Annotated in this window: 50 protein-coding genes and 2 pseudogenes (1 of these 52 running past the window's edge); 31 read left to right on the top strand and 21 right to left on the bottom strand. The window is 60.7% G+C overall.

Annotation, left to right across the window (positions count from 1 at the left end; genetic code table 11):
* The 4 genes from repA to DL899_RS08940 all read left to right on the top strand — a co-directional run.
* Nucleotides 1–700 carry the 3' portion of a plasmid partitioning protein RepA gene (repA, locus tag DL899_RS08955; RefSeq protein ID WP_111733985.1) on the top strand. It extends 485 nt beyond the left edge of the window, so 700 of the gene's 1,185 nt are visible here — the last part of the coding sequence; the start codon falls outside the window, past its left edge; its stop codon occupies nucleotides 698–700.
* Nucleotides 700–1,671: a plasmid partitioning protein RepB gene (gene repB, locus DL899_RS08950; RefSeq protein ID WP_111733983.1), complete on the top strand. Its 972-nt coding sequence runs from the start codon at nucleotides 700–702 to the stop codon at nucleotides 1,669–1,671. Before repA ends, repB begins: the two co-directional genes overlap by 1 nt.
* A 239-nt stretch (nucleotides 1,672–1,910) precedes the next feature.
* Entirely contained in the window at nucleotides 1,911–3,206 is a 1,296-nt protein-coding gene (gene repC, locus DL899_RS08945) for a plasmid replication protein RepC (RefSeq protein WP_111733981.1), read from the top strand.
* A gap of 145 nt (nucleotides 3,207–3,351) precedes the next feature.
* A complete protein-coding gene (locus tag DL899_RS08940; protein WP_111733979.1) occupies nucleotides 3,352–4,446 on the top strand; it encodes a Fic family protein in 1,095 nt (364 codons plus the stop codon).
* Between the two features lie 62 nt (nucleotides 4,447–4,508).
* On the opposite strand, the gene DL899_RS08935 is transcribed toward DL899_RS08940, so the two are convergent.
* Entirely contained in the window at nucleotides 4,509–5,021 is a 513-nt protein-coding gene (locus DL899_RS08935) for an RES family NAD+ phosphorylase (RefSeq protein WP_111733977.1), read from the bottom strand.
* On the bottom strand, nucleotides 5,021–5,371 hold the full coding sequence (locus DL899_RS08930) for an MbcA/ParS/Xre antitoxin family protein (protein ID WP_111733975.1): 351 nt from the start codon (nucleotides 5,369–5,371) through the stop codon (nucleotides 5,021–5,023). Before DL899_RS08930 ends, DL899_RS08935 begins: the two co-directional genes overlap by 1 nt.
* Nucleotides 5,372–5,881: 510 nt before the next feature.
* Between DL899_RS08930 and DL899_RS08925 the strand changes: the two are divergent.
* Nucleotides 5,882–6,202, top strand: a pseudogene (locus tag DL899_RS08925) (IS110 family transposase); the annotation flags it as partial.
* 69 nt (nucleotides 6,203–6,271) lie between these two features.
* Here DL899_RS08925 and DL899_RS08920 read toward each other — a convergent pair.
* A pseudogene (locus tag DL899_RS08920) lies at nucleotides 6,272–7,622 on the bottom strand (IS3 family transposase).
* Between the two features lie 244 nt (nucleotides 7,623–7,866).
* On the opposite strand from DL899_RS08920, the gene DL899_RS08915 reads away from it, so the two are divergent.
* The 13 genes from DL899_RS08915 (at nucleotide 7,867) to DL899_RS08860 (ending at nucleotide 20,499) form a co-directional block, all read left to right on the top strand.
* A complete protein-coding gene (locus DL899_RS08915; protein WP_111733971.1) occupies nucleotides 7,867–8,256 on the top strand; it encodes a DUF3768 domain-containing protein in 390 nt (129 codons plus the stop codon).
* 226 nt (nucleotides 8,257–8,482) lie between these two features.
* Nucleotides 8,483–9,514 carry an IS110 family RNA-guided transposase gene (locus DL899_RS08910; protein WP_111733970.1) on the top strand — a complete coding sequence of 344 codons (1,032 nt, stop codon included), beginning with the start codon at nucleotides 8,483–8,485 and terminating at the stop codon, nucleotides 9,512–9,514.
* A gap of 466 nt (nucleotides 9,515–9,980) precedes the next feature.
* Nucleotides 9,981–11,963, top strand: coding sequence for a ParB/RepB/Spo0J family partition protein (locus tag DL899_RS08905; protein ID WP_111733967.1), 1,983 nt, complete (start codon nucleotides 9,981–9,983; stop codon nucleotides 11,961–11,963).
* A 76-nt stretch (nucleotides 11,964–12,039) separates the two neighbouring features.
* The gene (locus tag DL899_RS08900; RefSeq protein WP_111734106.1) at nucleotides 12,040–12,633 is read left to right on the top strand and encodes a regulator; all 594 of its coding nucleotides are present in this window, start codon (nucleotides 12,040–12,042) and stop codon (nucleotides 12,631–12,633) included.
* 102 nt (nucleotides 12,634–12,735) lie between these two features.
* Entirely contained in the window at nucleotides 12,736–13,389 is a 654-nt protein-coding gene (locus DL899_RS08895; RefSeq protein WP_111733965.1) for a DUF6927 domain-containing protein, read from the top strand.
* Nucleotides 13,390–13,515: 126 nt separating this feature from the next.
* Complete coding sequence (locus DL899_RS08890; RefSeq protein ID WP_111733963.1) at nucleotides 13,516–13,842, top strand: type II toxin-antitoxin system PrlF family antitoxin; 327 nt, start codon at nucleotides 13,516–13,518, stop codon at nucleotides 13,840–13,842.
* Entirely contained in the window at nucleotides 13,839–14,357 is a 519-nt protein-coding gene (locus DL899_RS08885) for a type II toxin-antitoxin system YhaV family toxin (RefSeq protein WP_111733961.1), read from the top strand. The genes DL899_RS08890 and DL899_RS08885 overlap by 4 nt, the downstream gene beginning before the upstream one ends.
* A 94-nt stretch (nucleotides 14,358–14,451) precedes the next feature.
* Complete coding sequence (locus DL899_RS19615; protein ID WP_198362936.1) at nucleotides 14,452–14,616, top strand: hypothetical protein; 165 nt, start codon at nucleotides 14,452–14,454, stop codon at nucleotides 14,614–14,616.
* Nucleotides 14,606–14,758 carry a StaA gene (locus DL899_RS08880; RefSeq protein ID WP_111733959.1) on the top strand — a complete coding sequence of 51 codons (153 nt, stop codon included), beginning with the start codon at nucleotides 14,606–14,608 and terminating at the stop codon, nucleotides 14,756–14,758. Before DL899_RS19615 ends, DL899_RS08880 begins: the two co-directional genes overlap by 11 nt.
* 103 nt (nucleotides 14,759–14,861) lie before the next feature.
* Complete coding sequence (locus DL899_RS08875) at nucleotides 14,862–19,124, top strand: strawberry notch family protein (protein ID WP_111733957.1); 4,263 nt, start codon at nucleotides 14,862–14,864, stop codon at nucleotides 19,122–19,124.
* A gap of 122 nt (nucleotides 19,125–19,246) precedes the next feature.
* Nucleotides 19,247–19,633 carry a DUF6878 family protein gene (locus tag DL899_RS08870; RefSeq protein WP_111733955.1) on the top strand — a complete coding sequence of 129 codons (387 nt, stop codon included), beginning with the start codon at nucleotides 19,247–19,249 and terminating at the stop codon, nucleotides 19,631–19,633.
* 1 nt (nucleotide 19,634) lies between these two features.
* Complete coding sequence (locus tag DL899_RS08865) at nucleotides 19,635–20,096, top strand: DUF6915 family protein (protein WP_111733953.1); 462 nt, start codon at nucleotides 19,635–19,637, stop codon at nucleotides 20,094–20,096.
* Nucleotides 20,097–20,196: 100 nt separating this feature from the next.
* A complete protein-coding gene (locus DL899_RS08860; protein WP_111733951.1) occupies nucleotides 20,197–20,499 on the top strand; it encodes a hypothetical protein in 303 nt (100 codons plus the stop codon).
* Between the two features lie 40 nt (nucleotides 20,500–20,539).
* On the opposite strand, the gene DL899_RS08855 is transcribed toward DL899_RS08860, so the two are convergent.
* Nucleotides 20,540–21,520 (bottom strand): IS110 family RNA-guided transposase, encoded by a 981-nt coding sequence (locus DL899_RS08855; RefSeq protein ID WP_111733949.1) that lies wholly within the window; start codon nucleotides 21,518–21,520, stop codon nucleotides 20,540–20,542.
* A gap of 275 nt (nucleotides 21,521–21,795) precedes the next feature.
* On the opposite strand from DL899_RS08855, the gene DL899_RS08850 reads away from it, so the two are divergent.
* On the top strand, nucleotides 21,796–22,524 hold the full coding sequence (locus tag DL899_RS08850; protein ID WP_111733947.1) for a DUF736 family protein: 729 nt from the start codon (nucleotides 21,796–21,798) through the stop codon (nucleotides 22,522–22,524).
* 355 nt (nucleotides 22,525–22,879) lie between these two features.
* Here the strand turns inward: DL899_RS08850 and DL899_RS08845 are convergent, their stop codons facing one another.
* Genes DL899_RS08845 through DL899_RS08835 form a run of 3 tightly spaced genes read right to left on the bottom strand, consistent with a single transcriptional unit; the run spans nucleotide 22,880 to nucleotide 25,417 of the window.
* The gene (locus DL899_RS08845; RefSeq protein ID WP_111733945.1) at nucleotides 22,880–23,371 is read right to left on the bottom strand and encodes an asparaginase domain-containing protein; all 492 of its coding nucleotides are present in this window, start codon (nucleotides 23,369–23,371) and stop codon (nucleotides 22,880–22,882) included.
* 60 nt (nucleotides 23,372–23,431) lie between these two features.
* Nucleotides 23,432–24,529 (bottom strand): o-succinylbenzoate synthase, encoded by a 1,098-nt coding sequence (menC, locus tag DL899_RS08840; RefSeq protein ID WP_111733943.1) that lies wholly within the window; start codon nucleotides 24,527–24,529, stop codon nucleotides 23,432–23,434.
* A 15-nt stretch (nucleotides 24,530–24,544) separates the two neighbouring features.
* Nucleotides 24,545–25,417 carry a MurR/RpiR family transcriptional regulator gene (locus DL899_RS08835; RefSeq protein ID WP_162685539.1) on the bottom strand — a complete coding sequence of 291 codons (873 nt, stop codon included), beginning with the start codon at nucleotides 25,415–25,417 and terminating at the stop codon, nucleotides 24,545–24,547.
* Nucleotides 25,418–25,562: 145 nt separating this feature from the next.
* Here DL899_RS08835 and DL899_RS08830 point away from each other — a divergent pair, with 145 nt between their 5' ends.
* From DL899_RS08830 to argE, 7 genes are all read left to right on the top strand, one after another.
* Nucleotides 25,563–27,104: an ABC transporter substrate-binding protein gene (locus DL899_RS08830; RefSeq protein WP_111733940.1), complete on the top strand. Its 1,542-nt coding sequence runs from the start codon at nucleotides 25,563–25,565 to the stop codon at nucleotides 27,102–27,104.
* 108 nt (nucleotides 27,105–27,212) lie between these two features.
* Complete coding sequence (locus DL899_RS08825; RefSeq protein WP_111733937.1) at nucleotides 27,213–28,133, top strand: ABC transporter permease; 921 nt, start codon at nucleotides 27,213–27,215, stop codon at nucleotides 28,131–28,133.
* An 8-nt stretch (nucleotides 28,134–28,141) separates the two neighbouring features.
* Nucleotides 28,142–29,059: a nickel transporter permease gene (gene nikC / locus DL899_RS08820; RefSeq protein ID WP_239494653.1), complete on the top strand. Its 918-nt coding sequence runs from the start codon at nucleotides 28,142–28,144 to the stop codon at nucleotides 29,057–29,059.
* Nucleotides 29,059–30,102 (top strand): ABC transporter ATP-binding protein, encoded by a 1,044-nt coding sequence (locus DL899_RS08815; protein ID WP_111733935.1) that lies wholly within the window; start codon nucleotides 29,059–29,061, stop codon nucleotides 30,100–30,102. Before nikC ends, DL899_RS08815 begins: the two co-directional genes overlap by 1 nt.
* Nucleotides 30,099–31,085, top strand: coding sequence for an ABC transporter ATP-binding protein (locus DL899_RS08810; RefSeq protein ID WP_111733933.1), 987 nt, complete (start codon nucleotides 30,099–30,101; stop codon nucleotides 31,083–31,085). The genes DL899_RS08815 and DL899_RS08810 overlap by 4 nt, the downstream gene beginning before the upstream one ends.
* Nucleotides 31,082–32,023 carry a DUF6963 family protein gene (locus tag DL899_RS08805; RefSeq protein WP_111733931.1) on the top strand — a complete coding sequence of 314 codons (942 nt, stop codon included), beginning with the start codon at nucleotides 31,082–31,084 and terminating at the stop codon, nucleotides 32,021–32,023. The genes DL899_RS08810 and DL899_RS08805 overlap by 4 nt, the downstream gene beginning before the upstream one ends.
* A 3-nt stretch (nucleotides 32,024–32,026) precedes the next feature.
* On the top strand, nucleotides 32,027–33,187 hold the full coding sequence (argE, locus tag DL899_RS08800; protein WP_111733929.1) for an acetylornithine deacetylase: 1,161 nt from the start codon (nucleotides 32,027–32,029) through the stop codon (nucleotides 33,185–33,187).
* A 19-nt stretch (nucleotides 33,188–33,206) separates the two neighbouring features.
* Here the strand turns inward: argE and DL899_RS08795 are convergent, their stop codons facing one another.
* On the bottom strand, nucleotides 33,207–34,658 hold the full coding sequence (locus DL899_RS08795; protein WP_111733927.1) for an N-acyl-D-amino-acid deacylase family protein: 1,452 nt from the start codon (nucleotides 34,656–34,658) through the stop codon (nucleotides 33,207–33,209).
* 966 nt (nucleotides 34,659–35,624) lie between these two features.
* Between DL899_RS08795 and DL899_RS08790 the strand changes: the two genes are divergently transcribed.
* From DL899_RS08790 to DL899_RS08765, 5 genes are all read left to right on the top strand, one after another.
* A complete protein-coding gene (locus DL899_RS08790) occupies nucleotides 35,625–36,554 on the top strand; it encodes a DUF2493 domain-containing protein (RefSeq protein WP_111733925.1) in 930 nt (309 codons plus the stop codon).
* A gap of 538 nt (nucleotides 36,555–37,092) precedes the next feature.
* Complete coding sequence (locus DL899_RS08780) at nucleotides 37,093–37,299, top strand: hypothetical protein (RefSeq protein ID WP_007120662.1); 207 nt, start codon at nucleotides 37,093–37,095, stop codon at nucleotides 37,297–37,299.
* 554 nt (nucleotides 37,300–37,853) lie between these two features.
* The gene (locus tag DL899_RS08775) at nucleotides 37,854–38,447 is read left to right on the top strand and encodes a transposase (RefSeq protein ID WP_111733923.1); all 594 of its coding nucleotides are present in this window, start codon (nucleotides 37,854–37,856) and stop codon (nucleotides 38,445–38,447) included.
* Nucleotides 38,434–40,767, top strand: a complete 2,334-nt coding sequence (locus DL899_RS08770) for a relaxase/mobilization nuclease domain-containing protein (protein WP_111733921.1) — start codon at nucleotides 38,434–38,436, stop codon at nucleotides 40,765–40,767. The genes DL899_RS08775 and DL899_RS08770 overlap by 14 nt, the downstream gene beginning before the upstream one ends.
* 8 nt (nucleotides 40,768–40,775) lie before the next feature.
* Nucleotides 40,776–42,674: a type IV secretory system conjugative DNA transfer family protein gene (locus tag DL899_RS08765; protein ID WP_239494664.1), complete on the top strand. Its 1,899-nt coding sequence runs from the start codon at nucleotides 40,776–40,778 to the stop codon at nucleotides 42,672–42,674.
* A gap of 42 nt (nucleotides 42,675–42,716) precedes the next feature.
* Here the strand turns inward: DL899_RS08765 and tnpC are convergent, their stop codons facing one another.
* The 13 genes from tnpC to DL899_RS08690 form a co-directional block, all read right to left on the bottom strand.
* Nucleotides 42,717–44,219, bottom strand: a complete 1,503-nt coding sequence (tnpC, locus tag DL899_RS08760) for an IS66 family transposase (RefSeq protein ID WP_111733919.1) — start codon at nucleotides 44,217–44,219, stop codon at nucleotides 42,717–42,719.
* Between the two features lie 38 nt (nucleotides 44,220–44,257).
* On the bottom strand, nucleotides 44,258–44,629 hold the full coding sequence (gene tnpB / locus DL899_RS08755; protein WP_111733917.1) for an IS66 family insertion sequence element accessory protein TnpB: 372 nt from the start codon (nucleotides 44,627–44,629) through the stop codon (nucleotides 44,258–44,260).
* Nucleotides 44,626–44,979 (bottom strand): IS66-like element accessory protein TnpA, encoded by a 354-nt coding sequence (gene tnpA, locus DL899_RS08750; protein WP_111733915.1) that lies wholly within the window; start codon nucleotides 44,977–44,979, stop codon nucleotides 44,626–44,628. Before tnpA ends, tnpB begins: the two co-directional genes overlap by 4 nt.
* A 560-nt stretch (nucleotides 44,980–45,539) precedes the next feature.
* The gene (locus DL899_RS08745; protein ID WP_111733913.1) at nucleotides 45,540–46,394 is read right to left on the bottom strand and encodes a DUF3037 domain-containing protein; all 855 of its coding nucleotides are present in this window, start codon (nucleotides 46,392–46,394) and stop codon (nucleotides 45,540–45,542) included.
* Nucleotides 46,391–47,188, bottom strand: a complete 798-nt coding sequence (locus DL899_RS08740; protein ID WP_111733911.1) for a HipA family kinase — start codon at nucleotides 47,186–47,188, stop codon at nucleotides 46,391–46,393. The genes DL899_RS08745 and DL899_RS08740 overlap by 4 nt, the downstream gene beginning before the upstream one ends.
* The gene (locus DL899_RS08735; RefSeq protein WP_111733909.1) at nucleotides 47,185–48,336 is read right to left on the bottom strand and encodes a restriction endonuclease subunit S domain-containing protein; all 1,152 of its coding nucleotides are present in this window, start codon (nucleotides 48,334–48,336) and stop codon (nucleotides 47,185–47,187) included. The genes DL899_RS08740 and DL899_RS08735 overlap by 4 nt, the downstream gene beginning before the upstream one ends.
* Nucleotides 48,336–49,901 (bottom strand): class I SAM-dependent DNA methyltransferase, encoded by a 1,566-nt coding sequence (locus tag DL899_RS08730; protein ID WP_204355284.1) that lies wholly within the window; start codon nucleotides 49,899–49,901, stop codon nucleotides 48,336–48,338. Before DL899_RS08730 ends, DL899_RS08735 begins: the two co-directional genes overlap by 1 nt.
* Nucleotides 49,902–49,918: 17 nt before the next feature.
* A complete protein-coding gene (gene hsdR / locus DL899_RS08725; RefSeq protein ID WP_111733908.1) occupies nucleotides 49,919–52,288 on the bottom strand; it encodes an EcoAI/FtnUII family type I restriction enzme subunit R in 2,370 nt (789 codons plus the stop codon).
* Nucleotides 52,289–52,825: 537 nt separating this feature from the next.
* On the bottom strand, nucleotides 52,826–53,905 hold the full coding sequence (locus tag DL899_RS08715) for a TrbL/VirB6 family protein (RefSeq protein ID WP_111733906.1): 1,080 nt from the start codon (nucleotides 53,903–53,905) through the stop codon (nucleotides 52,826–52,828).
* A 407-nt stretch (nucleotides 53,906–54,312) separates the two neighbouring features.
* Nucleotides 54,313–54,501: a hypothetical protein gene (locus DL899_RS08705; protein ID WP_055296390.1), complete on the bottom strand. Its 189-nt coding sequence runs from the start codon at nucleotides 54,499–54,501 to the stop codon at nucleotides 54,313–54,315.
* Entirely contained in the window at nucleotides 54,498–55,484 is a 987-nt protein-coding gene (locus DL899_RS08700) for an ATPase, T2SS/T4P/T4SS family (protein WP_055296391.1), read from the bottom strand. The genes DL899_RS08705 and DL899_RS08700 overlap by 4 nt, the downstream gene beginning before the upstream one ends.
* A 4-nt stretch (nucleotides 55,485–55,488) precedes the next feature.
* Nucleotides 55,489–56,868, bottom strand: a complete 1,380-nt coding sequence (locus tag DL899_RS08695; protein WP_111733902.1) for a TraB/TrbI/VirB10 family type IV secretion system protein — start codon at nucleotides 56,866–56,868, stop codon at nucleotides 55,489–55,491.
* A complete protein-coding gene (locus tag DL899_RS08690) occupies nucleotides 56,865–57,608 on the bottom strand; it encodes a TrbG/VirB9 family P-type conjugative transfer protein (protein ID WP_420820965.1) in 744 nt (247 codons plus the stop codon). The genes DL899_RS08695 and DL899_RS08690 overlap by 4 nt, the downstream gene beginning before the upstream one ends.
* Between the last annotated feature and the right edge of the window lie 63 nt (nucleotides 57,609–57,671).

Genomic DNA, 57,671 nt, shown 5'->3' with positions numbered 1-57,671 from the left:
GTGTGGTATTAGCCCCGAAATCGAGTTTGATGGATTGACTGTCTATGATGCGATCCGCTACGACGATCCGGTCAGCATGGCGGACGTCGTAGTCCCGACATACTTTCCGGGGCTCTCGATTGCGCCGTCTCGCTTGATATTGTCGGAATTTGAGACGGAATCAGCAGTTCACTCGAACCCGGACCAACCATTCTTTACGCGCATCCGGAATGCCTTGGCGCAGGTCGAGGATGATTTTGATATCGTTCTCATGGATAGTCCACCACAACTCGGATTCTTGACCATTGCGGGGATGGCTGCCGGCAGCTCCCTGATCGTTCCTCTAACTCCATCGATGTTGGACGTTTCTTCAACAGCTCAGTTTCTCGAACTTGCTGGGGCGTATATGGGCGTGATCGAAGATGCTGGTGCAACTCTGCAGTATGATTTCTTCAAATTTCTCATCACCCGAGACGAACCAACGGACGTACCTTCTCAGCAGCTGACCTCTTTCATGCGGGCTCTGTTTCAAGACCGGGTGATGTCGGCGACTGCCTTGAAGAGCACAGCAATCAGTGACGCCACCATGCTCAAGCAGTCGATTTATGAAGTGGTGCGTTCAGAGATGACACGCGCCACGTATGATCGGGCCAAGGGCTCGATGGATGCGGTAGGGCATGAAGTGGAAGCGATGATCCATCAATCGTGGGGGCGCAAGTAATGGCAAGGAAATCTCTTCGCGATATGTCTGGAATTGCCAACACGATCGCGCGTTCCGGTGGGTCACAGTCAGAGAGACCGGCGAAGACCAGTGCACCTGCTTTGGGCGCCCTTCAAGGTTCTCTGGCATCTATCCGAGAGATTGATCCAAATCTAATCGACGATTGGGGGCCCTCAGACCGGCTTGAAGAGTTTACAGCTGTAAACGTCGAAGACGACGACGAGAGCTTCGAACGACTAAAAAGCAGCGTCCGCGATGGCGGTCAGCAAGTGCCTATTCTTGTCCGACGGTCAAAAGTTGCTGAAGGGCGCTTTGAAGCAATTTACGGGCGTCGCCGCTTAAAGGCCTGCCGTGAACTCGGCATAAAGGTTCGTGCAAACGTCCAAGACATTGATGATGCTACGGCTTTGCTGGCGAAAGGATTGGAAAACGCAGCGCGCCGCAACCTGTCTTTTTACGAGAAAGCCCGGTTCGCCGAGGCTATCCAAGCCGCTGGCCACGATGGAGCAACTGTTAGGCAGGTCCTCAACCTCTCTGCGTCCGGTCAGTCGCACCTAACGAAGGTGACGCAAAATGTCCCGGTCAAGATAGGTGACCTGATTGGCGCGGCACCGAAGTCCGGGCGACCGAGGTGGACGGAGTTAGCAGATCTCTTTCTCTCCAGAAAGCTCACTGAACGTGCGGCTCTCGATATCTTGGCTAAGATCAGTACAACAGCGAATTCAGACGAGCGCCTTGAATTGCTCATTAAGGAAGCGACAAAGCGCGGCGCGAAGACGTCGAGCGGAACTCGGGAGATCACGCCTTTAGAGGGAGTGACCATCAAAGCTGGTCGCGCAACACTGTCACTTTCAGTGAAGAAGTCTGGCACAAGCGCTGAGTTTGCAACCTGGCTTGAGAGCAATCTCGCAGAGATTATCAAGAAATCCTATGCCGAATTTGCAGATGTAAATTCGGTGGATGACAACTGAGGACGAGCAGAAAGGAGGAACGGCAAACAAAGAAAACCCCCGAAACCGGAGTTTCGAGGGCTGCTGCGCAAGCGCAATTCTTAGATTAGACACCTAGAATCTAGCAGCCAACGAATCACCACACAAGAGAAAACGCTTCTGAGCGAACGGGATTTCTTTGTCGCTGAAACAAAATGACTAAATTCAATGATGCTCCGCATGGAGCGACTGAGACAGGCATGCCTCAGAACAGTGGAGGTATGTCCAATATCAACCAATCCTCGGGGTGGCGGAAGGCGACAGCCGGACTCGCCGTTGCTGAACAGCACGCACATGATGGTGAAAGATCAGCCGTGCCCAAAACACAGGCCTTTGTCGCCGTGAAACGCGTAGGTGCGCATATCGGCCTCAAGGCAGGGGATATGATGCTCCTCGATACGCTTGGGGCCTTCACGCAGACGCAAGATTGGGAAGAGGGTCAGCGCCCGATCGTCTGGGCCTCCAATGCCTATCTGATGGAGCAGACGGGCTTTTCACTCTCTGCGCTCAAGCGCCACGCGCGTCGCCTGGCTGAGATAGGTGTAATCGCCTTCAAAGACAGCCCCAATGGCAAGCGTTGGGGCCACAGGGACGCAGAGGGCCGTATCATTGAGGCCTACGGCTTTGATTTGTCGCCGCTGTCCGCTCGCGTAGAAGAGTTTCAGCAGCTACACGCAGAGCTGCAGGCCGAGCGCGCGCACTGTCAGCGCCTGAAGCGGCAGATCACTGTGTCCCGCCGGATGATCCGCGCGCGGATCGAGGCTGCGCTCAGCGGCGCGCTGAGAGGCCCGTGGACGCAGCTCACAGGCATTTTTGAGGATCTTTTGGACCGCCTTCCGCGCAGGAACACGGCCTCTGAGGCACTGGAACGACTCTTGGCGTGGTTCAAAGAGCTCCAGGAACGTGTAGAGGCCACGTACCTCAAGGCAGTTCGAGCGGATGAGCGTGTGGAAAACACAGCCGAAACCACCAAGCAAGTGCTTCAGAAGACTCAAGAAATGGACCCCAGGGAGGTCATTTCCGAACCTCATATACTAATTACAAATCAACTTAATCCTGTAACCTGTAATTCCTCAGAAAAAGAGGAAGCGGCGAGCGTGGTGCCAAATGCGCCACCGGAAGAGCGAGTTGATAGGGAGTTGGAAGATTGGGTGGCTGAAACGCGCAAGAAGCGCGGGGCAGCTCTTGATCTGCCGACAGTCATGCAAGCCTGTCCTGAATTTGCGTCGTGGGCGCGCAATATGGGCGGATATCTGAAGGATTGGGGCGATCTGCACCGTGTTGTGGGGCAGTTGAGGCCGATGATCGGCGTTTCTGAACACGCCTGGAACCTCGCGCAGGACCGACTTGGGCCGCAAATCGCGACTGCGGCGCTGGTTCTCACGTTCGAAAAGCATTGTGCAGGCGAAGTCGCATCTCCTGGTGGATATCTGCGTGGAATTGTCCAGAAAGCTGGGGCAGGGGAGCTGCATCTCGAGCGCAGTTTCTATGGCCGGTTGAGCGGGCAGGTGGCATGATGGGATGGGGCAGCAGTTTCTCCTACATTCAGAGGTCCAGAGGGGTCCGCGGAAATTGGCGCCAGTATTCTCCGCATATTGCGCGGCGAATACTGTTGTCTTGCGGAGATTGCCCGGTATAATCTCCGCAAGGAGTGCGTAAAATATGACCTACATTCACGAACTAACTGATTGGCCGCAATTTTTTTGGGACAAGGCCAAGCTGTTATCACAACTTGCCGCTGTCCGCCACCGGCAAGGCAAGCTCTTGGGACGCATGGAGGGCCTTGGCTTTGATCTTCGCAATGAGGCGATGTTGCGAACTCTCACTAGCGATGTCGTCAAGAGCAGCGAGATCGAAGGCGAGACGCTCGACAGGGATCAGGTTCGGTCGTCTATCGCAAAACGGCTGGGGCTCGAAATCGGCGGGCTGATCCCGTCTGATCGCCATGTCGATGGGGTCGTCGAGATGATGCTGGACGCGACGCAAGCGTATGACCAACCACTGGGCGCAGAGCGATTGTTCGGCTGGCATGCCGCCCTTTTCCCAACTGGGCGAAGCGGAATGACCCGGATTACCGTGGGGCAGTGGCGGATCGGCCCTATGGAGGTTGTTTCAGGACCTATGGGTCGTGAACGCGTGCATTTTGAGGCGCCGGGAGCAGCACGGCTTGATACAGAGATGGGGCGGTTTCTGACCTGGTTCAATCAGGTCCCTGACACGGATCCCGTTGTTCATGCCGCAATTGCACATCTGTGGTTCGTCACGATCCACCCCTTCGACGATGGCAACGGGCGCATTGCGCGTGCGATCGCGGATATGGCGTTGGCGCGATCCGAACGCAGTTCACAGCGGTTTTACAGCATGTCGACCCAAATCCGGCAGGAGCGGAGCGCCTATTATGATATGCTCGAGACGACGCAGAAGGGCGGGCTTGATGTGACCGCCTGGCTCAATTGGTTCCTCAATTGCCTCGACCGTGCTTTTGATGGCGCAGAGATCATTCTGGAGGCCGTGTTTCAAAAGGCGCGGTTCTGGGAGAAATACGGAACGGCCAACATAAACGACCGCCAACGGGACATACTTAACCGCCTCCTCGATGGGTTCGAAGGAAAGCTCACGACGTCGAAATATGCGAAGATCGAAAAGTGCTCACAAGACACAGCCTATCGCGACATCGTCGATCTAATCGACTTGGGAGCTCTTGAGAAAGACGACGCTGGTGGACGTAGCACCAGCTATTCCCTGGCAGCGGCGTAAAGAGGCTTGTCACAGGCGCGGTATGCGAAAAGTGCACCCCGTGAAAATGTCAGCCGATCACCTCACATTCGCGACAGCCGCTCTTCGTCATCCACGACGTCCAAAGAACCCTTATTGCCAGTCCAAGCCCACAACACGATGTTGAAGTCCGATGACAAAGCGCCCTTCGCAAAACTTTGGATCAGAATCCCCGCAAACCGATCCGCCATGAGGGCGCGTGCAAAATCCTGTGTCGGAACCGATTCACCATCGAGCATCTTCATGCGCCATGCAGGATCGGCAAGCATCGCCTCGGTCGCGCCATACCGGTCAAGTCCGTCCTGATAGCGGGTATCGAAAATAGGCCCAAGGTCGGCCTTGTAGGACACCAGGATCGTGGGTTGCAGGCTGCCGACCTGGTTGGCTTCTCTAAGAGCGGTCGCGGGATCCAGCGAGGTGTAGAGGGCAGGGGTGCCCTTGGCGTTAAAGCGCCCTCCATAGAGTTCAGCGCCTCGTCCGGACAGAGGTTCACGCGCATAGACCGGGTTCAGGGCGCGATAGAGTGGCCCTGTGTAGCGCCCATCTTTCAGCGGCATCAGGCAAAGATGCCCGCATCGACCGCATCGATGTAATCCAGAACTTGCTGAGCTTTGCCTTCCTGCACCAGCTGCATGGCTGTCCGGCCATCAAAACCGGGCAGGGGCTCTGACCGGTACCATGCATAGGCCATCAGTTCCGAGCCGAAGCGGGGCTCGACTTTGTTCAGCACCTCTACCAATTCGCGCAGGCGGCGCTGCGTCTTGTCCGAACCGATGCGGGTTCGCCTCTGCAACGCGTCTTTGCCCAAGCCGACGGTCAATGCGATCTCTTCTGCTGACGTGCGTAGCACCGCGGCAATCTTGCGCGGTTCGAATTGCCCAGCTTCAGCAAAGTTCGTGATGTGCATGATCTATGCTCCTACAGTGATACTGACGGTATATAGCGACAATATTGCTGAATTTCAAGCTGTCAGGAGGCGCTGTGCCTTCGTTTCCAATGCTAATCCGTAACGCTGCATTGCGCTGAACGCCGGAAATCCTGATTTTTGGGCCTGAAAAGTCGCAGTAGGTGCGTTTTTCGCCGATCGAGAACATCAGATAAGTTATTGATAATATGCCAAAGACTGCTGCGGTCGGGCTGGGGTTGCCGATATACCTTGCCGATCTTGGACCCCAACCGGCACTGACTGCATGAAGTCCTTGGGAACCGCGGTGGTGTCGGACCCTTGTCAGTTTCCGCGGTCCGGTTGGCGGTTGGAAAGTTAAAGATGCCGTAATGGGGCTTTCGGCGAATCGAGCACGTTTCACTTGTTTGTCAGCATGATCTGAAGTGCCGTTGCCCTTGATGCGCCTGCAGCGCGTCTACGAGGTCGTATGTTTCCATGCGCCTCAATTCCTAAGAATAGAAGGGCAACGACATGAATGTATTTATCGGATTGGATGTATCTCTGGCAAGCACGGCGATTTGTGTGCTGGGGCCGCAAGGGAAGGTTGTTGAGGAGTTGGAGGCAGCCAGCGAGCCTGAAGCGCTGGTGCGTGCGATGGCGTCATTGCCGTACGCGGTCGACGCGATCGGGCTCGAAGCCGGACCACTGTCCCAATGGCTGAGCAAGGGCATCGAAGAGGCCGGATTTGACGTGGTCTTGATGGAAACGCGATTGGTGAAGGCCGCCTTGAAAGCCATGCCTATCAAGACCGATAGGCGCGATGCCCAGGGAATTGCTCGATTGTTGCATGTCCGTCGTCATATAAAATGGGACATCAGAGCGGCTTGAGCATTGGAGGCTCTGGCTCGTTTGCGTGGTTGATTATGCCGCCTGTTTTTGATGTTGCAAGCGTCGCTGTCGGATTGTCAGTTTCTTGATGTTCGCCCTTTCCCTCAGAATGGCTTTGTGGCGCCCGAAGTAGACGTCGGCGGGCGTGACGTTGCTCAGGCTCTCGTGGTAACGCTCGTTGTTGTAATACTCGACGAAGGCACCAATCTGCCGTTCGAGTTCGCCGGGCAGGTAGTAGTTTTCCAGCAGAACTCGGTTCTTCATGGTTTGATGCCAGCGTTCAATTTTGCCCTGGGTTTGCGGGTGGAACGGTGCGCCGCGAACGTGATCCATTTTATGATCCTCCAGCCAATCGGCCAAATCACCGGAGATGTAACAGGACCCATTGTCGCTCAGCAGGCGTGGCATGTGCCGAACGACGGCTTGGTCGCACCCTGACGCTGTCAGAGCCAGCTCGATCGTCGCCGTCACATCCTCGGCCCGCATGTTTGTGCAGAGTTTCCAGCCAATGATGTAGCGGCTGTAATCATCCAGGATCGTGCTGAGATAGAACCAGCCCCAACCGATGATCTTGAAGTAGGTGAAGTCCGTCTGCCACATCTCGTTGATGGCGGTGGTTTTGTCGGTGAACTCATCGGCCGCCTTGATCACCACATAATCCGGCGCAGTGATCAGATCAGCTTCCTTCAGAATCCGGTAAGCTGATGATTCAGAGATAAAATACCGCTTCTCATCGGTATACTTGACTGCCAGTTCCCGCGTTGTCAGCGCCTCATGTTCCAGCGCAAATTCAATCAGGTCATCACGCCGATCTTGCGGAATACGGTTCCAGACCGACCTTGGCCGGGGCGAGCGATCCGCCAGGGCATCAAGCCCACCTTCAACGTAGCGGTCATACCAGCGGTAAAACGTGGTGCGGGGGATGCCCAGCATGTCGAGGGTCCGTTTGGCGGGCAGATGTGACCCCTCAACGGTGCGGATGATCTCCAGCTTCTCAGATGCTGGATACCTCATTCCTCGAACTCCCCAGCCCCTGTCATGCTTTTTTTGAGCAGACGGTTTTCCAGGGTGAGGTCGGCCACGCATTCTTTCAAAGCCATGGCCTCCGAGCGCAACTCTTTCACCTCTGGTGAGGTCGCCTGACGCGCCGTGTCGCCTGAAAGGCGCCGTTTCCCAGCTTCCAGGAATTCCTTCGACCAGCTGTAATACAGGCCTCCGAAATACCCTCGCGCCGACACAGCGCTGAGATGCTCTCCTCGCCGCGTAGACCGGCTAAAACGATGCGGATCTTTTCCTCAGACGAGTAGGTCTGGCGGGTCTTGCGACGGATGTTTTTGACCAGCTTGTCGGCTGCGTCCTTCGATGTTCCGGATTTCTTATTCATCTTCACTCCTTGACGGTTACGATGAACCAGAAATCCTCCGTTGTTCAAATCCTCAAATCTGTCCCACAGGTGCTGACGTCAGACAAGCGGACCCTTATGAAGGCAAATCAAACGGCAGCTCCGTCCCGCAGAGCGGACTATTGAAACTGTTTGGTTCGGGCAGGTTTGGACTAGGTTTTCCGCCAAGCGGAAAAGAAAAAGCAGGCTTTGGGAAGGGTGTTTCAACTTCTCAAAGGAGATCCCCATGTCCATGACCGTTCAACCCCTGCCAGACCGTCCGGATCCGAGTGTGATCGCGGCGCAGAACGACGCGTTTCGCAAGCTCGCATGCCTCGGAGTGCCGCCCGCGCAGCCCATCCAAGGCCGCATGCATGTGACCCGTTCGCTCATGGAGACCGATGACGGCTTCATGGCCGAGGCGGTGAAGGCCACCGGTGAGTTTGCCACGTTCGAGCCTGAGAATGATCCCGAGGGATGGCACGATTTCGGGGCGGTCGAGATCCGGGGAGAGACCGTGTTCTGGAAAATTGATCTCTATGAGGCAGATTCGGATTTCCGCTACGGGGCTGAGACCCCGGACAATCCTGCCACCACCGTCCGCGTGCTGACCATCATGCTGGCGCGCGACTGGTAGAAGGGCAAGGGGCTCCTCCCCCTCCCCCTCCTGATACCCCAGGCGATGAAGGCCCACTGACCCCTCAAAGGGAAAGATGCCGTAATGGGGCTTGCGGCGAATCAAACACGTTTCGCTTGTTTGCTAGCTTGATTTGGAGTGCCGTTGCCCTTGATGCGCCTGCAGCGCGTCTACGAGGTCGTATGTTTCCATGCGCCTCAATTCCTAAGAATAGAAGGGCAACGACATGAATGTATTTATCGGATTGGATGTATCTCTGGCAAGCACGGCGATTTGTGTGCTGGGGCCACAGGGGAGGATCGTTGAAGAATTACAGGCGGCGAGCGAGCCTGAGGCATTGGTACGTGCAATAGCGTCATTGTCATATTCGATCGATGCGATCGGGCTCGAAGCCGGACCTTTGTCCCAATGGCTGAGCAAGGGAATGGAAGAAGCTGGCTTTGACGTGGTCATGATGGAAACACGATTAGTGAAGGCAGCCTTGAAAGCCATGCCGATCAAGACCGACAGGCGCGATGCCCAGGGCATTGCGCGCCTGCTTCAAATGGGCTGGTACAGGCCCGTGCACCGCAAATCTGTGTCCTCCCAGGAAATCCGCGCGTTGCTGTCGGCGCGCAAGTCTATTCAGCAGGCCATCATCAACCTTGAGCTTTCGATGCGGGGTGTTCTGCGAAACTTTGGCATGAAGCTAGGGCATGTCACCCGGATTAGGTACGAGACCCGGGTGAGGGAACTGGTTGAGCAGAATGAGATCCTGTCCGCGTCGACTGAGGCTCTTCTGCGCGCGCGTTCCCAGTTGCGCGCCGAGTTGGCTGACTTGGATGCCAAAATCGCGGGTCTGGCAAAACACGACGATGTTTGCCGTTTGATGATGACGATGCCGGGTGTCGGTCCGATCGTCGCCCTGACAGTCAAATCCGCGATTGATGATCCGACTCGCTTTGCGCGGTCGAAGGATGTCGGACCGTGGGCGGGGCTTACGCCGAGGCGCACGCAATCCGGAGAGATGGACATCGTTGGACAAATCACGCGAGCCGGTGATCGCGGGCTTCGAACCGCGTTGTATCAGGCAGCGATGATCCTGATGCACCGTGGTGCCCCGAACTGGCTGCAATCTTGGGCACTTAAAGTAGCGCACAGGCGTGGAGCGAAGAGGGCCATGATTGCACTTGCTCGACGCATTGGCGTCGTCTTGCACCGCATGTGGATAGACGGCACGCCGTTCCGCTACACGCAGAACTCCGGCGCGACTGCATGAGCGGGAAGCTTCAAGGACAATTCAGAGCGGAGGGTTGAGCTGCGCCTCATGACAGGTACGTCGAGGTCCCTTGCCGGGACGAGGTTCCTGGAGATGCCGAAGGCCCGCAAGTTATCAGCAAATGCTGAATACGCGGGAAAGATGGGCACCCAGGACCAGATTTGGACCAGGCATAGAGTGGCAGCTATGAGGCTGACTACGGACGGAAGAACGAAGCCCGGGTAGGGGGTGTCCCTCAGTCCTGATGTGCGGTTGCAGTGAAAAAGGAAAAGTAAGCTTCTAAATTTGTGTCTTAAACTTGGTGAGGAATGAGATCTTCGCCGGGATTTTGGACTTGCCCGAAACCCTTGACAGAGGCCCGCCCCATTACGGAAGTGGGCCTTTTGTCGTGGTGATCCCTGAAGCCGGGGATTGGACACGCGCGTGAAGGCGCGGGCCCCACCTCACCCACCTGGAAGGATACCCCATGACCACGAACTTTGCCCCTCTCACCGTCGCCATCGGCGATCTGGTCCCGCATCCTGCCAATGTGCGCAGCAACGCGCCGGAAACCTATGACCCCGAGAACATCGCGCATCTGAAGGCCAGTATCGCTGTGCTGGGCCTGCTCCAGCCACTCCTCGTCCAGAAGATCGACGGCAAATACGCCGTGCTGGCCGGTGGCCGGCGGCATGCCGCGCTAAAGGAGCTGGTCGCTGACAAGGCCATCAAGGGCTTCACGGCGAAGACCAAGGTGGACTGCCGCCTCGTGCCGGAAGACTGCGACGTCACCACGGCGCTGTCGCTCGCCGAGAACGTCACCCAGGCGCCGATGAACGCCATTGACGAGTTCGAGGCTTTCGCTCGGATGATGGAGGTCGATGGCCAAACGCCCGAGACGATCGCAAAGACCTTCGGCACCACGGTGGCGGCCGTGAAAGGCCGGTTGCGTTATGGCCTGATCCACCCCGACATCCGCGCCGCGGCTCGGGGCAAGGTGATCACGCTCGACACGATGAAGGCCTTTGCTGAGCATCCAAGCCAGGAGGCGCAGCGCGAGGTCTTCGAGGCGCTCACGAAGGACGGCGGCTATCTGCAGGCCTATACGGTCCGCCAGGCCCTCAAATCCCGCGGCGTGCAGGTCAGCGACGATATCGGGGCTTTCGTGCGCGCGGACTACGAGGCGCGTGGCGGTGCCGTCGCAGCCGATCTGCTGGATGAGCATTCCGTGCTTGAGGATGCGGCTCTGGTCGAGACCATCCTGCTCGAGAAGCTCGGTGCCGCTGCCGAAGAGGCCCGTATGAGGCTGGGCTTTGCCTGGGCCGATGCGATGGTGCGCTATGATTACGCGACCATGGCCGACTACGGCCGCGTTTATCCCGGCCCGATCGAGCCTGATGAGGCTGCGCAAAAGCGCATCGATGAGATCACCGCCGAGCTTGAGAAACTGCAGCTCGAGATGGAGGATGAGGGGCTCGAGGACGGTGCCTACAACGCGCTTTACGAGCGCGTGGACGCCTTGGAAGAGGAAGCCCGCGACCTGCAGGAGGCCTACAGCGCCGAGGACCTCGCGCGGTCTGGGGTAATCGCGTCCTGGTCGGGCGGGCAGGTGACCCTCCATGTTGGCCTCGTCCGCCCGGAAGACACCGTCAAAAAGGAGGGCGCGCGCGGCTCCTCGGCTAGCCCGACCGGGGAGGAGGCCCCAGACGCCGGCGAAATCACCTATCCGGCCTCACTGGCTGAGGACCTCAAGACCGAGCGAGCCATGGCGCTTGGGGCCGCGATGGCGCTGCATCCGGAAGCTACGCTCGATCTGACGCTCTTCAAGCTGGTGAGCGACGTTCTGGCCAGCGGCATGAGTGTCACGCAGGCGATCAAGATCGATGCCCGCAAGGAATACCGCAGCCATGCCAAGATGGACGAGATCGACGCAACCTCGCTCGAGCAGGTGGCGGCGGCGCATGAGGCGCTGGACCTCTCCTGGCTCGATGACACCCGCGCGCCCGCCGATCAGTTCGCGGCGTTTCGCGCGCTGGAGGCAGGCGAAAAGGCCAAGCTCGTGGCCTATGCCACGGCCAGCACCACGCAGTCCTGCTTCGCGCGGGACCGCCAGCGCGACAGCCTGATGCATGCGTTCGAGATCGAGATCATGCCCGACATCCGCTCCCACTGGACGCCGAATGCGGCGCTCTTCAACCGCTTCAAGAAGGCTTGGCTCCTGAAGATCCTCGGCGAGGATCTGGGTCTCGCCCAGGAGGCGGTGACGCTGGCCTCGTCGAGCAAGAAGGAGATCGTCGCCTTTTGTGACAAGCTCTTCGCCGAGCCCTTCGCCACGCTCACGGACGCGCAGCGCGCTGCCGTGGCCGCCTGGTGCCCGCCCATGATGCAGACAGCCGGTGTCGCCTGTGATGAGGCGGAGCCCGCGGCGGAAACCCCGGAGCCTGACGGCGACATCGCGCAAGCGGCCTGAGTCCTCACGCGACCCGCGCGTGGACCATGCCGCCCGCGCGGGTCGACCCTTCCAAACCGAACAGAAAGACATCCCCATGGCTATTCTCAAGTTCTCTGCGTCCGCTGTTGCGGCGCAGATCGCCCATGCACGCGCCTGCAAAACCTTCCTGCCCAACTGGAACGGGCCCGTGGACAGGCCCGCCCTGATCCTCATCGTCGGCAATGGCGTGCATCTGCGCTCAAACGGCATCGATGGCACGACCACCCGTATCGTCACCACCGAGCAGGCCGATCCGTCCTTTGCTTTCGCCGATGGCATGAACCCGTTTCGGGACACCGACTGGATGGCGCAGCGCCGCATGGCGTTTCGCGATCTGACCGGCCAGTTCTACACCGACATCCTGGATGACGTGCAGGTGCTCATCGACCGGGGGCGGGGTGCGATCCGGCTCGCCACCGATGGCCACAGCATCCGCGTCCTCAAACGCCGGGCCTCGGACTATCTCATCGGCGGGACCTACGAGGTGCCCTCGGGCCTCGGCGGCACCTTCCGGGTCATCCTCAAGGATGCCTGCGACACCTTCGCGATCGTGCAGAACTGCGGCAATTGCGAGGATTTCGACGCCATGCAGCCCTATCGCGTGCCGCTCGATGCGCTGATGGAACTCGATGATCGGAGGGCTGCGTAACGCGCCCTTTCTCAAACAAGCATCGCCAATACCCTGCCAGGCCTGCGGCCCTCTCGGGACATTGGCGACAACAATTTTCCCAATGAGAGAAAGGACTCTGAGATGGGATGGCTCTTCTACACCGACCGCCGTGTCAATACCTACGCGGATGAGAAAGCGGAAATCACCCGGCTTTGCAGCTTCGAGAGCGACACGCGCAAAACCGAACTGGTCAAGGCCTGCAAGGTCGGCTCCACCTGGTATGCGGCGGCAAGGGTCACCAATCTCGACGGCACCCACGTCGAGGACACGACCTATGTGACCGATGCGGATGGGTCGATCACTTTTGGGGCTGTCTTCCTCACCCGATACGATGACGGCTGCTGGGGCTACAAGGACATGGAGGAAAGCGCTGGCCCGAATGAATCTCGTGCTCCCCTTGGGCTGATCGAGCTCCTCTCCGACCTGAAAGACCCGGACAGCTATGCCCATGCCTGGCGCCAGCGCTGCCGGGACTGGGCTGCAATCCCGGACTACGAGGAAGGCGACAAGATCAAGCTCGCAGCCTCTGTGACGCTCACCGATGGCAGCACCTGCCAGATCGTCACCGCGACGCACTACAGGCGGGGGCGGCAAAAACGCCGCTGCTACCGCATCGAGGAAACCGGTGGGCTCGTACGCCTGTCGAAGGCCTCGCTTGCGGGCTCGGAGCTGCTCAGTTCCGCGAAGGGTGCGGCCAGTCCTGTGCTGGCGGAGTTCCTGGCGAGGCGAAATTAGGTGCTGCGCCGGACGGTTCATCGACCTGCCCGGCGACAGCAGATCCTGCGGCTTATCTTGACACGGCAATGCAAATGCATTACCTATCGCAGGCAGCTAAGACCCCCATTCTTTCAGGAGACTGCCATGACAGCGCTCGCACAAGATGTTTCGAAACTCACGGATCGGTATCAGACGACCGTGCCGGCGGGTGTGCGCAAGCAGCTCAAGCTGGGCAAGGGCGACCAGATTCGCTACTGCACCGAGCCGAGTGGCAGGGTCTATATCGAGCCCGTGCGCAGCGAAGAGGAAGATCCCGCGCTCGGCGCCTTTCTCGATTTTGTCGAAGCCAATATCAAGGCGCATCCGGACCGCATTCGGGCCTTCGATGGGGCTTTGCATGACCGTCTTGCAGCACTGGTCGGAGACGTTGACGTCGATCTCGATGCGCCGCTATCGCTCGAGGATGAATGAGCGGCGATAGCGTGCCCGCCCAAGCGCCCCTTGTCGTAAACGGATGGTCGATTTATGCGCATCCGCTCTTTCTGGATCAGCTCGAAGGGCTGATTGAAGAGGTCGAGGCGCGTAAGGCACGCGATCCTAAGACCTGGCGCAAGAAAAACCCGACGAAACGGCTGGCCGCCATCTTCAAGCTGGTCACCGAGGCCATACCGGCAGATCCGGGTGCCGCCGCCTTCCGGCAAGGCGGCACACTCGGCGATCACCGCAAGCACTGGTTCCGGGCGAAATTCTTCCAGCAGTATCGGCTGTTCTACCGGTTCAACAGCGATGCGAAGGTCATCGTGGTGGCCTGGGTGAACGACGACAAGACCCTGCGCGCCTTTGGCAGCAAGACGGATGCCTATGCGACGTTCAAAGGGATGTTGAAAAATGGCAACCCACCTGACAATTTCGACGCGCTCTTGAAAGAAGCAGCGGCGGCGGACAAGCGGTTCGAGAAATCCCTTGAAGCGGTGCCCGATCGGTAGGTGGGCCAGCTTGCTATGACCCTTTGGCATTATCGTTTACGACGCCACGCTGGAAGATGTAGCATCGGCTAATGATACGGTCGGAGAAAGCACAATGATTGAAGCGGAAAAGGATGGGCAGCACCCCGGACAAGAGGAGCAATTCGCGCCTGACCTGGCGCGGCACCGTTTCCCAATTCCGGTGCGCGTTGCAGACATGCCCGATGACCTCGGCAAGCTGCTGGATATCGGGCTCGAGGAGCATTTCCGTGGCCGCTGAAGCGAATTCGTATGACACGTGGTTTCGCATGAAGGTAAAGGCCGCGCTTGAGGAAGCACGCGCCGAAACTTCACAGGTTCAGGTAATGCAGGCCGCACAGGCCCTGATTGATGCGAAGCGCCAGGGCCAATCCAAGCCCTGAGCACGCTTTGGAAGGTCAGTGTGGTCTGACCACGCCACGCTGAAAAGCAAAAGCGGGCTTTTTGTCCTTTGGAACTCAGACCCTGATCCAAAGGAAAATCCCCATGACCAAGCCTAATCCGGCAAACCCGGCATTCCCAATCTCCGACACTGATCTCGCACATGCCCTCGCGCAGATCGGCGCGGAGGTCGACCTCCAACCCCTGCGCAGTTCAGCGCTCGCGCGTATCATGCGCGAGACGTTTCATGGCAGCGATGCCGGTGGCGCCTGGGACTGGCGCATGGCCTATGACATGATGCAGGCAGCGGCTGTCCAGGTGCTGCTGCGTGGGAACGGCGCGGCAGGTGACACCGCCGCTGCAAGGCTACTTGCCTCACGGCTCCTGACGGAAACCCGCCGGTCAGAGCAGCAGATCCGGCTACAGCAGTTTTCCACGCCGCTGCCATTCGCGGCGCTGGTTTTGCGGGCCGCGGCGATCCGCAAGGGCGAGACCGTTCTGGAGCCCTCGGCTGGCACCGGTGCCCTGGCTGCTTTCGCCGCCCGGGCCGGTGCCACGCTTCTGCTCAACGAGATCGACCCCTTTCGCCAGCGCCTCCTGCGCGCGGTTTTCGGCGGCGAGGTCACAGGCCATGACGGCGAGCATATCGATGATCTGCTGCAGACGCCGGTTCTACCCGAGGTCGTGGTGATGAACCCGCCCTTCGCCTCCTCGGTCGATCGCTCCCGAGACAAGCACATCGCCGCCAAGCATCTCATCGCGGCTGCAAAGCGCCTGGCACCCGGCGGGCGGCTGGTGGCGATCATGCCGCCGGGATTCACGCCCGAACGCGATGCCGCGCATTGGTCCCGCGCCTGCGGTCTCCTGACGCCGCGATTGGCGCTGACGATGCCGGGACAGGTCTATCGCAAGCTCGGCACCTCTGTCGAAACCCAGCTCATGATCTTCGACAAGGTGCAGGAGGATTGCGAGATGATCCGCGCCGTTGTGTGCGATCTGGATGAAGCCCTTCCTTTTGTCGACGCCGTGGCCGCAACCCGGCCTGAGATGCACCCCGCCCAACGGGCAGCAGCGATCCCGCACATTCGGCCGACCGTTCCATCCTCTGCTCCGCGCAAGACCGCCGCTGCGCCTGTCGCCGCCTCCAAGCCTCGGGCCAATGCCGTTGTCCCGCTAACTTTCACGAGCTTTGATATCCCGCGCGACAACACGCCCATCTCGGACATCTATGCGCGCTACCGTCCGCAACGGATCGAGATCGCGGGTGCGCAGGAACATCCCACCCCGCTCGTCGAGAGCATCGCCATGGCCTCGGTTGCCCCGCCCATGCCCTCAAATACGGGTCGTGATGACTTGCGCCTGCCCGCACGGTTGGTCGAGGAGGGTCACCTCTCCGAGGCGCAGCTGGAAACCATCATCATGGCGCATGACGCCCATGGGCGCGACCTGCCCGGTCGGTTTACCATCGATGACGACCAGACCAAGCTGACGCGCGCCGATGATGACCCGGATGCACGTGCCTATCGCCTTGGCTATTTCCTCGGCGACGGCACCGGTTGCGGCAAGGGCCGCGAATGCGCAGGCCTCATTCTCGTGAACTGGCTTTCCGGGCGCAGGAAGGCGATCTGGGTCTCCAAATCCGCCACGCTCATCGAGGACGCCATCCGCGACTGGACCGATCTCGGCGGCTCGCCCGCCGACATCCAGCCGCTCTCCAAATGGAAACCGGACCAGCCCATCCCGATGGGCGACGGCATCCTCTTTGTGACCTACGCCACGCTGCGGTCCGCGGGCAAATGCGGCACCACGCGGCTCAGCCAGATCCTCGCCTGGATGGGTGAAGACTTTGACGGCGTTCTTGCCTTTGATGAGGCCCATGCCATGCAGAACGCGGCAGGGTCCGAGCAGGGCAGGGGGGCCAAACCCTCCCAACAGGGCCTCGCTGGCCTGCGGCTGCAACTGGCAGCACCCCGCGCGCGCGTCTTCTACATCTCGGCCACGGGCGCCACCAGCGTGCACAACCTGGCCTATGCCCCGCGGCTGGGGCTCTGGGGGCAGGGGCCGGAATACCCCTTCCCGACCCGCGAGAGCTTCGTGTCGGCGATGGAGGCAGGCGGTGTCGCCGCCATGGAGGTGGTCGCGCGTGATCTCAAGACGCTCGGGCTCTACACGGCGCGCGCCCTCAGCTTCGATGGGGTGGAGTATGACGTGCTGGAACATGCGCTCACCCCGGCCCAGATCGAGATCTACGATGCTTATGCGGGCGCGTTTCGGACGATCCATCACAATCTCGAAGCGGCACTGACCGCGACTGGCGTCAACGACGCCTCGGGAGAGACCAATGCCTCGGCCGCACGCGCCTCGGCCAAGTCCCGGTTTGAAAGCACCAAGCAGCGCTTCTTCAACCATCTCCTGATGGGCATGAAAGCCCCGACCATCATCCGCGCCATCGCGGACGATCTGGCGGCAGGCAAGGCTTGCGTCATCCAAGTTGTCTCGACAGGCGAGAGCCTGCTGAAGCGTCGGCTTGAGACGATGGACCCGGAGGACGAGCTGGTCGAGGGGGCCTTGACGCCGCGCGATTACGTGCTGGGCTACCTCGAACAGGCCTTCCCGATTCATGCGCAAAAGCTGGTCGAGATCGACGGCACTATGGTGGCGGAACCTTTGCGCGATGAGACCGGGGCGCTCGTCGTCTCGCGCGAGGCGCTCGACCTGCGCGATGCGGCCATGATGGAGTTGATGACGCTCGCCCCGATCCCCTCGGCGCTGGATCAGATCCTCTGGGCTTTTGGCGACGAGGCCGTCGCAGAGGTCACTGGCCGGTCCATCCGCCCTTTGAAGGCCGAGGGTGGTCATCTCTTCATCGAAAAGCGTAGCACCAGCAGCAATTCGTCGGAGACCCAAGCCTTCATGGACGGCGAAAAGGATATCCTGATCTTCTCCGATGCGGGCGGGACGGGCCGCTCCTACCATGCGGCGCAAACGGCGAAGAACCAGAAACGGCGGCGGCACTATCTTCTGGAGCCCGGCTGGCGCGCGGATGCGGCCATCCAGGGGCTGGGCCGCACGCATCGCTCGGCCCAGGTCAGCGCGCCCTTCTTTCGGGTCTGCACCTCGGATGTGCATGGCGAAAAGCGTTTCACCTCGACGATAGCCAAACGCCTCGACCAGCTGGGGGCCTTGACCAAGGGCCAGCGCGAGACCGGCTCGCAGGGCATGTTCCGGGAGGAGGACAATCTCGAAAGCCCGATCGCGCGGGCGGCGCTGCGCGGGTATTTCGCCGATCTTGCCGCCGGGCGCGCTGAGGCGATGAGCTACGAGAGCTTCACCGACTGGACGGCCCTGCGGCTGATCGACAAGGACGGGGTGCTGCTCGAAGAGCTTCCCCCGATCCAGCGGTTTCTCAACCGGGTTCTTGCCCTTCCCATCCACATGCAGAACGCGCTCTTTGCCGAGTTCATGCGCCGGATTGCCGATCAGACTGAACGGGCGCGCGCGGCGGGCACGCTCGATCTCGGCGTCGAAACCCTGCGTGGCGAAAGGATCGAGCAGGTTTCCACAGAGGATCTCTGGACCTGCCCGAAATCCGGCGCCGTGACGCGGATCATCGGGCTCGAGGTCACCGACCCGGTGCATGTCCTGGGCGCCGAAGAGGCCATGTCGCGCAATCCCGACAAGCTGCCGATGGTCAACCGAGCGTCTGGACGCGCGGCGCTCATCTCGGCGCGCCCGATGCAGATGTATGACGAGGACATCGTCACGCTGATGCGCAAGGCGGTGCGGCCCAATGGCTCCAGCTACCTCGAAGAGACGCGGTTCGAGTCCTCGGCCTGGGAAGACATCGGAAGGCCCGAGTTTGCAGGACTTTGGGATGCCGAGGCCGCATCCCTGCCCAAGACCACCACGACCAAGCTCTACCTGTTGACAGGACTGCTGTTGCCGATCTGGAAGGACATCCCGACCACCAATGAGCGCATCTACCGGGTCACGCCCGATGGGGCGACGGCGATGATCGGGCGCACGCTGAGCGAGGAAGGGGCGGCAGCGCTGCGCGCCCGCTTCCTCGTGTCCAACCCGCAAACAGCGCAGGAGATGCTGACCGCCGCCCTCGGCACCACCGCGCCTGTCGATCTGGGCCGGGGTCTGACCCTGACCCGTCGCCGGGTCGCAGGTGAGATGCGTCTCGAGCTGGGCGGTGCGGATCGGGGCATGATTGAAGGTCTCAAGGCCATGGGCTGTTTCACTGAGATTATCGCCTTCCAGCTGCGGGTGTTCCTGCCGCATGGGGACGGGATCGACACGGGAAGCATTCTGGCCCGGATCGTTGGGCAGGGAGCCGCTAGAGCTGCTGAACAAGCCGCCTGAAAAGTCAAAGCGGGCTGTGGGCCGGGCGTCGCGGATCTGGATTTCACCGGTCTGCGCTTTCCGGGCGCGCGCAGACCAATGCCACGCCCGGTCCCCCCAAATTCAGACAAGAGGACTGACCCATGACCAATCCCCAGATCGATTATGCCGCAATGGCGGCTCAGTGGCGTGCAGAGCGCGAAACCACCTTGAAGGCATCCCGAACGGAGCTGCTCGCGCAACTGCGTTCGCTTGGCATCAGCGAGATCGCTGTCGAATACGAAGGCTATGGCGACTCCGGCAATGTCGAGGATGTGACGGTGCAGCCTGCGGACGTCAAACTGCCAGAACCGCTTACCACAGAGGTTGGCGACTTCGCCTGGTCGCTTGCCTATCACCATCACCCGGGGTTCGAAAACAACGAAGGCGGATATGGCACGCTGACCTGGGACTTGCGCAACGACAGCATCACCCTCGATCACGCGGACCGCTATGTCGAATGTTCGCACAGCTATGACGAGGGGCTTTGATATGGCGCATCCGCTTCATCATGCCGAAAGCTCTGCCCGGAAATTCGGCGGGGTGCCGTCTGACTATCAGGCTGTGCACGATTGGTTTGACGCCTCGAAAGAGCACCTCGCGCTCTTCACGCACCGAGCTATGCGCCATCATGCCCAAGGCCTATTCGAGGCCGAACGTGTCTTCGGCGTGACCCTGACCAATAGCGCAGGGCGAGAGATCCCGGTGCGCTGGATCGGGGAGCAGCATGTCCGCGAAGACTGTCAGGGCCGGATCCCGAGCATGGCGGACTGGCTGCGACGGATCCAGCCCGAGCCATGGATGGCCAATGGTCATATCGACCGCCATGTCGGCGATGAGCCCTGCGGCGACCCAAGGGTCGCTTGGGCCTCCGAGGTCGCCGCCGGACGAACCGTTCTTGGCCTGAAAGATTGGATGGCGGCGCGCGCGACGCAAGCCACGCAAAGCGCCTGACAGGTCTCGGTCGTTTGCCAAACGAATGCCGCACGGAAGCCCGGTTGGAAGATCGGGCTTCTTGCGTCGTTTCCCCACCAATCTTCTTAAGGAGGTTCGCATGACACTCGAAGACATCAAGGCGGCCGTCGATGCCGGGCAGACCGTGCATTGGGCCAATACCGGCTACATTGTCCACAAGGACGGGCTCGGTCAGTACCTGATCACCTATGTGCCGAATGGTAGCTGCATCGGCCTGACAGACCGGAGCGGGCACCGGTTGAACGGAAAAGAGGCGGAGTTCTTCATAGCGCGATCCGAGGACGGCGCGGAAAATCCGGGCAGCCAATCAAGACCAGACGGGCAGGGGAGGGGCGTAACACCAGGAGGCGCGGGTGCATTCCCACTCGGACGGCAGATCTGACCCGTGGGCGGGGCTGAAAGGAAAGCATCTGTCTTGAAAATCAAGGCTGCGTTTCTGACCAAAGCCGGTTTTCGCTGAGAAGCGTGTTTGCGAGTATCAGGAGCTTTCTCATCACAGCGGTGATTGCAATTTTGAAAGGTTTGCCCGCTTTTTTGAGGCGCTGATAGAACGCGGCCATGTCCTTGTTCCAGCGGATCGCGACGACGGCCGCCATATACATGACGTCTCTCACTGGTTTGCGTCCGCCGCCGATCTTGCGTTTTCCGCGGAAGCTGCCTGAATCACGGTTCATGGGTGCGACACCGCAGAGAGATGCGATCTGCTTGGCATTGGCGCCGCCCAGTTCATTCAGCTCGGAGATCAGTGTTGCGGAGGTGGTCAGACCGATGCCTGGGATTGATGTGAGAATTTCATGCCTTCGCCTGAGGGCATCATCTTCTTTAATCAATTCCGCCAATAGCTGTTCGAGATCTTTGCAGTGACGCTGGCACAACGAAATGCGCGCCTCGATCTGCGTTGCGACGATACTGTCCAATGCCTGTGATTGTTGTTGTTTCAAGATCTTCATTTCATCGACGATTTGCCTGCGAGCGACTGTAATCTCGGCGATTTTTGCCTGAAGCTTGGAAGGCGGCGAGCTCGCTGGAGGCCGAACCCTTTCACCATATTCAGCCAGGATTTGCGCATCGATCCTGTCGGTCTTGGCCAGGCGGCCGACCGATCTCGCGAAGTTCCTGCTCCGAGCTGGGTTCGCGATAGCAGTCTTAACACCGGCCTCATGAAGCGTTTCGTGCGCCATCCTGTGATAGCGTCCTGTCGCTTCGAGGACTACGAGATCGGCATCGTGATCTCGGCAGACGTTGACCAGTTCGGCAACGCCTTCAGCGTCATTCTTGAAGCTGTGGTGATTGCCAGCAGGCGAAACAAACACGTCCAGCTGTTCTTTGCTGACGTCGATCCCAATGACAATGAATGGGGGCGTCGCCGTTGTGATGGTCTTCTTTTCTTGTATCCGGGACATCGGTGACTCCCCTCCATCTGTTCAGAACAGTTCCATCTTTGGAAGCCGACCATTCTTTCCTTCGGTACGTTCTTACCTGCAGGCTTTCGGTCCGACTTCCCCCGGGATGGTTAGCAACGCCGTTCCCAGATTACGACGTTCCGCTGGGGGAACCGTCGCGCCATTAAAGATACAAAAGGGCTTTCTGATTTGTGATCCCTCAAGGGGTCGAGAAAGCAATCCCGGATGCGTTGGCAAGAACGTCAGGCACCGGCCAATCCAAAAGGAACCATCCCATGTTCGCAGGAACCCTCACCCGCAATGTCGAGACCGCAGCCGCTCAGTACACCGGCATGATCCACTCGACGCGCTTTGACATCGCCATCCAGTTGGAGGCGCGAGCCAAGATGTCCGAACGCAGCCCGGATTTTGACGTGACGGCAGTCAACAAATCAGGCCGCAAGGTGCGCATCGGCACGGCCTGGAACGAGACCGGCAATACCAGCGGCAACCCCTACATCTCGATGCAGATCGATGTCGGCTTGGGCCCGTTCCGTGTCAACGCGGTGCAGACGAAAGAGGCGCGCGCGGCCCAGAGCGGTGCGTTCGAGATCATACCGCTGGTCTCGAACGGCCTGATGAAATCCGGCTCGCTCTCGGGCGAGCTCACCGCCATGGACGCCGACAACGCCTTCACCGGCTACATCGCCAACATGATGTTCGATCTGGAGTTCATGTTGATCGAGAACAGCTACAAATCCGAGGAGACCCACCCCGATTACCGGATCAAGGTCAGCTCGCCCCGGGGCACATCGATCCGCGTCGGCTCGGCCTGGATGGCGAAAAGCAGCCGCACGGGCAATGACTACCTGTCGCTGCTGATCAACACGCCCGATGGCGACCTGCGCGTCAACGCCGTGCAGAACGAAGAGCAGCGCGGCGGGCAGACCTTCTCGATCATCCCGTTCATCGACAGCGGTGAGCAGCCGCTGGACGCAGGCGAAGGGCTGTCGCTGGTCGCGTGATCAGCGCGCGAGGTGAGACGATCTGAACCAAAGGGGAGCCGTGGGACCACGGTTCCCCTTTTTCTGTACTGGTGTGGTTGAATGAACCCGGCGTACATTGCAGCCGTTCGTGTCGCCCGCAGCTAATGCAACCGAAGAGCCCAGAGTTGACCTAATACCCATCAAGCGAATGTCCGATATCCTGAGTAAGAAAGTTATGTCGGACACCAAACCGGCCCAGCTGCTCAAGGGGAGGTCCGCAGACAGTGGGTGCCGATTCCGCAGAGCGGACAATCAAAGTTCTTTCGTTCATCTTTCGGAGACACGGTCCTAGATTTCTTCCGGCCAGTATTCCGCCGCTACGGCCACCTCGATATCAGACGTCGAAGCGGCCCTGTTCGACATTCTTCCCAAGCCGGGACGCGGGAAACACCCTTCCGTTCATCACCCCCCAGACCCCGGGGGAAAGGCACTGAGCCGCCACGACGGCACCGCCGAGATTGAACTCTCCGTCGGACGCGAAAAGGGAGAACGGCCGCATGGCGCCGGTCAGAACAACGGTTTTCCCGGAGCACCTTCCTTCGAGGTGACGCGCGGTCTCCCCCATCGTGCCCGTGCCGTGCGTGACCACGATTGCCTCTTCAGGGGCGGCAGCGACTGCCGTGACAATCGCGAGCCGGTCCGCGTCATCGAATAGCAGGCTGTCCTTCAGCATCAGGAGTTCGACGACCGGAAAATAGCAGCGCCCGACACGGAGGATTTCCGGTATGTGGGTTGCTCCGCCCTGTGCAAAGGCAAGCCCTTCGGTGCGGGGATCGTGCACCTTGTCGATCGTCCCGCCGGTCACGATGATGCGCAGGTCCTTCACGATCTGCGTCCGTAATGGCGCTGATGGAAACGACAGTTGCTGCGTCGCGCTTTCATGCCCTTAACCCGCGCTGACGATGAAGGCGGCGAGCCGTTCGGGATCTGGCGCAAAGCCGTGGCCCGGACGGTCCGGGGCCGTGATCGTGCCGGGGGCGCTGAAGGTCATCTGCTCGGTCGCGAGATCTCTTTCGTAAAGCCGGCCCGCCGGGAAGATATCCGCCGCGTATTCCATTCCGGGCAGGGTCGCCAAGGCAAGCGAGACACCCTGACCAATATTCGATTCCAACATTCCGCCGGTCCAGCACGGAATGCCACGATTGGCGCAGTATCGCTGTATCGCGATCGCGTTTGTCAGGCCGCCGACCCGGCCGTGCTTGATGTTGACCCAGCGCGTCGCGCCCGTCTCGACGGCCTGTCTCGTGATCTCTAAGGACGTCAGGGTCTCGTCGAGGCAGAGCGGCGTCCGGAGTTCGCTCTGCAGCTTGCTGTGGTCAATCAGGTCCTGCCAGCCAAGCGGCTGTTCGATCATTACCAGTCCAAGCGTGTCGAGTTTGCGAAACAGCGCGATGTCGTCGAGCGTAAAGCCGGAATTGCAGTCGATGTGGACGGGCATGTCCGGGAAACTCTCCCGAACTGAGGCGACCATTTCGTAACCGCTGTCGGGTCGGAATTTCAGCTTGGTGCGGCTGAACCCACCGTCGACGGCCGCGCGCATGGCGTCCTCTAGCGCTGCCGGGCTATCCTGCACCGGAATGTCGGCGCCGACCGCGACCTCCGCATTCGCGCCGCCGATCATGTCCCACAGCGGACGGTCGTCAAGCCTTGCTGAAAGGTCCCACCAGGCAGTGTCGATCGCCGCCTTTGCGAACGTGTTTCCTTTGAACTGACCAAGAATGTCCTGCAGCGCCGCGCCGCTGTCCACCTCTTGTCCGGCTATGAGTGGCGCGAACACGTCCCGTATAAGTATGAAGGCCCCGGCGGCCCATTCGGGACAGAACTGGGGGACAGAGTAAGGCGCGGCCTCGCCCCAGCCTTCCGCATCGCCGCTTTTCAGGCGCACCAGCACGGTGTCGATCGACGTCTCCACGCTGAACGAGGTTTTCCACGGTGCCTTGAGCGGCATCGTGACGTGGTAGACTGAGATCTCATCGATCTTCATGGCCAATGCCTTCCGTCAGTTTTCCGGATCGAGTTCACCCAGGGCGTCCATCATCCCTTCGATATCGCTCAACCGATCGCGGCCCTTGCGGCCTGAGGCGTGATAAGTGCGCGTCGCGAGAAAGTTCAAGAGACTGATTACACCAACGTAGGAATCAAAAAGCGAGGTGCCGCGCACCTGACAGGCGAATATCCAAGTTGCGAGATTGCGGGTTCTGACGGCGCGTCGGTCGGTGACGTAGGCGATCGGCACGCCGCGTTCGCGGAAAAGCTCCATGGCACGGGCAAGCTGAGCCGAGCGGCGCCGGAGACCCACGGCGATCAGAAGATCGTCGGGGCCGAGATCGCCGAAATCCTCCATCAACATCTGCCCAGGTCCGGGCAGCAGCGATACATCGGGACGTATCAGGATAAGCTGGCGTCGCAGATAGTTTGCAAAGACGTAGCTGTTGCGGAAGCCAAGACAGACGACCCGCCTTGCCGAGAGAATCTTGTGCGAGACCTCCAAGATTACCGTCGCATCGATCTGCTCGATGCTTTCTCTAAGGTTCGCCATATCGGTTTCGAGATGCTTCAAGATGCTGTTCGGCCCTCGCTCGGGCACCGCGGACAGGAAAATCGGGTCGCCAGTTGTCTGGGCGTGGCGAATTTCGCGCTGCATCTCGCGGAAATCGGCATATCCCAGCCGCTTGACAAAGCGCGAGACGGCCGCCTTGGACCCGCCGGCCCTCTGCGCAAGCTCCGTCGCCGAGTAGAGCAGAACCTCGTTTGGGTACTCGAGCACACGGTCTGCAAGCGCCCGTTCCGAACCGGGCATCTTCGCGTACTTGGACCGGATTAGCCGCTCAATTGCTCTCGGCTGAACATGATCTGACTGTTTCTTGGGCATCGCCTTACTCATTCTACAAAAACCATGAAACACAGATTTCAACAAGTTGACAACTTGAAATCTTAGTTTCAGACTTAAACTATCGCTATCGGAGATACCGGCCCGAAGACCGGCTAACTCCTACATCCAGCAGAGGAGAACATATATGAGATCGGGGTATAAATCCTTTATTATCAGCGCATTGCTGATTTCTCTTGGATCGGGGGCTACTGCAGGCGACATTGTCTGGGCTCGCGACGGGGACATCGACTCGCTTGACCCACACCGCGCGACTTCCACGCTTTCCCGGCAAGTCTGGTACCAGATCTACGATTCGCTTCTGGAATTTGGCGATGACGGATCCGTTGGTCCGAACCTTGCAGAAAGCTGGGATGTTTCCGACGATGGCACTGAGATCACCTTCAACCTGCACGACGACATCGTCTGCCATGACGGATCGCCGTTCAATGCCGACGACGTGATCTGGACCGCCGATCGCGCGCTCTTCGGCGACAACCCGAGCCTGACAAAGGCAAGCTGGGGCAATATCTCGTCGGTCGACAAGATCGACGACCTTACGGTGAAGTTCACGCTAGAGACGCCGTTCGGGGCATTGGTGCCTTTCATGGCTGACCAGTTCACCTCGATGCTCTGCGACAGCAATGCCGACGCCGCGGATTTTGGCACTGGATCGGCCATCGGTACCGGCCCTTGGAAACTGGCGTCGTGGACCAAGGGATCGGAGATCGTACTCGAGTCCAACGCCGATTACGTCAACCGTGGCCGACCGGTCGACAATCCTGGCGCACCCAAGGCCGACCGTCTGGTCGTGCGCACGATGCCGGAGGGGCAGACCCGCGTCGCCGGTCTTCGGACGGGTGAACTGAACGTCATCGTCCCGCCGATCCAGGAGGTGAAGGCGCTTCAGGAAGACGACACCGTCGAGGTGCATGTCGCCAAGGGTACCGGTCAGAACATGTTCCTGCAATTCGCGGTGAACCGCCCGCCCTTCAATGACGCACGGGCCCGGCGCGCCGTCAGCCATGCCATCAACAAAGACATGGCGATCCAGGTCGTCTACGGCGATCTGGTCGAGCGGCAGTACTGCCCGGTCTCGCGCGGAGTGTTCGGCAACGATCCGGAATTCTGCAAGCAGTACGATCAGGACTACGATCCAGAAAAGGCCAAGGAACTGCTTGCCGAACTTGGCTACGGACCGGACAATCCGATGGAGGTGATCTTGGCCACATGGACCGGGGACAATCGCGAGCGGATGCTGCAAATGCTTCAGAACCAGCTCAAGCAGGTCGGAATCAAAGCCTCGATCGAGGTGATGGACATCGGTACGCTGAATGCACGCGACACGCAGGAGAACAACAAGGCTGACGGGCCGGGCTACATGGACCTGATGGGCTGGACGTGGTTTGATCCTGATATCCTCTACCTCCTGTGGCATTCGCCGGGCGCCTACGAGGGCTTCAACACCCCCGAACTCGACAAGGTCCTCGATGCGACGCGCACGGCCGTCGATCCCGCCGAGCGCGAGAAGGTCGTGAAGGATGCCTTCAAGATCCTGCTCGAGGAAGCCGGACAGGTTCCAATCTACACGCCGGGCTGGCTCTGGCTCTACGCCGTCTCCGCCGACACGCCGGGCTTCAAGATCGGGCCGTTCAACCGCGCGCAGTTCAGCGCGATGGAAGCCGGCTGATCGTCACGGGCGGGCGGGGGAGATTGCCTCGCCTGCGCATCTATCCGGCAGGCAGCGTGCGTCCCGCCGCCCGCCGACCCTCTCGCTGCGCAAGGACCCGACGCTCTCATGGCCCGCTTCCTCATCCAACGTCTTCTCGCCGCGATCCTGACGATCTTCGTCACCACTGTCGCCGTCTCCATGCTGATCCATCTCGTCCCCGGCGATCCGGTGCAGATCATGTATGCCCAGAGCCAGGGCACGACGCCCGAGCAGCTCGAGGCCGTGCGCGAGAGGCTGGGCCTGAACGATCCTCTCTATCAGCAGTACCTCTCCTATGTCGGGCGCCTTCTTCAGGGTGATCTCGGCGTGACCATCCGGGGCGAGCAGCCGGTGCTCGAACTCCTGCTGCTGCGCTTGCCGAACACCCTGATCCTGGCGTCCTCGGCGCTCCTGATCGCCTCGGCGATCGGGCTGAGCTTCGGTTTCCTGGCCGCTTACAAGCGGGGAACCTGGCTCGACACGACGCTGATGACGACAGCGATCCTCGGCGTATCGATGCCGCATTTCTGGCTGGGACTGATCCTCTTGTTCTATTTCGCGGTGCACCTTGGCTGGTTCCCGGTCGCCGGCAGCGGTTTTCCCAATCTCGTGCTGCCGGCGGTGACGCTGGGGCTCACGAACGCCGCGATAATTGCACGGCTGACGCGATCCTCGATGATCGACATCTTCGACCAGGATTTCGTCCGAACGGCGCATGCCAAGGGCCTGCCGAAGGCGATGGTCCTCTATCGCCACGCGCTCCGCGCGGGCCTCGTGCCGATCGTCACGATGATGGGCCTGCAATTCACCTACATGATGGGCGGCGCGATCGTGGTGGAAAACGTCTTTGGCTGGAACGGCGTCGGACGAATGGCGATCCAGGCGATCTTCCAGCGCGACTACCCGCTGATCCAGGGCTTCATCCTGATGTTCGCCATAGTTGTGGTCCTCGTCTCGATCCTGATGGACGTGATCTACGCCTTTCTCGATCCCCGGATCAGGCACTAGGGGGTCGCATGCAGCAGAGAGTGAAAAGCGCAATCGACATCGCCGCCGCCGCGGGCAGCGGCGCGCCGGCCCGCGTCGGGTTCGGCCGCCGGATGGTCGCGGTTCTGGGCGCCGCGACGGCGAACCGTGGGGCGAAGGTCGGGCTCGTCCTTGTCGGCATCCTGATCGTCGTGGCGGTTTTCGCGCCTTGGATCGCGCCCTACGGTTCCGACCAGATGGGGGCAGGCATGGGGCTGATGCCGCCTTCGGCCGACTACTGGTTCGGCACCGACGAATTCGGCCGCGACGTGTTCAGCCGCGTCGTCTACGGCGCCCGTCTGACTATCCAGGTGGGCGTTATCGCGGTCGGCATATCGCTGACGGTGGGCACGCTGATGGGCCTGATCGCGGGATACGCGGGCGGCTGGGTCGAGCGGATCCTGATGCGGCTCGTCGACGTCGTGTTTTCCTTCACCGAGACACTGATCGCCCTTGCCGCAGTGGCCGTCCTAGGCCCAAGCCTGACGAACGCGATGATCGCGGTCGGCATAGCCGCGATCCCGTTCTACGCACGCGTCGCCTACTCGGTGACGCTGGTAGAGAGGAACAAGGCCTATTTCGACGCCGCCTATGTGGCGGGTGCCGGGCACTTGCGGCTGATCTTCATTCACCTGCTGCCGAACATCCTTCCGCCGCTCATCGTCGTCGCCACGCTGGGCGTCAGCTCTGCCGTTCTGGCCGCCGCTGGTCTTAGCTTTCTGGGACTGGGCGCGCAGCCACCCTCACCAGAATGGGGCGCGATGCTCTCTGCCGGCAGGGACTATTTCACGCAGGCGTCCTGGATCATGATCTATCCGGGCCTCGCGATCATGGTCACCGTGCTGGCATTCAATCTTCTCGGTGACGGGATCCGCGAGGCGCTCGACCCCAGGCAGAAGGCGAAGTGATGAATGACGTAGCCGAAACTGAACACACGGTCCCGGCGGCCGACTCCCGCGAGACAGTACTGTCCGTGCAGGACCTCTCCACCGAGTTCCGGGGCAAGAAAGGCAGCGTTCGCGCGGTCGACGGGATGTCCTTCGACCTGAAGAAGGGCGAGATCCTCTCCATCGTGGGAGAGTCCGGCTCGGGCAAGAGCGTCACCTCCCTCTCGATCATGGGTCTATTGCCCTACCCGACCGGGCATATCGCCGAGGGCCGGATCCTGTTTGAGGGGCGCGATCTGGCCACGCTTTCGGATCGCGAAATGCGCAAGCTTCGGGGGGCTGGCCTTTCGATGATCTTTCAGGAGCCGCTGACCTCTCTCAACCCTGTTCTCTCGATCGGGCGCCAGATGACCGAGGGCATCATCCAGCATCTCGGCCTCAGCCGCGAAGAAGCGAAAAAACGCGCCATCGAGATGATGCGCCGCGTCAGCATCCCAGCCCCCGAGGCGCGGCTAAAGGACTATCCGCACCAGTATTCCGGAGGAATGCTGCAAAGGATCATGATCGCCATCTCCATGTCATGCGATCCGCGCATCCTGATCGCCGACGAGCCGACGACCGCCCTCGACGTCACGATCCAGGCGCAGATCCTGGAGCTGATGCGGAATCTCCGCGACCGGACCGGCGCGTCGATCGTTCTGATCACCCACGATATGGGCGTGGTGGCGGAAATGGCCGATCGGGTTATTGTGATGTATTGCGGGCGTAAGGTGGAAGAGGGCCGTGTGGACAGAATCTTTGCCCGGCCGAAGCATCCCTACACACTTGGCCTTCTCCGCTCGCTGCCCGTGCTGGGCCACGCTGGGCCGGTCGGATCGGCGGAACTGGCCGAGATCCCCGGCGTTGTGCCCTCACTCGACGCGCTGCCTCCCGGTTGCCGCTTCTCCGACCGCTGCCGATTCGCGACCGACCGCTGCCGGGCCGAGAATCCGCCGTTCGAAGAGGCGGAACCCGGGCACTTCACCGCTTGCTGGCATTCCGAAAAGCTGGAGCCCTTGGCATGACATCCACCCCCATCCTCGAACTCAATGCTCTGGTGAAGCGGTTTCCGGTGAAAGGCGGGCTCTTCGGACCGAAAAAGTTTCTCTCGGCCGTCAATGGAGTATCGCTCCAGATCCGCCCCGGCGAAACGCTGGCGCTGGTCGGGGAGTCGGGCTGCGGCAAGTCGACCGTCGGCAAGACGATCATGAAACTGCACGATCCTTCCGAAGGCAGCATCCTGATCGACGGCAGGGACATCGCACCCCTGAGCCGCGCCCGCATGAAGCCGGTGTGGAGAAAGGTTCAAACAATTTTCCAGGATCCCTTCTCCTCGCTCAATCCGCGGATGACCGCGGGAGCGATCGTGGGTGAGCCCCTGACCATTCACGGTCTTGCCTCGGGGGCCGAGAAGGACCGCGTGGTCGCAGAAACCTTCCGCAAAGTGGGCCTCCGGCCGGATCAGATGAGCCGGTTCGCCCATGAGTTCTCCGGCGGCCAACGCCAGCGCCTTTCGATCGCGCGCGCCCTCGTCGTAAAACCGGACCTCATCATCGCCGACGAACCGGTCTCTGCGCTCGATGTCTCGATCCAGGCCTCGGTCATCAATCTCCTGATTCGGCTTCAGAAAGAGATGGGTCTCGCGATGCTCTTCATCTCCCATGACATGAGCGTGGTGGAACACATCAGTCACCGGGTGGCGGTCATGTATCTGGGTCGCCTCGTGGAAAGCGGACCGCGTGACGAGATTTTCCGCAATCCCAAACACCCTTACACCCAGGCGCTTCTCTCAGCTGTACCTATTGCCGATCCGACCTCAAGGGACCGCCAGCGGATCGTTCTGAAGGGCGACGTGCCAAGCCCCATCGACCCCCCGTCCGGCTGCCCTTTCCGCACTCGTTGCCCGATCGCCGAGGACGGCTGCGCAAGAGCCATGCCCGACACGACGTTGCTGCCATCCGACCACCGCGTGGCCTGCCACGTCCGAGCGCGCGAGGCGGTTGCATGACTATCGGCATCGGCGCAGCCGGCCCGAACGCGGGGCTGGCGGTGTTTCGTGCACTTGCCGCAGCAGAGGCGGTTGGCCATGGCGCAATCGGGGGGTTCGCCGTCTTCGCCGTGCTCACGGCCGACGGCCGCGTCATCCGTGCCGAAACCCAGAGAGGCGGCTCCGCGACATTGTTCACTGACGGCGAGACCACCGGCGGCCCACCACCACCCGAGGTGGCGTCGGCGCGCTTCGCGGCGCTGATGTCAAGCGGGCCCGACCGCCCGGCACCTCTTAGCCAGTTCCTCGCCGCCTCTGAGGCTGGCCTTGTCACTGGCCATCGGCTGCCGAATATGCCCGGATCTGATGGCCGACCCGTCAACGAGGCGGTCCTGTCAGCTATGGCGGAGGGACTGAGCGCGGAACAGTCCCTACAGCGAGTCCTTAACGCGGATCCCGATGCCGATGCGGGCATGATTGCTCTCGGGCCATCACGGGGCATTGCGGCCCTGAACAGCAGCCTTGTCGCCGCGCGCCCGGATCTCGGTACGGCAACGCGTGCTTCCAAAGAGGCGGCGGTCTGCGTCCTTCACAACGCGATCCGGCCTGCCGCCGATCTCGCCCCGCTCGTGGCGGCGATCGCGATCGAGACAATGGCGCCGCCGAGCAGCCCGGCAGGTCATGCCGTCGTTCGGACGGGTACACCGCTTGCCCTGTCGGAAGCGAACCAGGTGATCCTTGGGCCGGACGACGTCGCCATGTTGGTCAAGACAACGGACGCGCGCATCCTGACCGGCCGCCATGCCTGCGCGGCCATCTATCTGGGTGCCGCCGTCGTTAGGAACGGCCAGTTGCTCGGCCACACGACGATGGAGCCGAACGTCCTTGTCGAAGACGGTCACATCATCCGGCTGAGCGGTCAGTCCGAGGCCCGGATTCCCTTTGCAGCCAAGGAATGAAGGATGCAGACCCGAGAGATACTAGACCGGCTGATCGCCTTCCCCTCGGTTTTCACCGCCGAGGCCTATGCCGGGGTCACCGACTACGCGATTTCGCTGCTTGCCCCTCTCGGCGTGACGTGCCATCGGCTCGAGGCGCCGGGCGGCGGTCGCGCGGGTCTCTTCGCATCGACCGGGCCCGCAGGACCGGGCGGCATCATGCTTTCGGCGCATCTCGATGTCGTGCCGACGGCGGGACAACCGTGGAGCAGCGACCCTTTTGTCGCCACAGAACGCGACGGCAGGATCTACGGACGCGGCACCTCGGACATGAAGGGCTTTGCCTCCGCGGCGATACGCGCGATGGCGGAGGCGTCGAGGCGCCCACTCGGGAAGCCACTGAAGCTTGCGCTTTCCTACGACGAGGAAGCCGGCTGCGTGGGCATAGCCGAGATGGCAGGCGCGCTCGACCGGACGATCGGTCTGCCCGAACTTTGTATCGTGGGCGAACCGACTTCGATGCGGATCGTGAACGGCCACAAGGGAAAGGTATCCCTGCGTGTCCGGTTCACCGGATCCGCAGGGCATTCCGCCAGCGCGCCCGACCACGTCAACGCCCTGCACCTCGCCTGCGACTTCATCGGCGTGCTGCGGGACTTGCAGCAGGAAATTGCCGAGAAGGGCCGAAAGGCAGAGGGTTATGCCGTTCCCTATTCGACGGTCCACGTGGGCAACCTCTCAGGCGGCGACGCGCTAAACATGATACCGGAGGCCGCAACGCTCGAATTTGAGATCCGCCACATCGCGGCGGAGGATCTCGACGCCTTACTCGGACGCATCTCGCGTGCCGCCGCGAAGATCGCCGATGATGCGGCTCAGCGACGGCCCGAGGCGTCGGTAAAGATCAAAGAATTCAATCGATATCCCGGCTTTGACATGGACAGTCGGGCCGCCATCGATTTCCTCGTCGGCATCGGTGGCAAACGGCCCGAGGGCAAGGTCGATTACGGTACCGACGGCGGCGTCATAGCGGATCTCGGCGTTCAAGTTCTCGTTTGCGGGCCGGGCGATATTGCCCGCGCTCACAGGGCCGACGAATACATTAAGGCGACCGAACTTGATCAATGCGATGCTTTCCTCAGTCGGGTTCTGGACACGCTCGAAATCGGCTCACCCTTGCCCTAAGAGCGGAACCGACATCGCGTCAGACCACTTTGACCGGCGCGGTCTGCTCGAGCGGGCGCCCCGGACGGGCTCCGGTCTTGCGGCCGTCGACCCAGACTTCGCGTCCATTGACCATGACCCTGTCAATCCCCTTCGCTGGGGCGATGGGGCGTTCGAACGTCGCGCCTTCGGAGATGTTTGCCGGGTCGAATATGACAAGGTCGGCGAAGGCCCCGACCGCGATACGACCCCGCCCTCCCAGCCCGAAGCGGTCTGCGGGCATGGACGTCATTCGCCGCACGGACTCTTCCATCGTGAACAGGCCTAGGTCGCGAGCGTAACGGCCGAGGACCCGCGGGAAGGTTCCCCAGACCCGCGGATGAGGATGCGAGCCGCCAGGTATGCCGTCGGAACAGATCATCGTGTGCTCATAAGACATGATCCGCTGTACATCCGCCTCGTCCATGATGAAGAAGATGCCCATTGCCGGCAGCAGGCGCTGCAAGGCGTCGTCGATATCCGTGTTCCACAGCCGCGCAACGTCGTCGAGGTCGCGCCCGGCGAACTCGGGATGGGGCTCGCTCTCGGCGATCATCACCCGCGTGGCCTGCTTGTGGCGACCTGAATCGAGGATCGTCGAGGAGGCGACCCAGGGCGTTGTGTCCAGCCCGACGTCCTGCGTCTTAATGGCTTGGTCAATCATCCGCAGCGTGATCTCGGACTTTCCATGGTTGGCGAGCCCCGCACATTTGTGGTGCGATACATGGACGCCGCAGCCGCTTTCGCGACCCACTTGAAATGTTTCCTCCAGCGCTTCGACAACCCGGTCGGCTTCGTCCCGCATATGCGTGACGTAAAGTTTGCCATGCGCCTGCGCAATCCGGGCAAGTGCGATCAGCTCACTGATCGGCGCGGCGCGCGAAGGCGGATAGTACGTGCCAGTCGAAAGTCCGATCGCCCCCTCGGCCAGCGCCTGATCGAGGCTGCGGCTCATCGCCTGGACCTGCCCGGGGTCTGCTGGCCGCCCCAGGTCCGGCACCTCGTTTATCCGGAGCGTCGTGTGCCCGATCAGGCAGGCGGCATTGACCGCTGAAGGCTCGGACATCAGCCGGTCGCGGTAGGCTGCGAATGTCGAAAAAAGGCAGTTTTCGTCCTCGACGACCATGCGCAGCGGTTCGGGCACGGCGCTTGTGTCCTTCAGCGGGGCGACGGAGAAACCGCAATTTCCGTTGATCACCGTCGTGACGCCCTGCGAAGTCATGAACTCCATGTCCGGGCGGGTCAGCAATGCGGCGTCATGGTGAACATGCGGATCGATGAAGCCCGGCGCAACGACCCGACTTTTTCCGCCCACCACACGCCCCGCCGACCAGTTCCGCAGATCGCCTGTCGCGACAATGCGATCGTCCGTGACGGCCACATCGCCCTTGCGCCGTGGAGCGCCCGTACCGTCGATGATCTCCGCGCCGCGAATGATAAGATCTGCCTGCATTGGCACCTCCTGTCTTTGAGCTCCGAAGTTGGCCAGTCTGAATGATGCGGTATCAGTGTAAGCGCATGAAGGATTGCCGATCCATCTCTAAAGGTTACGCGGAGGTAACGCAGGTTCCACCATCGTGAGGTTGTAATCAGTTGTCGGCAGGGACATTGCAACAATAATTCCTCGATCGACGCACATTGTTGGTTAGTTTGTTCACTCACCATCAAAGTGCGTTGCAGGTTCGAAGGAGCCATTCGCTGAGGTGCGCACGCAGGGCGGCAATGTGCCGAAAGCCCTCCTCGACGCAGGCCACTCGAATGGCGCTTTGTCCCGCATCTTACCAGTTCGTTCGTCCCGCAGCGAAGTTCCGCTTTTGACCTCTACAACTGAAACTCAGAATTCCCCCAGTCTTCTTTGGGAAAGCAGTTCCAACTTGCCTTCCGGCCTCCCCTTCTCGGCTTCGCGTGTCGGAGGGGAGAACGGCCCTTGGGTCCGTCGCGCATTCGGCCATGCGGCCTCACCGCGGCGTTGCACCCAGGCCCCCGGTTTGCCCGCCTCGCGAGCACGTCCCTCCCCGGCCGCTCCGCCGGATTGCGCTCTGGTCTGTTTTGGCCTGAGGCCAAAACGATCCCGCCGCTCCATCCGTCTCCCGCGTCCGGTCGAGCCGTTTGCCTGCTCGGGTCGGGCAAACCTACCGTCAAAACACACACACATGAGCGTGGAAGCATATCCTCCGGATGGCCCCCAAATCAGCCCGCGTCAAGGATCGCAAAACTTTTCGGCGAGGGCGGCGCCCGTGGCGCGGGGCGGTCCCGTGGGTGAGGACGCGCATGTGTCGGGTGCTGCGCGCGGAAAACTTTTGCGCCCGGCAAGCCGGCGGCTGCGCCGTCCCTGACCCGGGCAGATTCGGAAACCAGGCATTCGGCCATGCCCCCACACTCACGTGGTGGCCTAGGAACCGAATACTGGAGACCAGACATGGCTTACGACACCGCAAACACCTACGAGACCATCGAACTTTTCGGGCTGACCGAGAAGGACGCCCACCTGCCGATCCCGGAAGATAACATCCTGACCGACCACATCATCCGCGAGAGCTTCGAGGCTTTGCTCGGGCAGCTGCGCGGGACCGGGCTTGAAGCGGAAATCGAACCGCTGGCCCATGGGCTCGCGACGATCCTCCAGCGGCGCAAGGTGGCGCTTGGCAAGGAGGTCGACCGCACCGCCGACAAGATCGGCGCGCTGGCAAAATCCCATGACGGATCGGAGATCGCCGAGACCGCGCTCGAAGAGGCGCAGGCGCGCTTTCTGCAGCTGCGCGAGATCGTCAGCGCCATCGAGGTGATGAGCGAGGCGGCGGCGGAATGCTACGAGATCGAAACGGGCCACGCCTTCATCCCGGGAGCTGGGTCGCGCGCAAGCGTCCGGGCGCAAGAGACCGGGGCGGTCTTCGAGGCACGGCAGCTGCTGGAGCAGCACGACCGCGAGACTGCCGAGAAATCGAAAGTCGAGGGGGTGCCCCTGATCGTCTCAGGCGCCACCGACTGGACCGATGTCGATGTGATCTTCAACACGCTCGACAAGGTTCGCGAACGGATCAAGCAGAACCGCAACCAGGAGATCTTCCTCTGCCACAAGGGTGGCAAGCACGGGGCGGAGATGATTGCGGCCCGGTGGGCCCGGGCACGCGGCGTCGCGCAGGCGCGCTTCGATCCGCGCTGGTCCGCGCACGGGCGGGCGGCACCGTTCAAGTGCAACGACGAAATGCTGGACGACAAGTTCGCGGCGACGGGGGTTGTACTCTTCGGCGGCAACGGGGTCGCGCTGAACCTCGGGCAGAAGGCGGAAGCGAAAGGTCTGACAGTCATGCGGGTTGCGGACCCGGCGAAGAAGGCGTCGCAGGATTGAAGAGAGGGGGTCGCGCTTGGCGCGGCCCTTTCGTCATGTCTCATGGCGCGTGCGATTGGTCATGCGTGATCGGCAGTCTGCGGCGGCCAGCACCGTTATCCCTCTACCCGGTCCGTCAGCGCGCGGCCCATCCGCATCGGTACGGGCTGGGGATGGTGCGCACCTCACGCACATCGTCAGCGGGGCAAGACGCGAGGGGTCGAGACGTCGCACTTGAGGCTGAAGACTTGCGCGTCCCTCGGGTGGTGTTTTGGAACATCGCATCCACGCGGGCGGGCTCCGTCAGCACCCCGGCCAGGCTCGGCGGGACGCGGACGCGGATGGTGGCGGCGGGGTGGTGGCAGGGGTCATCCGGATCACTCCTTTTTGCTCATAGATGTGGATCGCACGGGGTCGGCCCGTCCGTGCCCTCAGCTCACGCTTCGGCAAGCACAAATACGGCTTCCACGGCTAGCCGCGGACCCTCCGCATTTGCGCTTGCGACCGGGCCTCTTGCCCCCGTGCCGGGTGATCCCCATCGCAACAAGGAGTAACCCAAATGACCAACCACTACGTCGCCACCGTCCCCGTCAAGTTCACCGACACCGATGGCCAGGAGCGCACTCGTTTTCAGCGCGTGGGTGCGATGTTCCGCAACACCCGCAACGGGGACGGCTCGGAGTTCTTCAGCCTCAAGCTTGACTTCCCGGTCGCGGTCTCGGAGCTGGTGATGTTCCCGCCGAGCGCAAAGGATCCCCAGGACTGAATCCTCTGACGAGGATGGGCCGCCCCAGGACGATCCGGGGGCGGCCCGATCCCTGTTCCAGGGATGCCGTCACCGGCGCGTGTGATCGCCTACAGCGACCTCCTCTTGGTGCCGGTCGCTGCGCGTTCAAGAGACGCACTCCCCCCGGAATGATCAGGCCGCGACAGACCGGCCAGTCAGCCTCAAGGGGGCCATCCCCAAAAACCTGTCGCCTCCTGGTTTTTGCGGCAGAGATTTGGCAAGCCAAATCTGGCCCTCCTTGACCCTGCCTGTCCGTCCTGTCGGTGGGGTTTGCGCCCGCCCGCGGTTCCGTCCGAACACATGCGTGTTCGGCCAGACCCTCGGGCGGGGCTGGGGAAGGGGGCCTTTGAGGTTGGAGGCTGTGCTGGTGGTGAGGTGCAGGCCCGCGCCCCTTCGGGCCGCGGGGGAAACGGACACCAAGGCTGCCTGAGACTGAACGCGACGTAAGTATATAATTGACAGCGTGGTATATTATCGTAAGGTAGGGGCAGCCTTGGTGGAAGGTGGCAGGAAATAGGGGGTCTTTCTTCCGCATGTCCCGAACAAAACGCCTGACAGAGATCGAGAAGATGCAGATCGTCCGCGAGGCCGCGGAGGGTGTGCCGACGTCCGAGCTGGCCGAGCGTTTCGAGGTCACATCGCGGGCCGTGCGCTACGTCCTGAAAGCCGATGTCGAGCGCCAGACGGATGCCGCGATCCCGGTCTCAGCGGTCAGTGTGAAGGTCACGGCTGCGGAGCTTGCGGCCCTTGACGCGGTGCTGGCGAAAGCGGGGATCGAGAGCCGGGCCGAGGGGCTGCGGCGGCTCATTCAGGCCGCAGGCGGGGTGTTCGTTCCGGACGCGCAGTTGGCGGCAGAGTTGGCGCGCTATCGCGCCTCTCTGCACGAGGTTGGCAATGGGGTCGCACAGATCGCCAAGCAGATGACGCGGGCCAACCGGATGGGGCAGGGGGCTGATGGTGGCACGCGTGCCGAGTTCTCCGAATTGCGCCTCGCGCAGATTCGCGGGCTGGCGCGGTTCATTCTGGATTCCGCGGATGAGATCGACCTGCTCCTGCGCCGCCGTCGCGACGCGATGCAATTGGAGGCTATGGCCGCGCTGAGGGAGTTTGCCCATGCGGCTGAATGATGCCGTTGACGCTGTCACAGGCGAGGTGTTCCGGGACGGCTGGAGCCGCATCCGGGGCTCGATGCAGGGGCTGCACGTGGCCAAGCAGAGCCAGCTTGTGCGCGCGGCAGCAGGGCATCGGCCAGCGGTCTTCAAGGCGATCCGGGGTGGGGGCACGCATACCAAATCACAGCTCACAAACCAGCTCGAGTACCTCACCACCAAGTCCACCCATATCGTGGACAGCAGCGGGTTCCTCGATGGCAAGGCGAAGCTCGAGGCGGGTGACATCAAGGACCTCACCGAGCGCTTTGCCAAGCGGTGGGACGCGGGCTTCAAGCCCAAGCTTGGGCAGACCACCCATATGCTCATGTCCTTCCCCATCAGCACCCGCGGCGAGGATGTGCGCGACATTGCGACGGATGTGGCAGAGCGGTTCTTCCAGACCGATGAGGGGCATTTCGACTACATCATCGCGGTGCATGAGGACCGCGATCACCCCCATGCGCATCTGGTGCTGAACCGCCGCTCGCAGGAAGGCGAGTTCTTCTTTCTGGGGCGTCACCACCGCTTCAACTATGACGACTTCCGCCTCGCCATGGTCGAGGAGGCGGAGAAGTATGGCGTGCGCCTGGAGGCCACGCGCCGCATCGATCGCGGTGTCGTGCATTACCCCGCCCGGACCCGCGAGGTCTATGCGGCGAAAGACGAGGGGCGCGCGCCTCGCGAGCGCGAACGCGTGGGGGCTGACCTGACGCGGACGCTGGCGGAGATCGCCAACACCAGAACTGTCTACCACGCGCTTGCCGCGGAGGCTTCGCGAGAAGCCCGCGAGGATATCGCGGCAGCCCTCTTCCGCGCGGGCGAGGTGCTGGCGCGCGGCGGGCAGGTGGACCGAACAGGAGATGTGTATATGGCCGAGGATCAAAGCTTCGAGGATCTGAGAAGCCTCTATGCGGAGAAGCTCGCGCGGGTGCAGGGCATGATTGCCGAGAAGTCCGACGCGGAACGTCCCGTGCTGGAAAAACGCCTCATCGAGATCCAGACGCAGGTCCAGCACATGCAGCCTCTCGGATTGCGATCATCCACGCTGTCAGAGGCTCCTTCGGAAGGCGGGGTCTATTCAGAGGCAAACATCCAGGAGAGCCAGTTGGAGCGCCTCGCCGAGCCAGGACTGCGCTCACGGATCGACGCGGCCCTGCGCGGCACCGGGATCAGCACATCGGAAGTGGTGGCCCGGATCGAAACCGGTGCGTCCAATGCAGCGCTCGAGCATCAATGGATCGCCGATGATCTCTCCAAGGTGGCCGAGGCGCGCGATCTGAACCTCGAGGGCCGTGCCGATCTGGAACAGGCGCGCGACATTCTCAACGATGTGCATGTCGAGCTTGGCACGCTTCTGGAACGGGAAAACGTGCTGCACCGGGATGGCGTCGTCGAAGCCGAACCGGTCAGCGAGCGGTTCCATTATCACCGGGACGCGGTGCAGGCGATGGAAGGGACAATCCGTCAGGAGATGCGCGCAGAAGGTCTGACAGCGCAGCAAATCGAAGACCGGGAGTGGGAGGTGGTCTCAAAGGCAGAGCGCCGGATCGAGGCGGAGCAGCGCGCGTATCTTGAGGCACATCCGGAGCTGCTCGCCCGTCCGGACGATGTGATCGACCGGTCCGAGCCCTACAGGGAGACCATCACCGATGCGGCCCGCGCCAGTGAGATCGCCCGCGAGGTCGACCGCATCATGGACGGGCGCGATATCCGTACGCCCGTTGCAGATGCTGTCACGGATGACTTGCGCGCGCGCTATCCGGACATGCCCTCCCACCTCGCCCGTGGGCTCGGTGCGACCTATGCGGCCGTCGTCGAGATACGGGACACGGAGGCCATCAATCAGGTTCGCCGCGACAACGAGTTGCGCCAGGGGCTTGGGGTTGGAGCCCGCGACGACCTTCTCGCCGCCCGCGATGAAACTGCTTCGCAGTCTGGCCGTGCCGATCGTGTCTCAGACGTGATTGCGCGTGTCCTGCACCATGAGCGGGCCGGGGAGCTGTCCGCGCCCTTCGAGACTGAGGCGGAGCGGGACGCTTTCCGAACCGAGATCGCGCGGGTGCTTGATGACCGCCAACTCGACCGGCTCACATCCGGAGATGCCGATGCGCTGGACAAGGTCCTCGAGGACCGTCTGGACCGGCTATATGTCGCCAAGGTCTATCTGCAATCGGATGCCGCGACGGCCAACACGGAGGCCTTGCGCCAGGTGGTCGAAGAACTCGCCGACGCAGAATACGAAAAACACCGCGCGACAGACGTGGATGGCGAGACCGAGCGGGGCCAGGTCCATTGAGCGCCGCCATGGGAAAAGCGCGGATCGCCATGGGCGTCCTGCTGGTAACGCTGGTGACAGGGGCCATGGGTTATACCATCGCCTCGGCGGTACTGACCTACCAGGATCTCGGCTTCGGGGCCGAGATCGATTTTGCCTATATCGCGCAGAACTACATGGCGATCCTCAATCGCCGCCCGGAGGACGCGCAACTTATTCACCTGATCATCGGCAGCTTTGCCGCCACCGGCCTGATGCTGAGCCTCGCCCTCTCAGGGTCAGCCCTCACACGGTTTGGCCAGACCCATTGGCAGAGCGCGCGGGAGATGAAGGCCAACGGGTTCTTCGGTGCACCCGGGACAGGGTTTATCCTCGGCAAACTTGGTGCTCCAAAATCCCGCGCGAAATACATTTGCTCGAAAGTCTTCCCCCATGCGCTGATCGTGGCCCCCACGGGCCGCGGAAAGACCACGGGCTTCGTCATTCCGAACCTGCTGACCTGGCAGGGCTCCGCCGTCACACTCGATGTGAAGGGCGAATGCTTCGAGGCCACGGCCCGCCACCGTGCTGCCCAGGGCGACAAGGTCTACCGCTTTGCCCCTACCGATTGGGAGGGCAAGCGCACGCATCGCTACAACCCGCTCCTGCGTATCTTCGAGCTGAAAGACCCCGCCCGCCAGCAGATGGAATTGCAGCTCTTGGCGACGCTTTTTCTGCAGAGCGACAATGACCGGGTGCAGGGGCTTCTGAAAGGCGGGATCGATCTCTTCGTGGCGGCAGGCCTGTTGGCCTTCCAGCGCAAGCGCCCGACCCTGGGCGAGATCTACCGCATTGCTGCGTCGGGCGGGAACAAGCAGAAAGAATATTTTTCGCGCGGCCACGAGGTGGAGAACAGAGCCGCCAAGCTGATCTTCACCCGGCTGGCCTCGACCAACAATGATACGCTGACCTCCTATGTCTCGCTCCTGATGACTTCAGGGCTCGATCAATGGCAGAACCCGGCGATCGATGAGGCGACGGCGGTGTCGGATTTTGATTTCCGGACGATCCGCAAGAAGCCCTTCTCCGTCTATCTCGTGGTCCAGCCGCTGATGGTGAAGCCCCTCGCGCCGCTGATCCGGCTCTTCTTTTCCGATCTCCTCTCCGCAATGCAGGAGAAGGATCCCGGACCGGATGAGCCATGGCCCGTGATGATCATGCTCGATGAGTTCAATCGCCTGGGCAAGATGCCCATCGTGGTCGAGAGCATCGAGACCCTGCGCACCTATCGTGGTCACCTGGCCGTCGTCACCCAAACCATCCCCGCCCTCGATGAAATCTACGGCGAGAACACCCGCCGCGCCCTGCAAGGCAATGCCGGCGTGAAACTCTACCTGACGCCATCTGATGAAAAAACCGTCGAAGAGCTGAGCAAGGCCGTTGGCAAGACCACCAAGACCGTCGTCACCCGTTCTCAATCCATCGGCAAGAACCCCTTCGAGGGCCGCAGCCAATCCACACGGACCGAAGAAAGCTCTTTGTTGCCAGAAGATGAAGCGCGCCGTCTGCCCCTCGATGAAATCGTCATGGTCATTGATGCCCAGATGCCAGTCCGGGCAAAGCGGGTCCAGTACTTCGACGATCGGCTGTTCAAGGCGATCCACGGGGCGCAGACGGGGGAGTTGCCGTTTCCGGAGCCTGGGGGAGGGGGGCCGCAGGGGAATCTCCCGCTCAGTGTGCGCGCCATGCCGATGACGCCGCCAGCTGACGGTGCAGGCGGATCCGACGCCGACGTTGAGGCCGCGCGCCAGGCTGCTGATGGCCAATCGTCAGAGCAAACCCATCTCGCCCCAAAGAAGACCGCGCCCGTCGTTCAAGCCGTCATCGCCGAGGAACAGCGCCAGATGGAGTTGGATTTTGGTAGCCAGGTTGTGGATGTCGAAACGTGACCGTCCGGTTATGGTGCTCTGGCACTGTCCCGGCGCAGCCCGTTACGCTGCCCCGGCAGCGTAGCGCCAAGGGAGCAACTCGTCGAGACGCGTGATTTTATGATCGGCGATACGGGCGAGCACCCATGTCAGCCAGGCTTGGGGGTCAACGCCGTTCATTTTGGCTGTTTCGATCAGGGAATAGGCGATGGCTGCGGCCTTACCGCCGCCGGGGGAACCGACGAAGAGGAAGTTTTTGCGGCCAATAGCCACCGGCTTCATGGCCCGTTCCGCTGAGTTGTTATCGATCTCCAGAATGCCATGATCGAGGTAGGGGCGCAGCTTCTTGATCCGGGTCAGGGCATAGCGGATTGCCTTGGCCAGCTCGGATTTGCCGGGGATGCGGGTCAATTGCGCGGCAAGCCAGGCTTCGAGATCATTGAGGATCGGCTTTGACCGGGATTGGCGCAGCCGAACACGGTCTGCAGGCGGCAATCCTCGGGCGTTCTTTTCCACAGCGTATAGCTCGGCAATGCGCCGGATCGCTTCTTCGGCCACTTGCAGCCCCTGCGACTGGAATACGTCCACGAACTTGCGGCGGATATGCGCCATGCAGGCGACCTCGCTGATCGCACCGGATCGGTAGAGATCATTGAACCCGGCATAGCCATCCGCGTGCATCCAGCCCTTGTAACTGGTCAGATGCGCCGAAGGATGCTCGGCTTTTCGGTTTGTCGTGAACTGATACCAAGCGGCAGGCGGATCACCTCCGCCCCAAGGACGCTCATCGCGCACATAGGTCCAGACCCGCGCGGTGGCGCATTTGCCTTTGGCTTGCATCTTGATTGGGGTGTCATCTGCGAAGATGGACTGCCCGGCCTTGACATGACGGCCAATTGCATCGGCCAGAGGCTCCAAGAGCGCAGTAGAGCGGCCAACCCAATCGGCCAGCGTCGAGCGGTCCAGATCGATCCCTTCCCGGGCATAGATTTGTGACTGGCGGTATAGCGGGCAGTGATCCGCGTATTTGCTCACCAACACGTAGGCCAACAGGCCAGCTCCAGGGCGACCGCGCTCGATGGGTCGTGAAGGCAGAGCGGCTTGAACGATCCGGTCGCAATCGGCGCAGGCCATGCGCGGGCGCACGATGCGGTTCACGACGAACCGGCCCGGCACGTATTCCAACTCTTCGGTGACATCCTCGGAGATTGCGCGCAGCTTGCCGCCACACTTGCAGGCTCCTCCAGGGCTCAGCACATGATCGAACCGGGGCAGTTCCGGTGGCAAAGGTTTGCGCTTCGGCTTGGCCTTCGGTTCTTCGTCGGCAACATCGGCAGCGGCTTCTGGCGCTTCATGCGCCGCTGCCGTCTCCTCCTCTTCCAGCTTCAGTTGAAGCTGATCCATGCTCTCGGATTTGGACCCGAACCTATGCCGGTTATGCCCTGCAAGCTGGTGTTCCAGCTTGGCGATCCTGAGCGCCTGCGCCTTCACCAGATCGAGCAAACCCTCCGCCGTCTCGCGGAGTTCGCCGGGGTCGGCAGGCAGGATTTTGGGCGTATCCAACATGGCCGAAGATATACCCCGGCAATGTCGGAATGTGAATCCTACACCTCTGGATTTGTTGGTAAATTACCGGCAGTCAGAGGCGTCCATGTCTTCTGTGGCAACCGCCAGTCGATGCCCTCCAAGAGCATGGAAAGTTGCGCTGGCGTCACGCTGATCTTGCCGTCCTTCGCGGCAGGCCAGACAAAGCGCCCGCGCTCCAGGCGTTTGCTGAACAGGCACGCTCCCTGACCATCCCACCAGACAATCTTCAAGAGATCGCCACGACGGCCACGAAACACAAACAGATGCCCCGAGAACGGGTCTTCCTGCAGGATCTTCTCGGCTAGGGCGGACAGGCCGTTGAAGCCCTTGCGCATATCCGTGACCCCGGCTGCAAGCCAGACCTTCGTTTGTGCCGGAACAGGGATCACGAAGCCAGCTTCCGGATCAGGGCGGCCAACTGGTCGGGATCGAATGGACCGCGAACCGTCAAGCGATGTCCGCCCGCCAGCGCGATGTCCAGTTCAGACGGAGGTCTCTCAAGCTGGGGTTCGGGGGCGGCCATCGGTTCAATCACTTCAACGGGCAGAAACCGCGCCACATCGACCTCTTCCGGCTCCACGTTGTATCGCTCGTCCCTCAGCCAGATGAAAACCAGATTTGTGTTCACATCATAGCGCCGCGCAACCTGGCTGACCGATACACCCGGTAACTTCGTCTGCGCGCAGATCATCCGCTTCTCGTCGTCCGACCAATTCCGCCGACGCCGCTTCTTGCCCATGCCCTACCTCGTTACTGTCCATTATCTCTAACTGGACAGTATCTGGTCATAGCGCACTCCGGCAGAGCGGGGAGACCGGACGGTTACGTCGAAACAGCAGGCGCGAGTGATGAGATGCAGATGCGCTCCGCTGTCGAAGGCTTGGATGAGATGGAAGCGATGTTGCGAGAAGACGGCAGCGAAAATCTGGTTGCTCGATAGGATGAAAAGAGTGTTATTTTTGCAGGGGGGCGGCGAAACCGGACGTTCGAATCTCATCCGTACCGCCATATACCCTAGCGAAAATGTTCACACGCTCCAGATACGACCGGATTTTTCCGTTGTTTTCTAGGGGTATGCGGGAAGGAGTTGAGCACTGGCCTCTTCATCAGGAGGCCCGTAAACGGTTTCTCAGGGCATATATTCTCCGGACCTGTTAACCGACCCACTACGGTCGTCAGCGCACATGCGCTTGTTATTATGCGATAATTTTTCTCGTTGCGTACGCGAGGTTTGGATACTCAACCGAAAGCCGGATGAGACGCGAGTCGAAATCGAAGCGTTGAATACAAGGTGGGCAGCTACTGGACACGACCTTGATGTTGACGCACTTCGTCTTCTATTTCATGGACAAAATCGTCGATTTCGTCTTCTTCGAAAACGCGATTGTCGAAAGGCACTTGTCGCAAGATATCGACCGCATTCTTGTACGCCGGAACTAAAGACGCACTCTGCGGGCGGCCAACGAGAAAATGCACCTGGACGTCTTCGGTGGCACCAACTTTTACAGCAGAGAGGTGGCCAAGCCAGCGGCGTGCCTTGTCCTTGATGTTGTCTGCGTCCGAGAGATCGAAGGATAGTGGCTCGTAGACATGCCAGCGACCGTTCTTCCAAGCATGCCGAAAATCGACAGTATCGGTGCTTCCGTGGACACGCTTGGACTCCAACGAGACTTGCACGCCTTGCTCCTTCAGCTTCGCCTCGACTGGTCGCCAAACATCCTCATCAGACCTGCGTCGTTGCGAAGGGCGATCATAGCGAGTGATGAACCGGTGATAGAGCTGATCGAAGGTTTTCTGTGGATCGGACGTCAAACCCGCCCCTACGGGTGACCATTGCAGCGAACTGTCATCAAGCGGAAGAGCGATGCGCGCATAGTCGCCAGCAGTCTTTTCACCCTTGAACAGGCCTTCGGATTTCAGGCTGCGCTCAACGCTTTTCATGCCGCGTTCGATCGATTCGATGGCGCGCTTGTAAGCATCGCTATCGAGGTCTGGAAATATATTCTTGATCCTTCCGAAGGTCTTACGAGCCTTCGTGAGGATAAGCGGCTGGCCCGGGACAACTACGACCAAGCCGACGTTCACGAACTCGCCGGTTAGGATATCGTGGACGTAGCGTAAGACGACGTAGCTGTACGGCTCCTTCGTGGTCATGTCAGTATCCTCCCTAACTCCCTGATGCAGTCGTCGATGTTGTCCCGAGCGTCAGCGATCAACTTCAACGCAGCATCTATATCAGCTTGGGCGGTTGCCCACTCTGACGGGATGCTTCCTTCATACTCCTTCAGACGCGCATCCGACAAGGCGGTCCATCGAGATTTGATCGACGCGAAGTCGATCGGTGTGCCTTTCAACTCCTGCACGAATATATGCCTGCCAGGCGTTTCCAAATCCTTCATTCCACCCAATATCCATGGCGCTTTCCACAAAAGAACCATTCTATGCATAAATGCGAGCTCGTGATCGATAATTCGAAGCTCGTTGCCGCATATCAGGCAATTCGGGTTGTCCGCCCTCCGATCAGGATTCTGAATGATTGCATCGAACAGCAATATGCCGGATGCAGTTGGTCGCATGGCATCTGACAGCCGTTGGCCGGTCGCCCAAGCCGAGAACCCCGACGTTCGGGTTGACCCGAACGCGATGCGACTGCTGCGGCGCAGTTTGTCTGCGATCTGGGTATCTGAAACAACAGGAATAATTTCCGGCGGTATCTCTACAAGCCAGGGTTTGGGTACAGGCAGCCCGAGATCAGCTGCAAGGCAGGCCGCGATTGCTTCGCGTGCAAGGTTGATCTCGGCTTGATCGCACCCGGCCGAAAGCTTCACGAACATTTCCACATCATCATCTGCTGCTCCGCCAACGGCTTCGCAGGCGGCCAGCACCGGCGCCGTGCGGCCATTGGCAGCGGTTCTGTCAATCCGAGTCAATACTGCGTGTGGAATCATGCCGCACTGGCCTCTGATCTGAAAACCTCATGAAGCAACGCTGGCATAAGGGCATCTACGTCTTCCGTCGTTCGCATCCGGATGCTTCGGATTTCCTGAGCCTTGGCTTGGAGCCGGTTGAACCAAAGCTGAACTGCAAACTCCGGTGTCGGTACAGTAATCGCTTCGAGGCGTGACTGCCCCAGCGTTCGATTACGGTCGGCACTTCCCGGTGAGGCCGCCTGCACCTTTTCCAAGCCTTCTCTGGTTTGCAGATAGAAGTATACAAAATCCGAGCTCATAACTTCCGCCACTGGCACACAAGTCAGATAGCGGTGTGAACCAACGCGCCCATGATCATTTGATCCCGCAACGGCAAAAGCGCCTTCCCAGGCCTTGATATTGCTGAAGACCAAATCGCCTTCTTCGATACGAAAAAGCTTCTGCCATGTAAGCTCTGACCCTTGAAGTGTCGGCTTGTGGAACAACCCGCGACCGAATGATCTTGCGCCGAGTTCTGGGTATGACCCGGCCGGATCCACCTCGACCGGGCGGCGCACAAGCGGGGCGACCTCGGTCATGGGCCGAAGAGGCACACCATCGGTGGCGAGTTGGAAGGCCTTAAGCAGCATGGCATGGGTTTCGCGTTCAGCGGTCTCGATCTCACGCCGACGCTCATCGACCAAGGCCGAAACATCATCGAGCTTTTGCACGATGTCGCGCTGCTCATCGAGCGAAAGCAATGGGATGGACATCTTCAAGAACTTGTCTTCTTTCATGCGAACACGATTGGTCGAACCTTCGCTCGCACGACGGCAGAGATCAACGAATTCCGGGGTGCGCGAATACCATTCAAAAAAGTGCGGCAGCACCTTTGATGAATCGATATCGAAACAAGGAAAGTCGTTGCTGACCAAAGCGCCGTCTAGATTGGCAGGAACGATGCCAAAGGCACCATGCCGTGCGTCAATTCTGGATATCAGAAACTGACCTGCTTTGGCTTTATACTGCCTTGCCGCCGCAATCGCTGAGCCCTGAACCTCGCCGCGCAACGTCAAACCTTTCCCCCATAGTTTGGCGGTGATCTGCTTGTATCGCTGATCCGGCTGAACGGGCACCCAATCCTCGGATTTGGTTAGGAATTCATCAATGCTGATCGTCTTCGCCATCAAGAGCGCTCCGCAAGGACAGTTTTGATTTCGTCCATGATGCCAAGGATCCGTTTTTCCTGTTTGATGATCGCGTCGACAATTTCGGCGGGTGCGCGGTGGTCCGCGACTTCGCCGGAATGAGGGTTCTTGATGTCGAGATTGCAGGATGTGACACGATTCTGTTCATCACGCTTGATCAGATCGGCAGCGGAAACCTTCCAGGCGCGGTCATTCTCCATGCGATCATTCCACCATTCAAGGCAGCCGCCGAATTCCTCATAAGCCATCGGTGCGGTTTTTGAGTACTTCTTGCGACCTTCCGGCAGGGGCAGTTCATAGTACCAGATGTCCTTGGTCGGTCCGCTGGAGTCGAAAAAGATCAGGTTTGCCGGGATGTCCGTGTAAGGCGCAAACACCCCCTCACGCAGTCGCACCACCGTGTGTAGATTGAATTTCTCCAGCAAGTCGGCCTTGATCCGTGCCGAGATGCCGTCGCCGAACAGAGTGCCATGCGGGACGACAACAGCCGCTCGACCGCGCCCTGCACGTTTCAATCGGCGCATGATCAGCTGAAGGAACAAAAGCGCAGTTTCCGCTGTACGGCGATCGTCGGGGAAGTTGTTGAGGATGCCCGTCTCTTCCTCGCCGCCAAAGGGCGGGTTGGTCAGGATGACATTGACCCGCTGATCCTCGCCGATTTCAGCCAGACGAAACCGCAGCGCGTTGCCAGGATCGATCCGCGGGGCATGAAGACCGTGCAGCAGCAGGTTGAGCTGGGACAGCAGGAACGGCAGCGATTTGGCTTCGCCACCAAAGAAGCTGTCTTCCTGCAGGACCCTGTGCTTCTCGACCGTATCGGCCTGCCGCTCGAGGTGCTGGTAAGACTCAGTCAGAAAGCCGCCCGTGCCGCAGGCCGGATCAAGGATGGTCTCACCGAGTTTGGGATCTGTCACCTCAACCATGAAGCGCACCACCGGCCGGGGCGTGTAGAACTCGCCAGAGTCCCCGGCGGCGTCGCGCATCTCGCGCAGCAGTGTCTCGTAAAGGCGGCCAAGCGTGTGGACCTCTTCGGACGAGTCGAAGTGGATGCCATCTATCAGGTTCACAACGTCACGCAGAAGGTAGCCACTTTCCATTCGGTTGGCGAAGCCCTGAAAAACGGTCGCGATCACGTCGCGCCGCTCACGTCGGCCATTGTCACCGCGTAAGCCGCGCAAATAGGCGAACAGGCCGGGGCCACGGCTGCCGTCCGGCCGCTCGGCTTCGTCAGCGACCAAGAACGACAGCAGGTCCGGGCCAGTGATTCCGTCGGCATCCGCTGCCCAATCGCGCCAGCGATACGGCGCCTCGATGATCGAACGATAGTCCTTGCCCGCCAGGTCCGCGCGTCCTTCTTCAATCCGCTCCATGTCGTCTAGGAACTTCAGGAACATGATCCAAGTGAGCATTGGCAGGCGGTCGAGGTCGCCGTTCAGCCCCTTGTCCTTGCGCATGATCTTGCGTGCAGACTTGATGATGCTGTCGAGACGCTGGGCAGTGGTCAGTTGCTTCGGCGCTGCCTTCTTGCGGGCGGTTTTTGCCAATCTAGGCCTCCTTCAATTCAAGCGGTATAGAGCAGGCGCTGCAATTCGGTGACGGCGCTGCGCAGCTCCTTGCCCCCGCCGAAGCGGGCGGCAATTTCGATTACATTGCCCCATTCGTTGAATGGGGGCACTTCCAGGATGTCAGGCAACTTGAACTGAGCGCTGCCGTGTTCTGCATATTTCTCAAGCACAGCGCCCAGAACTTCGCGGGCATCAGGCCCGAAGCGGGCCAGAAAGTCGTCCTGTTCCCGCAGCAGGCGATCCGCGCGCTCACGACGTGTGCGCAACGGCGCATTGTAGGCGAGATGGCAAAGTAGGTCGAACGGGTCGGCCTCCGGCTTTCCGACCGCCTCGGCAAGGGAGTCTAGCTCGATGCCTTTCTCCTCCAGCCGTTCGACGATCTCGGCCCGGCGCTCGGGGTCAAGCCAGTCTGTCCGAAGTTCCGAGGCGTTGGGATAGAGAGTGCGAACCTTGTCGCCAGTATAGTCGGTCAGCTGGCGGCAGGCGAGTTGACGGCCGTCGGAATCAAGCTCGTAAACGAGGTGCCGGACAATCGAAACCTCACCGCCATCGACGTAGAATTTCCGGGGGCCGGCTTCTGGCTCGTCGTCGAGCTCGACCGGTCCATCTGGCAAATCAGGGTAGTCGTCGGGATCCAGTGGCGTCTCTTCTATCTCGCGCTCTTCAACGACATCACCTTCTGCATTGATCACCGCTTCATCCTCGCGGACGGGATCGCCGTCGAAAGCTGGATCAGCAAACATTCGTGTTGCAGTGCCGGTGTAGTCGATGATGTTGAAGGCGAGCTTCCCATAGTCGGCCCTGAGGCGCGTTCCGCGTCCGATAATCTGCTTGAACTCCGGCATCGAGCCCACCACCCGGGCAAGCACAACGTTCTTGCAGGTCGGGGCATCGACGCCGGTGGTCAAAAGCTGCGAGGTGGTGAGGATGACCGGCGTCTGGGTTTCGACATCCTGGAAATTGGCTCGGTGCGCGCTGCCAATATCACCCTCGTCAGACGTGACGCGGCAAACATAGTCGGGGTGATCCTTCACCAGATCGGTGTTTAAGGCAGCGAGCGCTTGGCGCATTTCGAGCGCGTGTTCCTGGTCGACGCAAAAAACGATGGTTTTGGCGAAACGATCAGTCTCCGCCATGAAGCCCGCCAGGTGTTTCGCGATGGCCTGCGTCCTTGCACGAAGCGCCACGACTCGCTCGAAATCTCGCGTGGAATACTCGGAGTCGGGGATTTCACGTCCATAGCGGTCAAGCTCGCCACGTGTCGGGCGCCATCCGGCGGCATCATAGTCCGAGATGACACGGTGAACGCGGTACGGGGCGAGGAAACCATCGGCGATGCCCTGCGCGAGACTGTATTCGTAAAGCGGATCGCCGAAGTAGTTATAGGTGTCGAGGTTTTCCTCGCGCCGCGGCGTCGCTGTCATTCCGATCTGGGTCGCTGGTGCAAACCACTCGAGAATCTCGCGCCAATTGCTGTCGTCGCGCGCGCTGCCCCTGTGACATTCATCAATTATGATCAGGTCGAAGAAGTCGCGTGCATATTCGCGATAGAGGCCAGGACGGTTTTCGTCGCGCGCGATGGACTGGTAGATTGCGAAATAAACATCACGACTTTTGACAGCGACACCACCTGCGATCTTGTGTCGGGCATCGCCGAATGGACTGAAATCCTTCGCCATCGGATCATCAACCAGCACGTTGCGATCCGCGAGAAACAGGATCTTTGGATTCCGGTTGACCCCTTTGGAATTCCAGCGTGCAGACCAGAGCTTCCAGCAGATCTGGAAGGCGACGGCAGTCTTGCCTGCTCCGGTGCACAGTGTGAGTAGTGCTCGCTTCTGGCCCTGAAGCACCGCCTGAACGGCGCGGTTCACAGCGATTTCCTGATAGTAGCGAAGAGGCTTGGCTCGGTCTGGGAACGTGGGCGTCAACAGCCGTTCGGCCACTTGATCGTCGGAAATGCCCTCGGCGCGGCGGAGCCGAGCCCAGAGATCATCGGGCGCCGGGAAATCCCCAATGATACTCTCAACACCGGTTGTGTAATCGAATTCAACGACTTCGATGCCGTTTGTCGAATACGCAAACTGCAGCCCAAGAATCTCAGCATACTCCTTTGCCTGCTGAAGTCCCTCAGCTGCGTGTTTATATCGGGACTTCGCCTCAACAACGGCAATTGGAAAATCCGGGTTATAGCGGAGCAAATAGTCTGAGCGCTTCTGTTTTCCCCGGCGGGCTTTTCCGCCAATGAAAACTACCCGACCATCGGTAAATGTTTTCTGTTCGTTGATTGCATGCGGACGATTGTCCCAGCCTGCTGCCTGCAGCTTTGGGACGACGAATTTTCTGCAGGTATCAGCTTCGTTCATGCGTAATCTATTTCGCCCGGTTTCGACATGCCATTGCGAAGTAAACGGCTTGTCAAAGAACCCAGCTTAAACAAATGCACAATTCTTTGGTTTGGCTGCTCTTTCACCTGACAATGGCTCACGGAGGCTACAGCTTCAGTGACAGTGCCTGCAAGCCCTATTCGGCCCGGCGCATCAGACTCCCCACTTGCTGTGATCAATCGTCAGGAACGTTACCTCGCAGTACCTCCAATGTCAGTCCGGGCGGCTGACGGCCAGCAAGGATCGCCTCCACAATGCCTAGAGCAAGCTGAGATAACCTCAGCGTTCGTGCCAAATACGGAGCAGCAATCCCCTCGCGTTTGACCAGTTCATTGATCGTGGCAAACTGGCCGGACTGCAGCATCCTCTACTACCGGAACGCATGCGCGAGAACCTTGACTAGGAAGCTGCTATTCTGGCGCGGTAGCATGGCTCTAACTGACAGTCGCACGTCATTCCGCTAACTGTACTTCACGATGGTGATCTCCACCTTCCTCGAGTGCTATGAGTTGACCGTCACCGCCTGCCAAGGCGTCCCAACCTTGAAAGCTGCGCAAGCATTCTGGCTCCTGTGCCAGTCGCGTCGCCGGGAGGAGCTGGGGTTGGCCCCCCAGCAGTATTTGGACGGTGTGGCAAGGCCTGCACACCGAAGAACTGGCGGGCACGCAGAGCTGCGTATTCGGCCCCGGTGGCGCCACCGATGGCGTAGCGGTTGTAGACCTGCTGGCTGCCGGCAAGCCCTCTGGCGAAGGCATAGCTTCCCCCGAACCCGGCCGAGAGTGCTGGCATCATGATGTTTCCGGAAATCGCACGAACCAAGAAAGGCGTTGCTATGATGAAACCCTTTGCCATCAGCACCATCATGAAAAATGGGATAAGGGCCCCTATGTTTGAGGCCCCCTCTGGGTCGCCAAGCTCGGCAAGAAGCGCCCGAGAGACCCCCGTGATCGTCGCGAACACGCCGGCGACTACGATCGGATACATCGCGAAGGAGATCAGCGCCGAAAGCCAGCGCGCGAAATAGTCCTTGGTCACGTCGAAAAGGGTCAGGAAGATCATGACCGGCGCGATGCCGATCAGAAGGGCGATCATGAGCCGTGACGCTACAACAATGAACGCCGCCAAGCCACCTAGGATCGAGAGCAGCAGTACCCCAAGCGTGTCGAGCAAGGCGCCGGCCATCCAGTTCAACTCAGATCCCGCAGCATTCAGATAGTCCCCGAGGGCTGCGATCAGATCGTCGAATTCCTCTGCAAAGGTACCGGACGGACCTGGTGATCCGCCGCCAACAGAAGCAACAAGGGCCCCGGCAATGCTGTCGATCCCATTCAGTATCGCTGAGGCAAGCGCATTGAACTGGACCCAATTGGCCGCGAAGATACCTATCAGCCCGACCTTCACGGCCAGCCAAAAGGCAGTTCGGCCGTCCATGGCGCGATACTGGTAGATCATGTTGATGAAGACCAGAATGACAACCAGTGTTGTGCCCAGAACCAGTATCGTGCCGACCGTTGCTGCGACCGCGCCAAACTGTGTCTCGGCAGCGGTATTGAGATAGCCTTCGGCCGTTTCCACGAAGTAGGTGACGACACTCATGGATCCCTACCAGTTTCCAGCGGCTTCGCAGATTGGCATGGCTTTGCGTCGAAGCTCATTTGCTTGGCGCCGGTATTGGGACGTCGCTTCCACGATCTCCCAGTATTCGGACGAGGCGAAACGCTCAACGTATACGCGTTCGGCTGCTGCCCAAGATGGATACCGCGTGGGACATTCACAGCTTTGGGCTTCAACGATGCGTTGCATACTCTGCGCCCGATAGATTTGTTGGATCAGGAGCCGTTTGTGGGCCTCGCGTACATCGATGTCTTGCATCCACTGTGGCTCGGGAGGCTGGTCTGGGCAGACATCCGGCTGATTGTCGAGCGTTGGGACCAAGTTCCGCTCGGCCACGCCAGCGGTTGGGCAGAGAGCGGCGAGCAGGCCTGCCGTTGCAACGACCCGCATCATTCTAAAGCCGCCTTCGTCGCAACAGTTTCACGCTTCAAGAAAGTGGTGTAGCCGTAGTCACCCGCTTCGGCGGTGATGACTTCCCACCCCTCCGCGCCGCGCTCATTCAAGGCGCTTCGCATCGCGTCGTAGTCCTTTTGTTTTTTCACCTCAAAGAACAAGATATCGTATTCAAACGTCTTCATGGAGAAGTTCCAATCTCAGTTGCGCCGGGGAGGTAGAATTCGGTGATGCCGCGTTTGCCGTCATGCCGACCGGCCTGGATGATCACATCGATCGAATTTTCGATGTACTGGATCATGTCGGCATAGGTCATCGGGATTTCGGTCTTGAGTGCCGCGATCGCGAGCCGCTGCACGGCGAGTTGCGGGGTTTCGGCATGCAGCGTGGTCATGGACCCGCCGTGGCCGGTGTTGATGGCTTCCAGAAAGGTCATGGCCTCCTTGCCGCGCACTTCGCCCAGGATGATCCGGTCGGGACGCATGCGCAGCGTGGCGGTGAGAAGCACATCGGCGGTCTGGAATTCTGCGTCGCGATTGGCGATGAGGGTCACGGCATTGGGCTGGGTCGGCAGAAGCTCGGCGGCTTCTTCGATGGTGACGATGCGTTCCTCGGCCGGTACGTGAGAGAGGATCTTGCGCGCGGCGACTGTCTTGCCGGTGGAGGTGCCACCCGAGACGATCATGTTGAGTTTGTTCTCGACGCAGAAGGCCAGCGCATCATCGATCAAACCCGCGGCCACCACGGCGCGCAAGGCGCGCTTCTTTTCCACGCGCAGATCTTCGAGCTTGCGCTCCTTTCCGTAGAGGAAATCGAGCGCGATACCCTCGAGCGGCAGGCTTGAGAAGAACCGCAGGCTGATCGACATGGCCGAGAGCACGGCGGGCGGGGTGATGACCTGTGCGCGGATCGGGCGACCCTTATAGGTGATCGAGACCGAGACGATGGGGCGGTCCTTGCTCATCGTGGTATTGGCCGAGGAGGCGATCTGGTTGCCGAGGTCCCTGACCTGAACGCCCGTCAGCCTCTGGTCCAGCGCGCGCATGAAGTGATCGCCCTGGAATTCGCCCCAGCAGGTGCCATCAGGGTTGATGCAGATCTCGATGACATCGTCGCGAGCGGCGGCGTCGATCCGGTCGAGCGAGGTTTCAAGATAGCTCAGCGACATGGGCTCAGAATATCTCCAGATCGCGGTCGACCATCACTGTCACGCGGGCCCCCTGGTCGACATAGATGACGGGTCCGATGGAGAGGTAATCGCCAATGACGCTGTCCGTGGCATCTGCCAGATCATCGCCAACGTCTTCGAGAACGTCGGCGGCAGTCTCATCCTGGACCTCGGAGGCGGCGGCACTTGGTGCCGCGGAAATCAGCGAGATCAGGGCGGCCGACCCGAAACGCTCGGCAAAACGCGTGTCCACGAAACCAGTTACGCCGGAGCGACCCAGTTCATCGCCCCCGAAAGAGCTGATCTGGACGGTCTGGCCCGCGGGCAGGATGATCCGGTCCCAGGCGATGGTGACGCGGCGCTGCGCGATATCGACGCCAGCGCGGTAGCGCCCGACGAGACGGGATCCGCGGGGGATCAAGAGGCGCGCGCCATCGACGCTGTAGACATCCTCGGACACCACGGCGCGGGTCTGGCCGGGGAGGGAGCTGTCGAGGGCTGTTTCCATGACGGCCTGGATCATGGTGCCCTGTAGAATCGTGTTGGAGGGATTGGCGATCACCTCGGCCTGCGTCACGGTGGAGGGCAACGCACCGTTCAGCACGAAATCCGTCACTTCGCCAAAGGTGCGTTCGGTCAGCGCAGTCTCATTCGCACCTGACGTGCCACCGAAGGCGATGGTGGGCGAGGTGATGCGACGCTCTTGAAACGCGCGCTCCTCAGCCGCGCGGCGCTCAAGTTCCGCGAGCCGCCTTGCCTCCTCCTCGCGGCGCAGCCGCTCCTCTTCCCGCGCCCGCAACTCGTCCTCTGTAGGGCCAACGGGCGCGGGAAGGGGACGATTGGCTTCGAGCTGCGCGAGTTCAAGGTCCATGCGGAGTTGCTCCAGTTCGCGATCGCGCGCTGTGAGCTCATCGCGAAACTGTTGCTGCGCGGATTCTGACGCCGCTTGCAGCGCCGCGATCTGGGTGGTCAGTGCATCAATGGCTTCCGCGGCAGCCGTGTCTTCCTCGACCACGGGTTCAGGTGCGTTGCGCAATTCCTCGATCTGGGCCTGTAGGGCGGCGAGCTGCGCCAGAAGCTCGGCATTGGGCTCGACGGGCTCGGGCGCGACCAGAACCACTTCGGGCTCGGGTGGAGGTAGGGTTTCGATGGCGCCGAAGCCGTCGCCCTCGTTCTGGAACACGTCCGGCGTGGCCGTGGGCAGGGCTTCCTCTTCCTCGGGTTGGGACATGAAATAGAGCAGTAAACCGCCCGCGCCGATCACGAGGACAACGACCAGTGCGAGCAGCGGTGAACGTCGCGGGGCAGGGGGCGAACCTGCGCCTTTGCCTTGCTCGAGGGCGGCGAGACGTTTCTCGAGGTCCGCGTTTCCGGTGTCGCTCATGATCCTACCCCCGCAGGCGGTGTTGCCTCGATACAGACAACCTCTTCCCCGATCCTCAACACCCATTGCCTGTTCACCCCGGAGACCCGGATCACTCCGTCCTCGGTGGCTTGCGTGTTGACCGTCCGCTCACGGCCACCCGCGTAGCGAAAGATCGCGGGCACCGGCGCGTTCCGCGGGAACTCGAAAAACGTAAACGTCCCGTCATCCCAGATACGAGTTGGCGTGAACTCGGTCCGGGCGCTGGCACCGTAATTGTAGTTTGGCGCTTGGGCGGCGATGGCCCGGGTGGGGCGCGCATCGTCCTCCGGATAGCGGAACTGCACCACGTAGAAGGTTGGGCTGCGGACCTCCTGGACGTTGAAGTAGTAGCTCCGGCGGTTTGTATAGACGGTCACATTGGTATGGACGCCTCGGGCGACAGGCTTGATCGCGAAGGCTTGCCCGCCCGGAACGCCGTCGATCTCGAAGCCTTCCGTGTCGCCGGCGATGATCGAGCGGATGCTCTCGCCTTCCCCGAACTCGACCGTGGTCACATGGCTGAGCGACACGCTGAGGCGGTAGACCTGACCCTCCTGATAGGTGGCCAGCCGCACGCGGTTGTCATTGGGACCGCCGCGCGGGATGGCTTCCGCGAAGGCGAGGCCGGGCAACAGGGCAATGACAAAAATAAGAGTGTCTGACGTCAGCACCTGTGGGACAGATTTGAGGATTTGAACACCGGAGGGGTTCTGGTTCATCGTAGCCTTTAAGGAGCGAAGATGAACAAGAAACCCGGAACATCAAAGGACAGCGCCGACAAG

Origin of the sequence: Roseovarius amoyensis (assembly GCF_003260265.1) — a bacterium.
In the GTDB taxonomy this organism is placed as follows: domain Bacteria; phylum Pseudomonadota; class Alphaproteobacteria; order Rhodobacterales; family Rhodobacteraceae; genus Roseovarius; species Roseovarius amoyensis.
The sequence above is the reverse complement of the archived record's forward strand: the minus strand, read 5'-3'. Positions and strand labels throughout refer to the sequence as shown.

Coding starts and splice junctions, on each gene's coding strand:
- repB (WP_111733983.1), top strand. CDS start 700: ATGGCAAGGAAATCTCTTCGCGATATGTCTGGAATTGCCAACACGATC.
- repC (WP_111733981.1), top strand. CDS start 1,911: ATGTCCAATATCAACCAATCCTCGGGGTGGCGGAAGGCGACAGCCGGA.
- DL899_RS08940 (WP_111733979.1), top strand. CDS start 3,352: ATGACCTACATTCACGAACTAACTGATTGGCCGCAATTTTTTTGGGAC.
- DL899_RS08935 (WP_111733977.1), bottom strand. CDS start 5,021: ATGCCGCTGAAAGATGGGCGCTACACAGGGCCACTCTATCGCGCCCTG.
- DL899_RS08930 (WP_111733975.1), bottom strand. CDS start 5,371: ATGCACATCACGAACTTTGCTGAAGCTGGGCAATTCGAACCGCGCAAG.
- DL899_RS08915 (WP_111733971.1), top strand. CDS start 7,867: ATGTCCATGACCGTTCAACCCCTGCCAGACCGTCCGGATCCGAGTGTG.
- DL899_RS08910 (WP_111733970.1), top strand. CDS start 8,483: ATGAATGTATTTATCGGATTGGATGTATCTCTGGCAAGCACGGCGATT.
- DL899_RS08905 (WP_111733967.1), top strand. CDS start 9,981: ATGACCACGAACTTTGCCCCTCTCACCGTCGCCATCGGCGATCTGGTC.
- DL899_RS08900 (WP_111734106.1), top strand. CDS start 12,040: ATGGCTATTCTCAAGTTCTCTGCGTCCGCTGTTGCGGCGCAGATCGCC.
- DL899_RS08895 (WP_111733965.1), top strand. CDS start 12,736: ATGGGATGGCTCTTCTACACCGACCGCCGTGTCAATACCTACGCGGAT.
- DL899_RS08890 (WP_111733963.1), top strand. CDS start 13,516: ATGACAGCGCTCGCACAAGATGTTTCGAAACTCACGGATCGGTATCAG.
- DL899_RS08885 (WP_111733961.1), top strand. CDS start 13,839: ATGAGCGGCGATAGCGTGCCCGCCCAAGCGCCCCTTGTCGTAAACGGA.
- DL899_RS19615 (WP_198362936.1), top strand. CDS start 14,452: ATGATTGAAGCGGAAAAGGATGGGCAGCACCCCGGACAAGAGGAGCAA.
- DL899_RS08875 (WP_111733957.1), top strand. CDS start 14,862: ATGACCAAGCCTAATCCGGCAAACCCGGCATTCCCAATCTCCGACACT.
- DL899_RS08870 (WP_111733955.1), top strand. CDS start 19,247: ATGACCAATCCCCAGATCGATTATGCCGCAATGGCGGCTCAGTGGCGT.
- DL899_RS08865 (WP_111733953.1), top strand. CDS start 19,635: ATGGCGCATCCGCTTCATCATGCCGAAAGCTCTGCCCGGAAATTCGGC.
- DL899_RS08860 (WP_111733951.1), top strand. CDS start 20,197: ATGACACTCGAAGACATCAAGGCGGCCGTCGATGCCGGGCAGACCGTG.
- DL899_RS08855 (WP_111733949.1), bottom strand. CDS start 21,520: ATGTCCCGGATACAAGAAAAGAAGACCATCACAACGGCGACGCCCCCA.
- DL899_RS08850 (WP_111733947.1), top strand. CDS start 21,796: ATGTTCGCAGGAACCCTCACCCGCAATGTCGAGACCGCAGCCGCTCAG.
- menC (WP_111733943.1), bottom strand. CDS start 24,529: ATGAAGATCGATGAGATCTCAGTCTACCACGTCACGATGCCGCTCAAG.
- DL899_RS08835 (WP_162685539.1), bottom strand. CDS start 25,417: ATGCCCAAGAAACAGTCAGATCATGTTCAGCCGAGAGCAATTGAGCGG.
- DL899_RS08830 (WP_111733940.1), top strand. CDS start 25,563: ATGAGATCGGGGTATAAATCCTTTATTATCAGCGCATTGCTGATTTCT.
- DL899_RS08825 (WP_111733937.1), top strand. CDS start 27,213: ATGGCCCGCTTCCTCATCCAACGTCTTCTCGCCGCGATCCTGACGATC.
- nikC (WP_239494653.1), top strand. CDS start 28,142: ATGCAGCAGAGAGTGAAAAGCGCAATCGACATCGCCGCCGCCGCGGGC.
- DL899_RS08815 (WP_111733935.1), top strand. CDS start 29,059: ATGAATGACGTAGCCGAAACTGAACACACGGTCCCGGCGGCCGACTCC.
- DL899_RS08810 (WP_111733933.1), top strand. CDS start 30,099: ATGACATCCACCCCCATCCTCGAACTCAATGCTCTGGTGAAGCGGTTT.
- DL899_RS08805 (WP_111733931.1), top strand. CDS start 31,082: ATGACTATCGGCATCGGCGCAGCCGGCCCGAACGCGGGGCTGGCGGTG.
- argE (WP_111733929.1), top strand. CDS start 32,027: ATGCAGACCCGAGAGATACTAGACCGGCTGATCGCCTTCCCCTCGGTT.
- DL899_RS08795 (WP_111733927.1), bottom strand. CDS start 34,658: ATGCAGGCAGATCTTATCATTCGCGGCGCGGAGATCATCGACGGTACG.
- DL899_RS08790 (WP_111733925.1), top strand. CDS start 35,625: ATGGCTTACGACACCGCAAACACCTACGAGACCATCGAACTTTTCGGG.
- DL899_RS08780 (WP_007120662.1), top strand. CDS start 37,093: ATGACCAACCACTACGTCGCCACCGTCCCCGTCAAGTTCACCGACACC.
- DL899_RS08775 (WP_111733923.1), top strand. CDS start 37,854: ATGTCCCGAACAAAACGCCTGACAGAGATCGAGAAGATGCAGATCGTC.
- DL899_RS08770 (WP_111733921.1), top strand. CDS start 38,434: ATGCGGCTGAATGATGCCGTTGACGCTGTCACAGGCGAGGTGTTCCGG.
- DL899_RS08765 (WP_239494664.1), top strand. CDS start 40,776: ATGGGAAAAGCGCGGATCGCCATGGGCGTCCTGCTGGTAACGCTGGTG.
- tnpC (WP_111733919.1), bottom strand. CDS start 44,219: ATGTTGGATACGCCCAAAATCCTGCCTGCCGACCCCGGCGAACTCCGC.
- tnpA (WP_111733915.1), bottom strand. CDS start 44,979: ATGGGCAAGAAGCGGCGTCGGCGGAATTGGTCGGACGACGAGAAGCGG.
- DL899_RS08745 (WP_111733913.1), bottom strand. CDS start 46,394: ATGACCACGAAGGAGCCGTACAGCTACGTCGTCTTACGCTACGTCCAC.
- DL899_RS08740 (WP_111733911.1), bottom strand. CDS start 47,188: ATGATTCCACACGCAGTATTGACTCGGATTGACAGAACCGCTGCCAAT.
- DL899_RS08735 (WP_111733909.1), bottom strand. CDS start 48,336: ATGGCGAAGACGATCAGCATTGATGAATTCCTAACCAAATCCGAGGAT.
- hsdR (WP_111733908.1), bottom strand. CDS start 52,288: ATGAACGAAGCTGATACCTGCAGAAAATTCGTCGTCCCAAAGCTGCAG.
- DL899_RS08715 (WP_111733906.1), bottom strand. CDS start 53,905: ATGAGTGTCGTCACCTACTTCGTGGAAACGGCCGAAGGCTATCTCAAT.
- DL899_RS08705 (WP_055296390.1), bottom strand. CDS start 54,501: ATGAAGACGTTTGAATACGATATCTTGTTCTTTGAGGTGAAAAAACAA.
- DL899_RS08700 (WP_055296391.1), bottom strand. CDS start 55,484: ATGTCGCTGAGCTATCTTGAAACCTCGCTCGACCGGATCGACGCCGCC.
- DL899_RS08695 (WP_111733902.1), bottom strand. CDS start 56,868: ATGAGCGACACCGGAAACGCGGACCTCGAGAAACGTCTCGCCGCCCTC.
- DL899_RS08690 (WP_420820965.1), bottom strand. CDS start 57,608: ATGAACCAGAACCCCTCCGGTGTTCAAATCCTCAAATCTGTCCCACAG.